The sequence below is a fragment of the Streptomyces sp. NPDC127097 genome (assembly GCF_042724075.1).
Taxonomy (GTDB): Bacteria; Actinomycetota; Actinomycetes; order Streptomycetales; family Streptomycetaceae; genus Streptomyces.
In genome coordinates this window covers 1-43135 of the sequence record NZ_JBHXFI010000063.1, presented here as the reverse complement: position 1 = coordinate 43135, position 43135 = coordinate 1, and the positions used below count along the sequence as shown (strand labels likewise).

Annotated in this window: 36 protein-coding genes and 1 pseudogene; 21 read left to right on the top strand and 16 right to left on the bottom strand. The window is 71.4% G+C overall.

Annotated elements, in window-relative coordinates:
• Positions 1–223: 223 nt before the first annotated feature.
• Positions 224–1069 (bottom strand): dimethylargininase, encoded by an 846-nt coding sequence (gene ddaH / locus ACFWJW_RS32320; protein WP_387247806.1) that lies wholly within the window; start codon positions 1067–1069, stop codon positions 224–226.
• A 175-nt stretch (positions 1070–1244) separates the two neighbouring features.
• Complete coding sequence (locus ACFWJW_RS32315) at positions 1245–1415, bottom strand: DUF6243 family protein (protein WP_387247804.1); 171 nt, start codon at positions 1413–1415, stop codon at positions 1245–1247.
• Positions 1416–1535: 120 nt separating this feature from the next.
• On the opposite strand from ACFWJW_RS32315, the gene ACFWJW_RS32310 reads away from it, so the two are divergent.
• Together ACFWJW_RS32310 and ACFWJW_RS32305 are read left to right on the top strand one after the other, a co-directional pair.
• Positions 1536–2135 carry a TetR/AcrR family transcriptional regulator gene (locus tag ACFWJW_RS32310; protein ID WP_387247802.1) on the top strand — a complete coding sequence of 200 codons (600 nt, stop codon included), beginning with the start codon at positions 1536–1538 and terminating at the stop codon, positions 2133–2135.
• A gap of 162 nt (positions 2136–2297) precedes the next feature.
• A complete protein-coding gene (locus tag ACFWJW_RS32305) occupies positions 2298–3044 on the top strand; it encodes a bifunctional DNA primase/polymerase (protein WP_042154160.1) in 747 nt (248 codons plus the stop codon).
• Between the two features lie 107 nt (positions 3045–3151).
• Here the strand turns inward: ACFWJW_RS32305 and ACFWJW_RS32300 are convergent, their stop codons facing one another.
• The 4 genes from ACFWJW_RS32300 to efeO form a co-directional block, all read right to left on the bottom strand.
• Entirely contained in the window at positions 3152–4024 is an 873-nt protein-coding gene (locus ACFWJW_RS32300; RefSeq protein ID WP_387247800.1) for a hypothetical protein, read from the bottom strand.
• Complete coding sequence (efeU, locus tag ACFWJW_RS32295) at positions 4011–5003, bottom strand: iron uptake transporter permease EfeU (RefSeq protein WP_387247797.1); 993 nt, start codon at positions 5001–5003, stop codon at positions 4011–4013. The genes ACFWJW_RS32300 and efeU overlap by 14 nt, the downstream gene beginning before the upstream one ends.
• A 65-nt stretch (positions 5004–5068) precedes the next feature.
• The gene (gene efeB, locus ACFWJW_RS32290; protein WP_387247794.1) at positions 5069–6397 is read right to left on the bottom strand and encodes an iron uptake transporter deferrochelatase/peroxidase subunit; all 1329 of its coding nucleotides are present in this window, start codon (positions 6395–6397) and stop codon (positions 5069–5071) included.
• 24 nt (positions 6398–6421) lie between these two features.
• On the bottom strand, positions 6422–7576 hold the full coding sequence (gene efeO, locus ACFWJW_RS32285) for an iron uptake system protein EfeO (RefSeq protein WP_387247792.1): 1155 nt from the start codon (positions 7574–7576) through the stop codon (positions 6422–6424).
• A gap of 300 nt (positions 7577–7876) precedes the next feature.
• On the opposite strand from efeO, the gene ACFWJW_RS32280 reads away from it, so the two are divergent.
• Positions 7877–8542 (top strand): PhzF family phenazine biosynthesis protein, encoded by a 666-nt coding sequence (locus ACFWJW_RS32280; protein WP_387247790.1) that lies wholly within the window; start codon positions 7877–7879, stop codon positions 8540–8542.
• A gap of 132 nt (positions 8543–8674) precedes the next feature.
• Here ACFWJW_RS32280 and ACFWJW_RS32275 read toward each other — a convergent pair whose 3' ends face one another.
• Together ACFWJW_RS32275 and map are read right to left on the bottom strand one after the other, a co-directional pair.
• Positions 8675–9364: a heme oxygenase (biliverdin-producing) gene (locus tag ACFWJW_RS32275; protein WP_387247788.1), complete on the bottom strand. Its 690-nt coding sequence runs from the start codon at positions 9362–9364 to the stop codon at positions 8675–8677.
• Positions 9365–9535: 171 nt separating this feature from the next.
• Positions 9536–10393 (bottom strand): type I methionyl aminopeptidase, encoded by an 858-nt coding sequence (gene map, locus ACFWJW_RS32270; RefSeq protein WP_006605980.1) that lies wholly within the window; start codon positions 10391–10393, stop codon positions 9536–9538.
• Positions 10394–10458: 65 nt separating this feature from the next.
• On the opposite strand from map, the gene ACFWJW_RS32265 reads away from it, so the two are divergent.
• Positions 10459–10701 carry a hypothetical protein gene (locus ACFWJW_RS32265; RefSeq protein ID WP_387247786.1) on the top strand — a complete coding sequence of 81 codons (243 nt, stop codon included), beginning with the start codon at positions 10459–10461 and terminating at the stop codon, positions 10699–10701.
• A gap of 93 nt (positions 10702–10794) precedes the next feature.
• Here ACFWJW_RS32265 and ACFWJW_RS32260 read toward each other — a convergent pair whose 3' ends face one another.
• Positions 10795–11424 carry a hypothetical protein gene (locus ACFWJW_RS32260; RefSeq protein WP_387247784.1) on the bottom strand — a complete coding sequence of 210 codons (630 nt, stop codon included), beginning with the start codon at positions 11422–11424 and terminating at the stop codon, positions 10795–10797.
• Between the two features lie 161 nt (positions 11425–11585).
• Between ACFWJW_RS32260 and ACFWJW_RS32255 the strand changes: the two genes are divergently transcribed.
• Entirely contained in the window at positions 11586–12971 is a 1386-nt protein-coding gene (locus ACFWJW_RS32255) for a hypothetical protein (protein ID WP_387247783.1), read from the top strand.
• Here the strand turns inward: ACFWJW_RS32255 and ACFWJW_RS32250 are convergent.
• Positions 12968–13942: a dihydrodipicolinate synthase family protein gene (locus ACFWJW_RS32250; protein ID WP_387247781.1), complete on the bottom strand. Its 975-nt coding sequence runs from the start codon at positions 13940–13942 to the stop codon at positions 12968–12970. The two genes, ACFWJW_RS32255 and ACFWJW_RS32250, sit on opposite strands and share 4 nt — an antisense overlap.
• Before the next feature lie 156 nt (positions 13943–14098).
• Here ACFWJW_RS32250 and ACFWJW_RS32245 point away from each other — a divergent pair, with 156 nt between their 5' ends.
• The 7 genes and pseudogenes from ACFWJW_RS32245 (at position 14099) to ACFWJW_RS32215 (ending at position 19684) form a co-directional block, all read left to right on the top strand.
• Positions 14099–14785 carry a FadR/GntR family transcriptional regulator gene (locus ACFWJW_RS32245; RefSeq protein WP_387247779.1) on the top strand — a complete coding sequence of 229 codons (687 nt, stop codon included), beginning with the start codon at positions 14099–14101 and terminating at the stop codon, positions 14783–14785.
• A 197-nt stretch (positions 14786–14982) separates the two neighbouring features.
• A pseudogene (locus tag ACFWJW_RS32240) lies at positions 14983–15246 on the top strand (exo-alpha-sialidase); the annotation flags it as partial.
• Between the two features lie 181 nt (positions 15247–15427).
• On the top strand, positions 15428–16753 hold the full coding sequence (locus tag ACFWJW_RS32235) for an ABC transporter substrate-binding protein (RefSeq protein WP_387247777.1): 1326 nt from the start codon (positions 15428–15430) through the stop codon (positions 16751–16753).
• A complete protein-coding gene (locus ACFWJW_RS32230) occupies positions 16750–17751 on the top strand; it encodes a carbohydrate ABC transporter permease (RefSeq protein WP_387247810.1) in 1002 nt (333 codons plus the stop codon). Before ACFWJW_RS32235 ends, ACFWJW_RS32230 begins: the two co-directional genes overlap by 4 nt.
• The gene (locus tag ACFWJW_RS32225; protein ID WP_387247775.1) at positions 17748–18596 is read left to right on the top strand and encodes a carbohydrate ABC transporter permease; all 849 of its coding nucleotides are present in this window, start codon (positions 17748–17750) and stop codon (positions 18594–18596) included. Before ACFWJW_RS32230 ends, ACFWJW_RS32225 begins: the two co-directional genes overlap by 4 nt.
• Before the next feature lie 63 nt (positions 18597–18659).
• Positions 18660–19391 carry an NADPH-dependent F420 reductase gene (gene npdG / locus ACFWJW_RS32220; protein WP_387247773.1) on the top strand — a complete coding sequence of 244 codons (732 nt, stop codon included), beginning with the start codon at positions 18660–18662 and terminating at the stop codon, positions 19389–19391.
• An 83-nt stretch (positions 19392–19474) separates the two neighbouring features.
• The gene (locus ACFWJW_RS32215; RefSeq protein ID WP_042154130.1) at positions 19475–19684 is read left to right on the top strand and encodes a hypothetical protein; all 210 of its coding nucleotides are present in this window, start codon (positions 19475–19477) and stop codon (positions 19682–19684) included.
• A gap of 60 nt (positions 19685–19744) precedes the next feature.
• On the opposite strand, the gene ACFWJW_RS32210 is transcribed toward ACFWJW_RS32215, so the two are convergent.
• Entirely contained in the window at positions 19745–20551 is an 807-nt protein-coding gene (locus tag ACFWJW_RS32210) for a site-2 protease family protein (protein WP_387247771.1), read from the bottom strand.
• A gap of 173 nt (positions 20552–20724) precedes the next feature.
• On the opposite strand from ACFWJW_RS32210, the gene ACFWJW_RS32205 reads away from it, so the two are divergent.
• On the top strand, positions 20725–24105 hold the full coding sequence (locus ACFWJW_RS32205; protein ID WP_387247769.1) for a BTAD domain-containing putative transcriptional regulator: 3381 nt from the start codon (positions 20725–20727) through the stop codon (positions 24103–24105).
• Positions 24106–24209: 104 nt separating this feature from the next.
• On the opposite strand, the gene ACFWJW_RS32200 is transcribed toward ACFWJW_RS32205, so the two are convergent.
• Both ACFWJW_RS32200 and ACFWJW_RS32195 read right to left on the bottom strand, forming a co-directional pair.
• The gene (locus tag ACFWJW_RS32200) at positions 24210–25040 is read right to left on the bottom strand and encodes an ABC transporter permease (protein WP_387247767.1); all 831 of its coding nucleotides are present in this window, start codon (positions 25038–25040) and stop codon (positions 24210–24212) included.
• A complete protein-coding gene (locus tag ACFWJW_RS32195) occupies positions 25037–26065 on the bottom strand; it encodes an ATP-binding cassette domain-containing protein (RefSeq protein ID WP_387247765.1) in 1029 nt (342 codons plus the stop codon). Before ACFWJW_RS32195 ends, ACFWJW_RS32200 begins: the two co-directional genes overlap by 4 nt.
• A gap of 239 nt (positions 26066–26304) precedes the next feature.
• Here ACFWJW_RS32195 and ACFWJW_RS32190 point away from each other — a divergent pair, with 239 nt between their 5' ends.
• Complete coding sequence (locus ACFWJW_RS32190) at positions 26305–27282, top strand: ArsR/SmtB family transcription factor (RefSeq protein ID WP_387247763.1); 978 nt, start codon at positions 26305–26307, stop codon at positions 27280–27282.
• A 255-nt stretch (positions 27283–27537) separates the two neighbouring features.
• Positions 27538–27981, top strand: coding sequence for a hypothetical protein (locus ACFWJW_RS32185; RefSeq protein WP_387247761.1), 444 nt, complete (start codon positions 27538–27540; stop codon positions 27979–27981).
• Positions 27982–28083: 102 nt separating this feature from the next.
• On the opposite strand, the gene panB is transcribed toward ACFWJW_RS32185, so the two are convergent.
• Positions 28084–28944 (bottom strand): 3-methyl-2-oxobutanoate hydroxymethyltransferase, encoded by an 861-nt coding sequence (panB, locus tag ACFWJW_RS32180; RefSeq protein ID WP_387247758.1) that lies wholly within the window; start codon positions 28942–28944, stop codon positions 28084–28086.
• Positions 28945–29136: 192 nt separating this feature from the next.
• On the opposite strand from panB, the gene ACFWJW_RS32175 reads away from it, so the two are divergent.
• The 4 genes from ACFWJW_RS32175 (at position 29137) to ACFWJW_RS32160 (ending at position 34139) form a co-directional block, all read left to right on the top strand.
• Positions 29137–30756, top strand: a complete 1620-nt coding sequence (locus ACFWJW_RS32175) for an MFS transporter (RefSeq protein WP_387247756.1) — start codon at positions 29137–29139, stop codon at positions 30754–30756.
• Positions 30753–31409 carry a TetR/AcrR family transcriptional regulator gene (locus tag ACFWJW_RS32170; RefSeq protein WP_387247754.1) on the top strand — a complete coding sequence of 219 codons (657 nt, stop codon included), beginning with the start codon at positions 30753–30755 and terminating at the stop codon, positions 31407–31409. The genes ACFWJW_RS32175 and ACFWJW_RS32170 overlap by 4 nt, the downstream gene beginning before the upstream one ends.
• 299 nt (positions 31410–31708) lie before the next feature.
• Positions 31709–32713, top strand: a complete 1005-nt coding sequence (locus ACFWJW_RS32165; protein ID WP_387247808.1) for an endonuclease/exonuclease/phosphatase family protein — start codon at positions 31709–31711, stop codon at positions 32711–32713.
• A 163-nt stretch (positions 32714–32876) separates the two neighbouring features.
• Positions 32877–34139, top strand: coding sequence for an MFS transporter (locus ACFWJW_RS32160; RefSeq protein ID WP_387247752.1), 1263 nt, complete (start codon positions 32877–32879; stop codon positions 34137–34139).
• 79 nt (positions 34140–34218) lie between these two features.
• Here ACFWJW_RS32160 and ACFWJW_RS32155 read toward each other — a convergent pair whose 3' ends face one another.
• Together ACFWJW_RS32155 and ACFWJW_RS32150 are read right to left on the bottom strand one after the other, a co-directional pair.
• Positions 34219–35973 carry an NAD+ synthase gene (locus tag ACFWJW_RS32155; protein WP_387247750.1) on the bottom strand — a complete coding sequence of 585 codons (1755 nt, stop codon included), beginning with the start codon at positions 35971–35973 and terminating at the stop codon, positions 34219–34221.
• Positions 35974–36089: 116 nt separating this feature from the next.
• Positions 36090–37706, bottom strand: a complete 1617-nt coding sequence (locus tag ACFWJW_RS32150; RefSeq protein WP_387247748.1) for a multicopper oxidase family protein — start codon at positions 37704–37706, stop codon at positions 36090–36092.
• A gap of 833 nt (positions 37707–38539) precedes the next feature.
• Between ACFWJW_RS32150 and glnA the strand changes: the two genes are divergently transcribed.
• Both glnA and ACFWJW_RS32140 read left to right on the top strand, forming a co-directional pair.
• Complete coding sequence (glnA, locus tag ACFWJW_RS32145) at positions 38540–39901, top strand: type I glutamate--ammonia ligase (RefSeq protein ID WP_387247746.1); 1362 nt, start codon at positions 38540–38542, stop codon at positions 39899–39901.
• 29 nt (positions 39902–39930) lie between these two features.
• A complete protein-coding gene (locus ACFWJW_RS32140) occupies positions 39931–42954 on the top strand; it encodes a bifunctional [glutamine synthetase] adenylyltransferase/[glutamine synthetase]-adenylyl-L-tyrosine phosphorylase (protein ID WP_387247744.1) in 3024 nt (1007 codons plus the stop codon).
• Positions 42955–43135 lie beyond the last annotated feature (181 nt).

Genomic DNA, 43135 nt, shown 5'->3' with positions numbered 1-43135 from the left:
GCGAAGCAGTCCGACAACACACCCCGGAGCCCCCGGCACCGCACCCCCACTCACCGGGGCCGTGGCCCACACCCCACCCCGCCGAAGGCGAAAACCCACCACGGCGGGAAAGCCGAAAACGCGGGAAGCCCCGCCCAAGGCGAAACGGCGGGAAAGCCGAAAACGCGGCAAGCCCCGCCCAAGGCGAAACCCACCACGGCGGGAAAGCCAAAAGCGCGGGAAGTCACCCCAAGCGCAGCTCCGCCGAAACACACTTCACACTCCCACCCCCCTTCAACAACTCCGTCAGATCCATCCCGATCGGCTCGTACCCCCGCTCCCGCAGCGGTGCGAAGAGCCCCACCGCCGCCTGGGGCAGCAGCACATGCCGCCCGTCGGACACCGCGTTCAGCCCGAACGCCGCCGCATCGGCCGGGCCGGCGATCAGCGCGTCGGGGAACAGCCGCGCCAGCACCGCCCGGCTCCCGGCGGAGAACGCGCCGGGGTAGTACATGACCTCCGCCCGGCCGCCCGGCTCCCCGCTGCCGGGGTCGAGCACGCACAGCGCCGTATCGAGGTGGTAGTAGCGCGGATCGACGAGATCGAGGCCGATCACCGGGCGGGCGAAGTACTCCTGGGCCTCCGCGTGGGACAGCGGGCTGCTGCGGAACCCGCGGCCGGCCAGCAGCAAGCACGCGGTGACCACGAAGTCGCCCTCGCCCTCGTTGACGTTCCGCGGCTCCCGCACCGCGGGGAACCCGTGACCGCGGTACCACTCGGCGTGCACCGCGGCCTCGCCGTGCCGCTCGGCGAAGGCGAACCGGGCACCGAGCACCCGGCCGTCCACCACGGTGGCGCCGTTGGCGGTGAAGACCATGTCGGGGAAGGCGGGGTGCGGCGGCAGCTCCTCGACGGTGTGGCCGAGCGCGCGGTAGCGGTCGCGCAGGTCCTCCCACTGGGTGTGGGCCAGCGCGAGATCCACGGGTTTGCCGGGGTTCATCCAGGGGTTGATGGAGTAGCTGACCCGGAAGTACGTGGGCGGGCACATCAGATAGCGGCGGGGGGTGGCGCTGCGCCGGGAGATACGCAAGGAGGACTCCTCACGGTGGGGCACTCGGGTCGGGTACGGAATCCCGTACGCGCTCCCAAATCGTCCACCGTGCGGAGCCCTCGTGCCGTGGGCCGTACACCGTTCGGGTGGCCCGCGGCGCAGCCCCCGGTCGCCGGGCGACCCGCCGGCCGGGGGCACCCCCGTACCGCGCCGGTCACCCCTTGCGGGCCCGCTCCTGGAACTTGCGCAGCAGCTCCTGGCGCCGGTCCTGTTCGGCCTTCCCCCGGCCGCCGTGGCCGGAGCCGCCGCCACGCAGGGCGCCCCGCGAGAGCTTGTTCCGGGTCCCCCCGACGCCGAGCATCCCGCCGGCATTTCCCTTGCTCATGGGATTCCCCTTCCTCCTGACCTGACGAGACGAACCGTCTCGCTCGACCTTCACTATGCACGAGACGTACCGTCTCGTCAAGACGATACGTCTCGCCTCCTCCCGGTTAGACTCCGCGGCATGGCGAACACATCGACCCCCGACTCCTCCCGCCGCAGCGAACGCTCCCGCCGCGCGATCTTCGATGCCGCCCTCGTGCTCGTCGGCGAGGTCGGCTACGACAAGCTCACGATCGAAGGCATCGCCTCCCGGGCCGGGGTCGGCAAGCAGACGATCTACCGTTGGTGGCCCTCCAAGGCCGCCGTGCTGCTCGACGCGTTCACCGCCGGGGTCGACGAGTACGACGCGAAGGGCCTGCCCGACACCGGCGATCTGGCCGCGGACCTCAAAACCGTGCTGCGGATCACCGCCGACGAATTCAACGACCCGGCGTTCCAGGCTCCCTACCGGGCCCTCGCGGCGGCCGGCGCGAACGACGAGGAGCTCTCCCGCACCTTCGTCGCCCGGCTGATGGAGCCCGGCACCCGGCTCTACATGGACCGGCTGCGGGCGGCCCAGGAAACCGGAGAGCTCGCCGCCGACCTCGATCTGCGGATCGCCGTCGAGATGCTGCTGAGTCCCTTCTCACAGCGCTGGCTGATGCGCACCGGCGAACTGACCCACGAGTACGTCGACACCCTCGTCGACCAGGTGCTGCGGGGACTGCGGCCGCGCGACTGAGCGGACGGCCGGCCGGGCTCCGGCGGCGCCGGTGTGCCGCCGTTGACCCGAATTGCCGGTATTCGCCCGCCCTTCGTTCACCCCGGATCCGCACACCGGTCACCCGAGGAGCAGGATGGTGGCAGCATTGATCCCAGACCACCGCTCGAAGTGAGGGGATAGATGGAACGCAAGAGCAGGTTCTCCCAGTGGCTGCGCCGGCCGAAGAGCGGATCGGACGGCGGCGATACGGACACGGGATCAGCGGCTGCGCGCAGCCGCGAGGACCTGCTGCTGGCGGCGGCCGACGCGGGATTCCCGGTGGCCCCGGCGGCGCATCCGTCCGGCTACGGCTGTTCCTGTGAACGCATCGGCTGTCCGACTCCCGGCCGGCACCCCGTCTCCTTCGGCTGGCAGACCGTCGCCACCACCGACCGCGACAAGGTCGCCGCCTGGGTCCGCACCCTCCCGCAGGCCAACTTCATCACCGCCACCGGCATCACCCATGACGTACTGGACGTCCCCGTCGAGGCGGGCCGCAGCGCCCTGGGGCGGCTGGACGCGGCGGGTATCGACGTCGGCCCGATCACCCTCAGCGGCGCCGGCTTCGGCGACGGCCGGATGCTCTTCTTCACCGCCACCCGCGGCACCCCGGACGACGAGGACGAGTGGTGGCCCTGCGAGCTGGACTGCCACCCCGAGACCATGGACGAGCATCCGGGGCTGCGCTGGCACTGCCGCGGCAGCTATGTGCTGCTGCCGCCCTCCACCCTGCCCGGCGACCAGCCCGCGGTGACCTGGCTGCGCGGCCCCGAACTCCCGCTGCCCGACCCGCTGACGCTGCTGGAGTCGCTCACCGACGCCTGCGCGGAGTTCAACGACCGCGAACCGCACCACCACGAGGCCCACGCCTGGCCGATCGGCCGCTGACCGGGCCCGCGCCCCGTCCGCGCACCCCCTTCACACGCCGAAGGGCCGCCGGGATCACCCCGGCGGCCCTTCGGCGTCTCCGCGGTCCGGCCGCGTGCGCTCTACCGCTACTGCGGCTCCACCGACGTCTTGCCCTCCCGCCGGTTCAGGACGACGACCTTGTCGCCGGAGCCCTTGGCCGGCACCGTGACCGCCTGGGAGGAGACGGTGGTGAAGTTCATCCGGTTGGTCTTCTTCTCCGGACCCACCACCAGGCCCCGCAGATTCGCCGGCACCCGGATCGTCGCCCCGGCGAACATCGTCTGCTGCTGGTGGTAGACGGTCGAGAAGAACACCAGCGCCCCGCCGTCCGTGGTCCGCAGCGCCACCGGCGGATGGCCCGAGGGGGAGTCCTGCCACTGGATGCGCGAACCGACCTGACGGGCGTCCTTGGCACGCCGTTCCCGCCAGCCGTCGGTCTGCGGACCGGGCGCGAACACGCTGCCCTCACCGGTGTTGAGATAGTCCGCGTAGGCCCGGCTCAGCTTGCCGGGAGCCACCGTCAGACCGGAGCCGGAGCCGGCCGGCACCGCCTCGGCGTAGCCGTCCTTCGTCTTCAGCTCCGGCGCCTTGTTGCCCGGGAACTGCGCGAAGTACACCGCGCGCCACTTCTCGTCGATGCCGTTGCGGCTGAACACCAGGAACCAGCGGGTGGGGTGGCCCTTGGCGTCCTTGCGGTTGCTGAGCGCGTCCGCGATGAAGTACTTCGGCCAGCCCGCCTGCTTGGGGACCGTGAAGCGCGGCTCCGTCAGCTCCAGCGCGGGGAATTGCGGATTGCCCTGCGGCCGGAGGGCGTGCGCCGCCTTTATCCCGGCCTGGTCGATCGCCAGCAGCGCGCCCGCCTCGAAGGAGGGGTTCCGCTTCGGGTCCAGCTCCCGGTAGGTCTGGTTGAAGCTGTCGGTGAAGCGGGTGAGGGCCTTGGCGCCCTCAGCCTTCGACACCGCCGGCAGCATCTCCCTCTCGCCGTGCACCGTCATGCACCCGCTCAGTATCACCAGCGCCGCCGCTGCCGACGTCAGTGTTACGGGCACCCGGAACGGCGACCTGCGTGTCATGGGGCTCGGGCTCCTTCGGGGCGACCGGGGCGGACGGGGCGGCCGCCGGGGTGGCACGATTCGGCGCAACCCTACCGGGGGCGAGGAAGAAGGCGAGGGTGGGGATCAGATACAGAGCCCACACCGTGACCTGAAGGACCGTCGGGTCCGGCTGGAAGTTGAAGACGCCCTTCAGCAGCGTCCCGTACCAGCTGTCGGCCGGGACCTGGGCGCTGATGTCGAACGCCCGGGTGGCCAGCCCCGGCAGGATGTCCGCCTCCTGGAGATCGTGGAAGCCGTACGCCAGCACGCCCGCCGCGACCACCACCAGCATGCCGCCGGTCCAGGTGAAGAACTTCGCCAGGTTGATCCGCACCGCGCCGCGGTAGAACAGCCAGCCCAGCAGCACCGCCGTCAGCAGCCCCAGCAGCGCCCCGACCAGCGGCCGTACGCCGTCGTTCGCGGACTGCGCGGCGGTCCAGATGAACAGCGCGGTCTCCAGGCCCTCGCGGCCCACCGACAGGAACGCGGTGACCACCAGCGCCACGGTGCCCATCTGGAGCGCCGCGTCCAGCTTGCCGTGCAGCTCCTGCTTCAGATGCCGCGCGGTGCGCCGCATCCAGAAGACCATCCACGTCACCAGGCCCACCGCGATGACCGACAGCGAACCGCCGAGCGCTTCCTGGGCCTCGAAGGTCAGCGTCTGCGAACCGAACTGGAGCGCCGCACCGAACGCGAACGACAGCACCACGGCGAGCGCGATACCGAGCCAGACCGGGCGCAGCGCCTCCCGCCTCCCGGTCTTGACCAGGTAGGCGATGAGAATGCAGACCACGAGGCTGGCTTCCAGGCCCTCGCGCAGACCGATCAGGTAGTTGCCGAACACGTCGGTTCCTTCCCTTCCTTCATGGAGTCGGCGACGGTCTCCGCCGCCGACGGTGGCACGGTGGATCAGGCGAACAGCGCCCGGCCCCACCAGTCGTCCGCGTTCCGGACGCCCGGCGGCACCGCGAAGACCGCGGAACCCACGTGCTGGATGTATTCGTTGAGTGCGTCGTTGGCCGCCAGCCGCTTCTGGAGCGGGACGAAGCCCTGGCGGACGTCCCGCTGGTAGGCGAGGAAGAACAGCCCCGCGTCCAGCCGGCCCAGCCCGTCCGTCCCGTCGGTGAAGGAGTAGCCGCGGCGCAGGATCCGCACCCCGCCGTTGGAGTCCGGATGCGCCAGGCGGACATGCGCGGTCGGCAGCATCGACTTCAGATGCGGGGTGTCCCGCTCGTTCTTCTTGCCGACCGGTGCGCCCTCGCCCTTGTTCCGGCCGAAGATGTCCTCCTGCTCCTGGAGCGAGGTGCGGTCCCAGGTCTCGATGTGCATCCGGATCCGGCGGGCGACGAGGTAGGAGCCGCCGGCCATCCAGCTCTCCTTGCCCTTCGCGTCGCCGTCCGCGACCCACACATGCTTGTCCAGCGCGGCGGAGTCGGTGCCCGCGAGGTTGTGGGTGCCGTCCTTGAAGCCGAACATGTTGCGCGGGGTCTGGGCGTCCGGCGTCGTGGAGGACGTCTTGCCGAAGCCCAGCTGCGACCAGCGGATCGCGACCTTGCCGAAGCCGATACGGGCCAGGTTGCGGATCGCGTGCACCGCGACCTGCGGGTCGTCCGCACACGCCTGGACGCACAGATCGCCGCCGCTGCGCGCCTTGTCGAGGTTGTCACCGGGGAACTGCGGCAGCTCGATCAGCGCCTCGGGCCGCCGGGCCTTGATGCCGAAGCGGTCCTTGCCGTCCTTCTCGAACAGCGTCGGGCCGATGCCGAAAGTGAGGGTGAGCCGGGACGGCGGCAGGCCGAGCGCCTCGCCGGTGTCGTCCGGCGGCGCCTCCGCCAGTCCGCCGACCGCGCCGTCGCCGACCGCGTCCCCCGCCGTCATCCGCGCCGCCGCCTTCGTCCACTCCTTGAGCAGCGCGATCAGCTCGTCGCGGTCGTCGGTCGTGACGTCGAACGCGGCGAAGTGCAGCCGGTCCTGGACGGCGGAGGCGATACCGGCCTGGTGGCTGCCGTGGAAGGCGATCGCGGAGCCCGCGGTCGCGTCCGCGCCGGCCGGCTGGGCGTCGCCGCCGGTGCGCAGCGCCGCCGCGGTACCGCCGGCCGCGACCGCACCGAGGGCCAGGCCCGCGCCGCCCCAGCCGAGCAGCGAACGCCGGGAGGGCGCCCGCCCTTCGGTGGTCTGCGCGGCCTCGCCGCCCTCGGTGGCGGAGTTCCCGGTGGACGTGTCGTCGTCGTGCGTCATCGTCTCCCCTTGCCTGGCGGCGGACTACTTGGCGCCGGCCACGGCGGCGGCCAGCTTGGACAGCGGCTCGGCCAGCGCGTTGACCCCGTCGGAGAGCCTCTTGCGCTCGCCCTTGTCGACCGTGTCGTACGAGGCGAAGCCGTCGGCGGAGTCGCTGTCGCGGTGCTCGTCGAGCAGGTCGCCGATCACCTTGAACTGCTTGTCCAGCTCCTTGGCGAGCGCCGGGTCGTTCTTGCCGACGACCGGCTTCAGCAGCTCGTAGGTCTTCTCGGCGCCCTCGACATTGGCGTGGAAGTCGAGCAGGTCGGTGTGGCTGTAGCGCTCTTCCTCACCGGTGACCTTGCCGGTGGCGACCTCGTCGAGCAGCTCCTTGGCACCGTTGGCCATGCTGGTCGGGGTGATCTCGGCCGTGCCGACCCGCTTCTGCCAGTCCTTCAGGTCGGTGATGAGCTGCCCGGCCAGCTTCTTGTCGTCCCCGGAGATCTTCTTCTCCTCCCACAGGGACTTCTCCAGCTTGTGCCAGCCGGTCCACTTCTGGCCCTTGTCCAGGCCGTCGGCGCGCACATCGACCTTGGGGTCGATGTCACCGAACGACTCGGCGACCGGCTCGGTGCGCTCCCAGCCGACCCGCGAGAGCGCATAGGTCTTCTTGGCGGCCTCGACATCGCCGTCCTTGACCGCGTCGGCGAACTTCTGCGCCGCCGGGAGGGTCTGGTCGGCCTGCTCCTGGACGTACTTGCGGTACGCGGCGACCGCGGCGTCCAGCTTGGGGCCGCGCTTGGCGGCCGTGCCCTTGCCGCCGGCGGTCACCTTCTGGCGGAGGCCGTCGCCCTTCATGCCCGGCTTGCAGGCGATTTCGTACGAACCGGCCTTGACCTCGGCGGTGATCTCCGTCCGGGTGCCGGGACCGATGTTCTCCCGCTCGGTCACGATCCGGTCGCCGGCCGCGTAGAGGTAGACCTCGGTGACCTTGGAGCCCTTGTTCTGCACCGCGAACCGGACATGTCCGGCGGGGAATTCCTTGGCGGAGAGCTCACAGCTGGTGTCGGTCGCGGTCACCTCGATGGTTCCCTTGCCGCTGCCCCCTTTGCCGTCGTTCTTCGCGGCGCAGCCGGAGACGGCGGTGACGGCCGTGGCTGCCGCGATGGCGGCGACGGCGGCGGGACGAAGGGCACGCATACAAAGCTCCAAGCGGGCTCGGATGTACGGAAACGGCGTACGGAACGATAGACAATGGCCGGGGTCGCCACTAAGGCGGCCCTAACTTAACCGAGGCTTACCTATTTCTGCCCGGCCTGGCGAGTGATCCCGCTCTCATGGACAACGGCCTGATTACGGATTGGCCCGCGCCCGGTCACGGAACCGCCATGCGCCGGTCAAGGTAAGGGGCCTCGTTCGCGAGGGTCCATGACCGTCGAAATCCGGCCACCGCCACCGGGCTCCTGTCGCCCCCTCCCGGCTCTGCTGTTCACTGGCCGGATGACCGATCTTGATGTGCTCCGGGTGTTCTGCGGACCGGACGGGGCCGGCGGCAACGCTCTGGGCGTGGTCCGCGACGGGGCCGCGCTCCCCGGCGCCGATGCCCGCGCCGCGCTCGCCGCCGAACTCGGCTTCAGCGAAACCGTCTTCCTCGACGACGCCGTCCGCGGCACCGTGGACATTCACACCCCCGGCGTCCGGCTCCCGTTCGCGGGCCATCCGCTGGTCGGTCTGGCCTGGCTGCTGCGGAGCCTGGGACGGCCGCCACGCACCCTGCGCCCGCCGGCCGGTGAGGTGGCGGTCGGCTTCGAGGGGGACGTGACCTGGGTGCGCGGTCGCGCGGAGTGGGTGACCGCCCGGACGACTAGGCGGTACGCCTCGGTGGCCGAGGTCGACGCGCTGCCCGCGCCGCCACCGGGCGAGGGCTGGCTCTACGCCTGGGCCTGGCAGGACGAGGCCGCGGGCGTGGTCCGGGCCCGGGGCTTCCCGCGCCGCGGCGCCGGTGTCGCCGAGGACGAGGCGACCGGCGCCGCCGCCATGCTGCTCACCCATGAGCTGGGCCGCCCGCTCGACATTCGCCAGGGCACCGGCTCGCGGATCCTCACCCGCACCCATTCCGACGGCACCATCGCCGTAGGGGGACGGGTGCGCCGCGCCGCCCCTTGACCCGGCGCGGCGGTCCCCCCGGAAGGCATCAACGAGCAGGCGTCCAGCGGCGGTTGAGGCAAAACGGCCGCCGACGGCAGTTGTGGCAGAAGGGACTTCGGCGACAGCAGGCGCGGAACGGGCGAACGGCCGCTACGCGCTCAGCGGGAACTGCTCGCCCAGCTCCCGGAAGACCGCACTGTTCAGCCGGAAGGCCCGCTTGCACTCCTCCACCACCCGCTGCTTCTCCAGGTCGTCCACGGGCAGCGCGTCCAGCAGCGCCCGGTACTCCCGCTTGAAGGCGGCGGGGTTGGGGATGTCCTCGAAGACGTAGAAGCGCACCCCGTCGCCCTTGCGGGCGAAGCCCCAGGTCTTCTCCGCGGTGCCACGGATGATCTGGCCGCCGGAGAGATCGCCGAGATAGCGGGTGTAGTGGTGGGCGACGAAACCGGCCGGCCAGTCTCGGGCGCAGGCCGCCACCCGGTCCGCGTAGGCCGCGGTGGCCGGCAGCGGCACCAGGCCGGTGCGCCAGGACGGCCCGCCGAGATGGGCGAGGTCGCGCTCCAGCGCGGCGGTGCGGGCCAGCTCGGGCCGGAGGAAGGGGCCCGCCACCGGATCCCCGGCGAGCGGCCCGGAGGCGCCTTCCAGCGCGCGGTAGACGAACCACAGCTGCTCGGTGTAGCGCCGGTAGGCCCGGACGCCGAGCCGGCCGCCGAGCAGATCGCTCATGAAGGAGGAGTTCTCGGCCTCCGTGTGCTGCTCGTGGGACGCGGTGCGGATCACCGTCGAAAACGGAGCGGACGGAGCGGAGGGGGCGGGCGGGGTCGGGCTGGACGTTTCCAAGGCGGACCTCCGGGGACCGAGGGCAGCGGACGGGAAGAGGCCGGCTCCGCCGAGCCGCCGAACTTAGGGTTACCTAACCCGCGGCCCGCGTCAACCGTTCCCGACGTCCTGTCGGTAACGAGCCTACCCCTGTTCCCGACGCGCTGTCGGTAAAGAGTGTCCCCGCTCCCGTCAGGGCAGCGTGAGGATCTCCGCCCCGGTGTCCGTGACCACCAGCGTGTGCTCGAATTGCGCGGTCCGCTTGCGGTCCTTGGTCACGACCGTCCAGCCGTCGTCCCACATGTCGTAGTCGTAGGACCCCAGCGTCAGCATCGGCTCGATCGTGAAGGTCATGCCGGGCTTGATGTCGGTGGTGTGGTGCGGGCTGTCGTAGTGCGGAACGATCAGGCCGGAGTGGAAGGAGGAATTGATGCCGTGGCCGGTGAAGTCACGGACCACTCCGTAGCCGAAGCGCTTGGCGTACGACTCGATGACCCGGCCGATGATGTTGATCTGCCGGCCCGGCTTGACGGCCTTGATCGCGCGGTTGAGCGCCTCCCGGGTGCGCTCGACCAGCAGCGTGGACTCCTCGTCCACGTCGCCGCACAGGTAGGTGGCGTTGTTGTCGCCGTGCACCCCGTTGATGTACGCGGTGACGTCCAGGTTCACGATGTCGCCGTCCTTGAGGACGGTCGAGTCCGGGATGCCGTGGCAGATGACCTCGTTGAGCGAGGAGCACAGCGACTTGGGGAAGCCGCGGTAGCCGAGCGTGGACGGGTAGGCGCCGTGATCACACATGAACTCATGGGCGACCCGGTCCAGTTCATCGGTGGTCACGCCCGGCGCGATCAGCTTGGCGGCCTCCGCCATCGCCTGCGCGGCGATCCGGCCGGCGATCCGCATCTTCTCGATCGTTTCGGCGTCCTGCACCTCGGGCCCCGTGTACGGGGTGGGCGCGTCCTTCCCGACGTACTCGGGGCGCGGGATCGAGGCGGGGACGGGGCGGGTGGGGGAGATCTTCCCCGGGGCAAGAAGCGACTGGCCAGACATGTCAGCGAGTGTATCCGCGGGCCGTCGGGCAGGATGGTGGCACGGGACATCCACAGGAGGCGGCAATGGCGCTGTTCAAGAGGCGTACGGTCGGCAAACAGGGCGAGTGGTACTACTGCCTCAAGCACGGGACGGTCGAAGAGGGGCCCGAGTGCCGCGCCGCCGACCGCTTCGGCCCGTATGCCACCCGCGAGGAGGCGGCGCACGCCATGGAGACCGCCCGCGAGCGGAATCTGGAGTGGGAGACCGACCCGAAGTGGCATGACATGGACGCGGACAAGGGGAAGACCGGCGCGGAGGGCGACTAGGGGGGGCCGGGGCCGCAGGGGCCTCCTGGCCGGCCCGCAGGGACCTCGGCCGGCCCGCAGGGACCTCGGCCGGCTCGCGGGTGGGGCGGAAAGCTACCAGCGGGGTGGTGGCGGGGCGGTCAGCTGATCGGCGAGGCGGGCCAGACGGTCGCGGAAGCGGCGGCGGCCGCGGGGGGCGGGCAGGCTGTTCTCCCCGGCGGCCGCGCTCACCAGATGCTGGACGGTGTCCAGGTCGAGGTCCGGCGAGGCCCCGGCGGCCGCGCCGGGCGGGGCCGGGGGTGCGGCGAGCGCGTCATGGGCCAGGGCGTGCAGATCGCGGTCGCCGTCGTCCAGGGCGAGCACCGTGGCGCCGTTCCGGCGGGCGTCGTGCACCCGCTCCAGCAGCTCGGCCCCCGGCTGCCCCGGCGCCACGACCAGCAGCGTCTCGCCCCGCCCGGCCGCCTCCAACCGGCCCAGTCCGACCGCCAGATGGGCCGGTGCCCCGCCCGGGACACGGTGCCGCACCAGGGTCGGTGACAGCTCCGGCAGCCCCGACCAGGCGGCCTCGTCGTCCAGATGCGCGGCCAGATGCCAGGGCTCGTACGCGGCGCTGCCGACCAGCAGCAGCCCGCCCCCGTGCGGGACGACGGCGCCCCGCAGCGCCCCGGCGAAGCGGCGGGTGGCCTGAATCCACTCGGTCCCCGCGAGGACCTCACGCAGCAATGCGACCCGTACGGCATCCATGCTCCGCAATGGTGCCGCAGCACGGCCCCTTTCGGTTGCCGTTTCAACCGGTGTCACCCGTACGGGACTTGGGGGTGTGCGGGGCGCCGGCGGGGGCCCATCCGGGGCAATGGCCGCGCGGCGCCGCGGAGAGCCGATCGGGCTGCTCTTAACTGTGGGCCATGCCCACATTTCCCACACGCCGGAGGAAAGGCGCGGCGAATGCTTCCGCACGCGGCATGAAAGGTGCGTGGCATTCCCTGCCGTCCCTCTGGAGCAAGGCATTTCAGCGCCGGAGCCGGGTGCAGCTGCTCTGCGCTGTCCTCGTCTTCGAAGCCCTGCTGTTTTCCGGCAGTGCCATCTATGATGTGATCAAGTATCCGCGTGAACAGGTTGTTTCCGCGGTGCTTCGGATCGTGATTGCCATCCTGAACGGGATCGCTGCCTGGCGTGTCTTCCAGGAGCTCAAGAAGACGTTTCAGCGGCATCGCCGAAGCGGTGAGGTGAATGCATGGCGGGAGCCGGTCGTGCTGGTGGCCCAGGCTTCCTCCATTCCCATGCTCTTCATTCCCATCTGGGTCGAGATCTACAGTCCCATTCACGATGAATTCTGGGACCTGCTGGTGACGGTTGTCGCGTTTTTATTGGTCGCTTTCGCGGTGGCGGTCATCGTCCGTGCCTTCGCCTTCGATCACATTGAGCTGTCGAAGGTCGGAACGGCGGCCATTGCCTTGCTGCCCTTGGCGGGAGTGATCCAGTTCTGGTACATGAACTTCTACAAGCCGACCCATGACAGCCCTCGCGTGAGTGTGACCTCGCGGCTCACTGAGCTGGGGCACTCTCGCGGTGTCTCGCACCTGCGGGGAGAAATCACCCTCCACAACGAAGGGTCGGCGCCCGCCGATGTTCTCGGTGCCATGTATACGGTGCGCGGCTACCATATGCAGTCGGCCGAGGGGATGTCCGCACAGACGGTGGTCGACAAGCTGGACGGGGCCACCGCGAACCAAACGCACCTCGGTAAGTACGTCATGCTCTTGACGTTCGACGATGTCATGCAGTCCGGCGAAATCCTGATGCCGGGGCAGAAGTGGTACAAATCATTTGTGTTCGATGCGCGCGGCGACAAGCAGGACATGGTTCGCCTCGTGGTCCATCTCTCGACGCTGACACATACCGGCGACTCGACAACGTCCGCCACCTGTAGCGGAAAGTTTTCCCTGGAAATCGCTCCGGCGGCGCCGGGGAGTGCTAAGTGCACCCAGACCAGGTTGCCTTCGCAGAGTCTGATGCGCATGGTGCTCGGCGACCAGCCGATCGCTCGTACGATCAGATTCTTCCCGTCGAAGGTGACGGAGGCGCAGAAGAGGCTGCTGGCGAAATCGCAGCTGAGGGCGAACAGGAAGGAGCGGATGGCGTCTTTGTATACGCGATTCCAGTCCGCCGACCATCAATTCAAGGGCAGGCCGGATCAGTTCAAGAAGGAGGAGAAGGAGGCGGAAGCGATCGACGCCCTGGTGCGGGACCAGAACACGGAGAGCATCGCCGAGATGCGGGTGGATCCCTAGGGAGTGTTCGCGCCGCCCCGCTTCAGCAGGCCCGCCTCCGTGAGCCGACGTCCTACCTCTGCCACGGCGTCGTCGCTCAGCGGGCGTTGGGGAAAGGCGGTGGCGCTCCGGTCGATCACGCCGAGGAGGTGGAGTGCCGCCTTGAAGGCGCCCAGGGCGGAGGAGCTGCGGCCCATCTCGGTCTCCGGGCCGACGTCGACCAGGGAGAAGAGGGTGACCAGGCGTTCCTGTTCGGCGGCGGCCTGTTCCCAGTCGCCGGCCCGGGCGGCGTCGTAGAGGCGTACGTAGGCCGCCGGGTCGACATTGCCGATACCGGGGACGACGCCGTCGGCACCCGCCAACAGGGCGGCGTCCACAGTGAGTTCGGAACCCGTGAGCACCGAGAAGCCGGGGGCGGGACCGGTGCGCCGGGCGGTGCGGCCGCCGAGCGCGGTGAGCAGACGGCGCAGCGAGCCCTCGTCGCCGCTGCTGTCCTTGAGCCCGGCGAGCGTGCCGTCCTCGGCCAGCTCGCGCACCAGCGACGGGGACAGCTTGCTGTGGACGGCGACGGGGATGTCGTAGGCGAACAGGGGGAGGTCCACGGCCGTGCGCAGATGGCGGAAGTGGGCGGCGATCTCCCGGGGGTGGGTGCGGGTGTAGAAGGGCGCGGTGGCGACCAGGGCGTCGGCGCCCAGCGCGGCGGCGGTCCGGGCGTGGTCGAGCACCCGGGGGGTGGTGGTGTCGATGACCCCGGCGAGCACCGGGACCCGGCCGTCCGCGGCCTTGATGACGGCCTCCAGGGCGGTGCCGCGCTGGGCGTCGGTGAGGTAGGCGACCTCGCTGGTGGAGCCGAGCGCGAACAGGCCGTGCACGCCGCCGTTGACGAGGTGGTTCACCAGACGCGTCAGAGAGGCGGTGTCGATCTCGCCGCGCGGGTCCAGCGGGGTGCAGACCGGCGGGATGACGCCGTGCAGGGGGGCGGGCAGTGCCATGGGGGCTCCGGGCTCCGATCGGACAGGACATGGGATGTCCTATGTCGAGCACAATAGACCTGTTCACAGGCGGTCGGTCAAGGATCAGCGGTCACGGCGGGGCAGGTGGCGGAGGGCCGGCGGCACGGCAGACGCGGGAGCGGGAGAGGGAGATCCATGGCGCGAGGGACGATGTCCGAGGATGTGCAGGCCCAGATCAAGCAGCTGATCCTGAAGGGCCGGCTGACGCCGGGGGATCCGCTGCCCACCGAGGCCGAGCTGGTCGCCCTGCTCGACGTCAGCCGCAACTCGGTGCGCGAGGCGCTCAAGGCGCTCCAGGCCATGCGCATCGTGGAGATCCGGCACGGCTTCGGCACCTATGTCGGCCCGCTCACCCTGGAGCCGTTCGTCGAGGGCGTCGCCTTCCGTGCCGCGGTCCGCCACCACCAGGGCGAGCCGAGCCTGTACGAGCTGATGGAGGTCCGTGAGGCGCTGGAGGCGGGCCTGATCGGCGCGGTCGCCCGCAATCTGCCCGCCGAGGATCTCGCCGTCCTCAAGGGGCTGGTGCAGCGGATGGCGGAGGAGGCGCGCGGCGGGCAGGTGCAGAGCGCCACCGACCGGGCCTTCCACCTCGCCCTGTACCGCTCGCTGGGCAACCATCTGCTGAGCGAGGTGCTGGACGCGTTCTGGGCGGCGCTGCGGCGGGTGCGGGAGGACTTCTCCGACGACCGGCCCGATCCGGTGGTGACGCACCGCCAGCACCAGGAGATCGTGGACGCGTTGGAGGCGGGCGACGGCGACCGCGCCGTGAAGGCCATACACCGGCACTTCGACGGCATCCGGCGGCGGCTGTCCGAGCAGTGACCTAGGGGGTGCCGCTTGGATCATGGCACCGGTGCGGGCGTGACCGATCCCGTTCACCGGGATGTCACCCGGTGTCGGGGTGCCCGTCGCCGGCACGGAAAGGTGTCATGTGGGCCGTCTTGACGGCCAGTTGGGCACTCCCTATGGTCGCCGCAGGACGAGGGACATCCTACGTCCTTGCCCATTGGGGGTGACCCATGGCGTACGAGAGCCCAGTGCCGTACCGGGCCGGGACCGAGGGGTGCACCAGCTTCCGGATCCCCGCCGTGGTCCGGGCGCGCTCCGGGGTCCTCCTTGCCTTCACCGAGGGCCGGGTCTCCTCGCCCGCCGACTCCGGCACCCTCCACCTCGTCCTCAAACGGTCCGCGGACGGCGGCCGTACCTGGGGCCCCCTCCAGGCCGTCGCCCGCAACGGCACCGGCACCGCGGGCAACCCCGCACCGGTCGTCCTCGACAGGGGGTCCCCCCGCGCGAGCGAAGCCGAGCGTGGGGGAAGACCGCACACACCGTCTCCGGGCTCCCGGCCGGCTACTCCGACCTCGTCCGCCTCGACCGCGACAGCGTCGGACTGCTCTACGAGACGGGCGACTTCAGCGCCTACTCGACGATCACCTTCCGCCGCATCCCCGTGGAGGAGCCGACATGGCCAGCAATCCCCTGCACCGCAGAACGGTCCTGGGCGGGGCGGCCGCCCTCGCCGCCGGCTTCGCGCTCGCCGGCTGCGGCGACGGCGACGACGGCCGGGCACCCGAGGAGCGCAAGAAGGGGCAGAAGATCAGCCTGACCTTCTGGTCCTGGGTGCCGGGCATCGACAAGCCCGTCGACCTGTGGAACCGCAAGCACCCGGACGTCCAGGTCAAGGTCGAGAAGGTGTCGGCCGTCAACGGCCAGCAGTACGCGAAGATGCACGCCGCCATCAAGGCCGGCAACCCGCCCGACCTCGGCCAGATCGAATTCCCGGTGGTCCCCAGCTTCCTGCTCGACAACGGGCTGCTGGACCTCGCCCCGCTCGGCGCCGCCCGTCACAAGGACAAGTTCTCCGGCTGGCAGTGGCAGCAGTCCGTCTTCGGCAAAAGCCTCTACGCCATCCCGCAGGCGTCCGGACCGATGGGCCTGTTCCTGCGCCAGGACCTCTTCGACAGGTGGGACGTGCCGACCCCGCGGACCTGGGACGAGTACGAGACCGCCGCCAAGGCCGTCCGCAAGAAGGGCGCCTGGATCGAGACCTTCGCGCCCACCAACGGCAACCGCTTCGCCGGCCTCGCCTGGCAGGCCGGCGCCAAGTGGTACCGGACGCAGGGCGACACCTGGATCGTGCACCTCGACGACGAACCCACCCGCCGGGTCGCCGACTACTGGGAGTCCCTGGTCCGGCGGAAGCTCGTCAAGACCATCCCGGACCGGCAGAACGCCTGGTACAAGGACCTCCAGACCGGCGCCATCCCGGCCTGGGTGGGCGCCAGTTGGGGCGACGCCCTGCTGGTCGGCAACGCGCCGGGCACCAAGGGGAAGTGGCGGGCCGCACCGCTGCCGCAGTGGAAGGCGGGCGAGCAGGCATGCGCCAACTGGGGCGGCTCGACCACCGCCGTCTTCGCCAAGGCCCGCTACCCCAAGGACGCCCTGGACTTCGCCGTCTGGCTCAACACCGACCCGGACTCGATCAAGCTGCTGATCGACGGCGGCTACGGCTTCCCCAGCGCCAAGAAGGGGTACGCCACCACGGACCTCGACGTCGACAAGGACTTCTTCGGCGGCCAGGCGTACAGCAAGGTCTTCGCGGACGCCGGCGCGCATGTCGACACCAGCTGGCGGTGGGGACCCGGCGTGGACACCCTCTACCAGCGGCTCGGCGACGCCTTCACCGACGCGCTCGCCGACGGCAGCTCCTTCCGCTCGGTCCTGGCCAAGGTGCAGGGCCAGACCCTCGCCGACCTCAAGGGCAAAGGTCTGAAGGTGGAGAGCGGATGAACCGGGAGGTGCTGAGCCGGGACACCCCGGGCCGGCCGGCGGCGGTCACCCCGCGGCCGGCCCGCCGGAGCCGCCGCGGACCCCGGCGCCGCGCCTCCCGCGCCGAGGCCCGCAACGCCCGCGCCGCGACCGCGTTCGTGCTGCCCTTCTTCGCCCTCTTCGGCCTCTGCTTCCTCGCCCCGATCGGCTACGCCCTCCACCAGAGCCTGTTCACGACCGAACGGACCGGCCCGCTCGGCCTCGGCGGCCAGGAGCACGAGGTCTTCGCGGGCCTCGCCAACTACGCCCAGGCGCTCGCCGACGACCGGTTCCTGACCGGCTTCGGCCGGGTGCTGCTCTTCGGCGTCGTGCAGATCCCGCTGATGATCGCGCTCGCCACCGCCCTGGCCCTGCTGCTGGAGAGCGCGAGCGCCCGCGCCGTCCCGTTCTTCCGCAGCGCCTTCTTCCTGCCGTACGGCGTGCCCGGCGTGATCGCCTCGATCCTGTGGGGCTTCCTGTACGTACCGGGCATCAGCCCGCTGGTGAAGATCGCCGGCGCGGTGGGCTGGGACCTCGACTTCCTCTCCCGCGGCACCGTCCTGTGGTCCCTCGCCAACATCGTCACCTGGCAGTTCACCGGCTACAACATGCTGGTGCTGATCGCGCAGCTCAAGGCCGTACCGGGGGAGTTGTACGAGGCCGCCCGGATCGACGGGGCGAGCGCCTGGCAGGTCGCCCGGCACATCAAACTCCCGCTGATCCGGCCGGCGTTGGTGCTCACCGGTGTCTTCAGCATCATCGGCACCCTCCAGCTGTTCGCCGAACCCATGGTGCTGCGCCCGCTGGCCTCCTCCATCGACTCCGGCTTCACCCCCAACCTGCACGCCTACAGCGAGGCGTTCGTCGGCAACAACCAGCATGCGGCGGCGGCCGAGGCGGTATTGCTCGCGCTGGTGGCCTGCGTACTGTCCTTCGGCTTTCTGCGGCTGGTCGGCGGACGCGGGAAGGAGCACGGATGACCCGGCCCCCGGTCCGCTACCGGATCATCACCGCCTCCCTGCTGACCGTCGCCGCGCTCTACTTCCTGGTGCCCGTCTACTGGCTGGCCGTCTCCGCCACCAAGAACAGCGCCGACCTCTTCGGCACCTTCGGCTTCTGGTTCTCCGACCATCCGCGCCCCCTCGCGTACCTCCTCGACGTCCTCACCTACGACCACGGCAGCTACGCCCGCTGGTTCGCCAACTCGCTCCTCTACGCCGGGGCCGGCGCGGTCTGCGCCACCCTGCTGTCCGCCGCGGCCGGTTATGCGCTGGCGAAGTTCCCGTTCCGCGGCCGGGAGGCGCTGTTCAACGTGGTGCTCGCCGGGGTGCTGATCCCCGGCACGGCCCTGGCCCTGCCGCTCTACTTCCTCTTCAGCGCGATCGGACTGGCCAACACCTACTGGGCGGTGCTGATCCCCGGCATGGTCAGCCCGTTCGGCGTCTATCTGTGCCGGATCTACGCGGCTGCCGCGGTCCCCGACTCGCTGCTGGAGGCGGCCCGGATCGACGGCGCCGGGGAGGCCCGGATCTTCGGCGGGCTCGGGCTGCGGCTGATGACCCCGGCGCTGGTCACCGTCTTCCTCTTCCAGTTCGTCCACATCTGGAACAACTACTTCCTGCCGCTGGTGATGCTCTCGGACTCCGGCCTCTACCCGATCCAGCTGGGCCTGACCTCCTGGACCGGCTACGCGGACCGCCAACCGGTGCTCTACCAGTACACGGTGGGCGGCGCGTTCCTGTCCGTGGTGCCGCTGATGGTGCTGATGACGGTGCTCCAGCGGTACTGGCGTACGGGGCTGACCGAGGGGAGCGTGAAGGCGTGAGGGGGCCGGATCGCTGTCGAGGGCATGCCCGGCTCGCCGTCGGGGCGTGACAGTATCGCTGTCATGACTACTTCTGACGCTTCCCGGTCCCCGAACGCCGCGACCCGTGCGAAGGCCGCCCTCCAGCGCGACCCCTGGGACCTCCCGGACGTCTCCGGCCTGGTGGTCGGCGTCCTCGGCGGCACCGGCGACCAGGGCCGCGGCCTGGCCTACCGGCTGGCCAGGGCCGGCCAGAAGGTGATCATCGGTTCCCGGGCCGCCGAGCGCGCGCTGACCGCCGCCGGGGAGCTCGGCCTGGGCATCGAGGGCGCGGAGAACGCCGAATGCGCCCGGCGCAGCGATGTCGTGATCGTCGCGGTGCCCTGGGAGGGCCATGCCAAGACCCTTCAGGCGCTCCGCGACGAGCTGGACGGCAAGCTCGTCATCGACTGCGTCAACCCGCTCGGCTTCGACAAGAAGGGCGCCTACGCGCTGAAGCCGGAGGAGGGCAGCGCCGCCGAGCAGGCCGCGGCCCTGCTGCCCGGGGCCCGGGTCACCGCCGCGTTCCACCATCTGTCCGCGGTGCTGCTCCAGGACCCGGAGGTCGAGCAGATCGACACCGATGTGATGGTGCTCGGCGAGTCCCGCGCCGACACCGATGTGGTGCAGGCGCTCGCCGCCCGTATCCCCGGTATGCGCGGTGTCTTCGCCGGCCGACTGCGCAACGCCCACCAGGTCGAGTCGCTGGTCGCCAACCTGATCTCGGTCAACCGCCGCTACAAGGCCCACGCGGGGCTGCGGGTCACGGACGTCTGAGGGGGAGGAGGGGGAGGGGGCGGGGGAGCGCCGGCATGGGGGACACTGGGGAGGTCCGACCACTCCCGACAGGAGCCGCCCCCATGTCCCTCTTGCCCCCGCCCGGCCCGGCCCGGCGACTCGCCCTGATGGCCCTCGCCGTGTGCGTCCTCTCCGTCGCCGCGGCGGTCGTCGCCTTCGTGGAGGGCAGCTTCGTCGGCGTCGTCTGGATCCTGCTGGCGGGCATCTCCAGCAACATGGCGTGGTTCTACCTCCGCAAGGCGAAGATCCAGCGGTCCGGGGCAGCCGGCTGAGGCCCGAGGGCCCGCGCCGGCAGACGTACGCGGCCCCCGCCGTCAGTAGCGCCCCCGCCCTCAGAAGAACCCGCCGGTCTGCGGGAGCTGCGGTGCGCCCTGCCAGAAGCGGAAGTACTCCTGGCCGATGAAGGTCTCCAGCTCCGAGACGCCGAGGCCGCGCAGGATCGCGTCGACCAGGTCGAAGAACACCCGGTTGACCTCCGGCACCCACAGGAAGACGAAGACCGCCAGCAGTCCGAACGGCGCGAACGGCTCCACCTGCCGCCGCAGCTTCCGCGACAGCCACGGTTCGAGCACGCCGTAGCCGTCCAGCCCCGGGACCGGCAGGAAGTTCAAGATCGCCGCGGTCACCTGGAGCAGGGCCAGGAAGGCCAGCGCGTAGCGGAACACGGCCGGTACGCCCGACAGCGCGTGCAGCCAGAACGGCGCCGTGCACACCGCCGCGAACAGGATGTTCGTCAGCGGCCCGGCCGCCGAGATCAGGCTGTGCCGCCAGCGCCCCCGGATCCGGCCGCGCTCGATGAACACCGCACCGCCCGGCAGTCCGATCCCGCCCATGATCACGAAGATCACCGGCAGCACGATGCTCAGCAGCGCATGGGTGTATTTCAGCGGGTTCAGGGTGAGATAGCCCTTGGCCTCCACGGAGATGTCACCGCTGTGCAGCGCGGTGCGCGCGTGGGCGTACTCGTGCAGACACAGCGAGACCACCCAGCCGGACACCACGAAGCAGAACACCGCGACACCGGTGTACTCCCCGAGCGTCCCGGCCCACACGGCCCACCCCGACACCGCCATGACGGCGGCAAGCGCGAGGAAGACCGGGCTGACGCGGCGGTCGGCGCGCCGGATTGCTGTGGTCATGGTGCGGGCTCCCGGATTCTGGTGAGGGGCAGCCCTGACCGTAACCGCGGCGGGGCGCGCGGCGCACGGTCCCCGCGGAACTGCTGCGTCCGCGGGACCCCTCCTCCCGGTCCCCGTGCCCCGAAATCGAAAGCCGATACCTTCCGGCTTCCGCCTTGCACGACAATGGGCCGGTGCATTACGGAATTCTCGGCACCACCCAGGCAGGACGGGCCGACGGCACCCCCGTCGCCCTCGGTGGCGCACGCCTGCGTGCGCTGCTCGCCGCCCTCGCGCTGCGGCCCGGCCGGGCGCTGTCCCCGGAGTCGCTGATCGACGACATCTGGGGCGCGGACCCGCCCGCCGACGCGGCCGGTGCGCTCCAGGCACTGGTCGGCCGGCTGCGCCGCGCCCTGGGCCATGCCGAGATCGCCTCGGTCGACGGCGGCTACCGGCTGTGCGCCGAGCCCGACGCCGTCGATCTGCACCGCTTCGAACGTCTCGCGGCGGAGGGCGCCCGGGCGCTGGCCGACGCGGATCCGGCCCGGGCCGCCGCCCTGCTCGATGACGCCCTGGCGCTCTGGCGCGGCCCGGTCCTCGCCGATCTCCCGGACGCCGGCGTCGAGGTGGCCCGTGCCGAGCGCCGCCGGCTGGACGCCCAGTGCAGCCGCCTCGCCGCCGATATCGCCCTCGGCCGGGCCGCCCAGGCGCTGCCCGCCCTCCTCGCGCTGTGCGAGGACCACCCCCTCGACGAGCCGCTCCAGGCCCTGCGGCTGCACGCCCTGCGCGCCGCCGGCCGCACCGCGGAGGCCCTGGCGGCCTACGAGGAGATACGCATCGGCCTCGCCGAACGCCTCGGCGCCGACCCGGGCCCGGAACTGCGCACCCTGCACGCGGAGTTGCTCCGTCCCCCGCCGCAGCATCCGCCGACGAACCCCCCGCCGCCCCTGATACCCGGCGCCCCGGCCACCGGCCACCCCAGGACCCCCGACCCTCACCCTCACCCCCACCCCCACCCCCGCCCCGGCAATCTCCGGCCCCGGCTCACCTCCTTCGTCGGGCGGGACACCGATCTCGCGGCGATCCGCGCCGATCTGGCCGCGCACCGGCTGGTGACGCTGCTGGGCCCCGGTGGCGCCGGGAAGACCCGGCTGTCGCAGGAGGGCGCCGAGACCGCCGCGGCCGCCGCGCCGGAGACCTGGCCGCACGGCGTATGGCTGGCCGAACTGGCGCCGGTGGACGATCCGCAGACCGTGCCCGAGGCGGTGCTGACCGCACTCGGCGCCCGCGAGACCGTCGTCCGCGGCACCACCGCGGAGGGGCTGCGCGCCGCCGCCGACCCCACGGCGCTGGACCCGCTCGCCCGGCTCGCCGAGCACTGCGCGGGACGCCGGATGCTGCTCGTCCTCGACAACTGCGAGCATGTGATCGACGCCGCGGCCGAGCTCACCGAGCGGCTGCTGGCCGACTGCCCCGGGGTGACGGTGCTGGCCACCAGCCGGGAGCCGCTGGCCGTACCGGGTGAGGTGCTGCGGCCGGTCGAGCCGCTGCCCGACCCGGTCGCGCTGCGGCTGCTCGCCGACCGCGGGGCCGCCGCCCGCCCCGGCTTCCGGGTCGAGGACGACCCGGCGGCCTGCACCGAGATCTGCCGCCGGCTGGACGGGCTGCCGCTCGCCATCGAACTCGCCGCCGCCCGGCTGCGGTTGCTCTCGCCGCGGCAGCTGGCCGACCGCCTCGACGACCGGTTCCGGCTGCTGACCAGCGGCAGCCGGACCCTGCTGCCCCGGCAGCAGACGCTGCGCGCCGTCGTGGACTGGTCCTGGGAACTGACCGATGAGCCCGAACGGGCCGTGCTGCGGCGGCTGTCCGTCTTCGCCGGCGGGTGTGATCTGGCCGCCGCGGAGGAGGTGTGCGCGGGCGACGGGGTCGACGGACGCGAGGTGGCCGGGCTGCTCGGCTCGCTGATCGACAAGTCGCTGGTGGTGGCGGCGCCGGCCGGCCAGGAAGCCGGCACCGGCGGGCAGATGCGCTACCGGCTGCTGGAGACCGTGGGGGAGTACGCCGGGGAGCGGCTGGACGAGGCGGGGGAGCGCGCCGGTGCCGAGCGCCGGCATCTCGTCGCCTACCGCGAACTGGCCCGTACCACCGACCCGTTGTTGCGCGGACCCGGCCAGCGCGCCGGTATGGAGCGGCTGGAGCTGGAGCACGACAACCTGCGCACCGCGCTGCGCCGGGCCCTGGCCGCCGGGGACGAGCACGAGGCGCTGTGTCTGGTGCTGTCCCTCCAGTGGTTCTGGTCGCTGCGGGACCACCGCAGCGATGCCCGGCACTGGGCGACCGCGGCCGGCGCGCTCGGCCCCAACCCCTTCGCCGAGCCCGCCGAACCCGCCCCCGACCTGCACGAGAGCCCCATCGACCGCCCGCCGCCGATGGCGCCCGAGCAGCTGCTGGAGGCCCGCCGTGAGGTCCGGCTGGTCGCGCTCGCCAGCATGGACAGCGATATCGCGGCGCTGCGCGATCCGGTGATGAAGGAGGAGCTGGCGGGGCTGCTCGCCGCCTACCGCCCCGGCATGCCGCAGACCTGCAAGGTGCCCGGCGTGATGTGGTTCTACGCGGTGATGGTCACCGGGCGGGTCGACGAGCTGGCGGAGCTGGTCGACGGCGCGGTGCGGGCCTGCCGCGGCTTCGGCTACGACTGGGAGTTGGCCTACACCCTCCAGCTGCGCTCCAAGGTCTTCAACGACCACCCCGGCGTGCTGGCGCAGGCGGCCGACGACGCCGACGAGGCGCTGCGGCTCTTCCTCCGGCTCGGCGACGCCTGGGGCGCGGCCGAGGCGCTGTCCGGGCGCGGCGAGAGCCATGAGAGGCGAGGTGCGTACGGGGCGGCGGCGGACGACTACCGGGCGGCGATGGTGCATGCCGAGGACCTGCGGGCACACGGCCAGATCCTGCTGCTGCGCTGCCGGCTGGGCGCCGTGCTGATCGAGGACGGCCAGGCGGAGGCCGGTGAGCGGATGCTGCGCGAGGTGCTGGCCGACGCCGCGAAGGGCAACAGCGGCCGGGACACCGAGCCGTTCGCGCGGCTGACCCTCGCGATGCGGCTGACGGCGACGGGGCGCCTCCAGGAGGCGCGGACCGAACTCGAGCACGTCCAGGAGCTGTTCGCCCCGCGCGCCCCCGACGTCTTCTCCGGGATGCTTCAGGCCCTGCTGATCTCGCTGGATGTGGACGAGGGCTGCCGGGAGGGGCTGCTGCCGAGGTTCCGGCAGTCCATGGAGCTGTTGCAGGACTCCATGGCGCAGCTGGTGGCGCCGGACCTTCCGGTGGTCCAACTCCTCACCGGCGCACGGGTGTTGATGGCCGAGCGGGGCGCCGCGGCGGGCCGGGACGCGGCGCGTCTGGTGGGTGCGTACGACGCGCTGCGGGCGGACGGCCAGGTGCCGCCGCAGCTGATCCGCAGGGACCGGGCGCGTACGGAGGAGGCGGCGCGGGCACTGCTGGGCGATACGGCGTACGCCCGCGCGTACGCCGAAGGCGGTGGCCTCTCACTCGAGGAGGCCGCCGCCCTCATCTGACGCGCGCCGGGCGGGAAGCGCGCCGTCTCGTCGCCGCCGGCCGACGGCTCACCGGTGGCCGGCCAAAGCCGTCCCGCGGGGGAGCCCCCCCCGCGGGACGCGCATCAGGTCTTCGTGCGGAACTTCCGCACCGCGAGCGGCATGGTGACCGCCGTGATGGCGACCGCCCAGCCGAGCGTGACCAGTGTCGGGTGCGCCACCGCGCCCTCGCCGTTGACCAGCGCACGGGCCGCGTCCGCCAGGTTGGAGACCGGATTGACCTGGGTGAAGCCCTCCAGCCAGCCGGGCATCGACGTCGGCGGCGCGAAGATCGACGAGCCGAACTGGAGCGGCATCAGCACCACCATCGCCATGCCCTGGACCGCTTGCGGGGTCTTCACGGCGAGCCCCAGCAGGATGAAGATCCACATCAGGGCCGCGCCGAAGACCGTGGACAGCGCGATGGCCCCGAGGAACTCCACGATGCCGCCCCGGATTTCCAGGCCCAGCAGAAAGCCCATGCCGAGCAGGATCGCGGTGGCGACCAGCATCCGGCCGATCTCGACGACGATCTTGGCTATCAGGACCGAGGACCGGGCGATGGGCATCGTCCGGAAGCGGTCCATCACTCCCTTGCGGAAGTCCTCGTTGACGCCGGTGCCCACCGCCATGGCGATGTTCATGCCCATCATCGCCATCATGCCGGGCACCAGGCGCTGGATGTACTCCTGCTGGTTGTCCTTGCCGGCGATGGCGCCGCCGAAGACGTAGGTGAACAGCAGGATGAAGATGATCGGCATCAGCAGGACGTCGAACATCGACTCCGGGTCCTGTTTGATCTGGAGGGCGTTACGGCGCACCAGGGCGCCGATGTGCCGCAGATTGGCACGGAGTCCGATCCGGCCCTCGTCGGCGCCGGGCCTGGTGACCGGCGCCGTCATCGTCACGGTACTCATGCCGGCACCCCCGCGTACTGCTGGTCCATGTCGTCCTCGGCTGTGTCGGCCCGGGAGGTCTTCTGGCCGGTGATGGCCAGGAACACCTCGTCCAGGCTGGGTAGATGGGTGCTGATCCCGGCGAGCGTGAAGCCCTGCCGGCTGAGCAGACCGACCACCTCGGTCAGCTGCTCATCGCTGATGATCGGCACGTTGACCACTCCCCCGTGGTGGTCAGCGGTGGCCCCCGCGATGCCGTCCAGTCCGGCCTGCTCGATGGCGGTGACCATCCGGCCCAGCTCGCTCTCGTCCGACGGCTGGATCTGGAGCGTCCGCCCGCCGACCTTGGCCTTCAGCTCGTCGACCCGGCCCTCGGCGATCACCCGGCCGCGGTCGACCACCGTCAGCTCGTTCGCCAACTGCTCGGCCTCTTCCATGTACTGGGTGGTCAGCAGCACCGTCGCGCCCTCGCGCACCATCCGCTGGACCTCCTCCCACACCTCGTTACGGGTACGGGGGTCCAGACCGGTGGTCGGCTCGTCCAGGAAGAGCACCGCCGGCCGGCCGATCATCGAGGCGGCCAGGTCGAGCCGGCGGCGCATCCCGCCGGAGTACTTGGCGGCGGGCCGCTTGGCGGCGTCGGTCAGCGAGAACCGCTCCAGCATCTCGTCCGCGCGCCGGCGGGCGTCCTTGCGGGACAGATCGAGCAGCCGCCCGATCATGTAGAGGTTCTCCCAGCCGGAGAGCTTCTCGTCGACAGAGGCGTACTGCCCGGTCAGGCCGATGGTGCGGCGCAGCGCGCGGGGCTGGCGCACCACGTCGAAGCCGGCCACCACGGCCCGGCCGGCGTCCGGCACCACGAGGGTGGACAGGCAGCGCACCAGCGTCGTCTTCCCGGCACCGTTGGGGCCGAGCACCCCGAGCACGGTGCCTTCCTTCACGTTCAGGTCCACCCCGTCAACGGCCTTCACCGCGCCGAAGTGCTTGACCAGCCCGCGCACCTCCACGGCGTTGCCGCCCTTGGCGGATATCGTCTTTCGCGTCATGTCTTTACGGTGTCAGCCGCCACCGACACGGCGCCTACAGGCTGCCGACAGCGGGTCCGGCGCCCCCTACGGCGGGCCGATGGTGCACGCTCCCTTTTCGCCCGGTGCCCCACGGGTATACCCGGGCCGGTTTGACACTGCTCGATCACGACCGGTTAAAAATGCGTGGGGCATCTTAAGTCGTTGGTGTTCTGGGCGAGTTTCGGGGGAAACGGGGCCGGGGGAATGGGGGAGCGTGGATGACCGTACGCATTTACTTCAACGTGGCGGATCTCGCCAGAACGCATATCGCCGAGCGGCCCGATCCCCTGTGGGAGGCAGTGCTCAGCATGCACGTCCTCCAGCGCCATGAGGGCGCGCCGGCCTTCACCCGCTGGCGCCGGCGGACGCTCCCCCGGCTCGACGGCTCGGCTCGCGCACTGCTCACGCTCGCACCACCACGCGGCTACCGCCCCGACTTCCTCACCCCGACGGGCTCCGCACTCGGTCTGGAACAGGGGCTTCGGAGCCTGGCGGCCACCTCACCCGATCGCTTCCGTGCCGACCTCGGCCTTTTCGCCCGGCTCCACCGTATTCCCTTGTGGGTCCGTGACCTGAGGCCAAGGAACCTGCCCCGTATCGCGGACGCGATGCGCGAGTACTACTCCGTGGCTGTTCGCCCCTATGAATCCCAGCTCCGCAGCCATGTCCAGGCCGACTCGTCGTTACGGACACTGGCCCTTCAGAGCAGCGGCATCGACGTACTGCTCAATTCCCTGTGTCCACAGGTGCGTTGGCAATACCCCCTGCTGGAGGTGCACTCCGAGAGTCCGGACCGGGACATCCGCCTGGACGGTCGCGGACTGCGGCTGATCCCCTCGTTCTTCTGCTCACACGGCCCGATGATGCTGAGGGATCCACAACTGCCGCCGGTGCTCGTCTATCCGGTCAAGCCACGCCCGGGCTGGGAGTATTCCACCCATGGCTCCGGCAGGGCTCATGGCGGTGTGAAGAGCCCCTGCGCCGCTCTTGTGGGCAACACCCGCGCTGCGGCCCTGGAGGCCATAGCCGACGGCTGCACCACCTCTGAACTGGCCCGCCGGCTGGAGGTGTCACCGGCTGCTGCCAGCCACCACACCGCGATCCTCCGGGAGGCCGGGCTCATCTCTTCGCAGCGCTCGGGCGGCAGTGTCCAGCACACGCTCAAGCCGCTGGGGAAGGCCCTGTTGTGCTGCTGACCGAACGGCCACCGTGGGGCAAGGGCACAAGGCATCCGCAGGCATCCTCAGGCGGCGTCAGGGAAAGGAAAAGGCCCTTTAGCGCCTGCGCCGGCCCGGTTCAACGGATTTAAGCAGGGCTGAATGCGGTGGCCGCACACGCTTCGTTCACGGCACGTTGATGCCCACGGGTAACACCGACGTTTGCCCGTGGGCCATACCTGAGCGAGGCACCGCGCGCACGGCCCATTGCAGTAATCCGTTGAAGGGGGAAATATGTTCGCAGTTTCCACATTGTCGCGTTCCGGGCGAGGTATCGCCCTCACGGCGGCACTGGCCGGCCTCAGCGTCATCGGATTGGCGGGACCCGCCGGCGCCGCTGACGCAAAGCCCGCGGCCAAGGCCAGCTGCATTCTGAAGGCGGGCAAGCCGTACCTGGAAGGCGGGAAGATCAAGGGGAACGCCCGCGCCAACAGCTGCGGTGGCAAGTGGGACCACGCCGTCCTCATTCTCTGGGCAGGCAACCCCACACCGAGCGGTGTCCGGTGGTTCTCGCAGGACTCCAACAGGAGCACCAAGCTCGACGGCTTCGAGTCCACGTGGATGGTGTCCAAGCGCTGCTCGGCTCCGGTGATGTACCGGACTCAGCTGCTGGCGAGCAAGAACGGGGACTACGTCAAGAATTCCAACAGTTCCTCGGTCTCCATCGGCAGCTGCTAGCGACGCCGGAACAAACGTCCCCCGCCGGGTCCGGGGTTGCTCGGACCCGACGGGGGACGTGGACGCGGCTGCTGACGGGTCCGGCAGTCGTCAGGGCAGTCCCTAGTGGAAGGTGTGCTCCTCGGCCGGGAAGGAGCCCCCGACGACCTCCTCCGCGAACGCCTTGGCCGCGCCGCCGAGCAGCGCGCGCAGGTCGAGATACTGCTTGACGAACTTCGGGACCCGGCCGGCCGTCATGCCGGCCATGTCGGTCCACACCAGGACCTGGGCGTCGCAGTCCAGGCCCGCGCCGATGCCGACGGTGGGGATGTAGAGCGATCGGGTGACCTCGGCGGCCAGCTCGGCGGGTACGGCCTCCAGGACGACCGCGAACGCACCGGCGTCCTGCACCGCCTTGGCGTCCCGCAGCAGCTGCTGGGCCGCCTCCTCGCCGCGGCCCTGGACGGGGTAGCCGCCGTAGGCGTTGACCGACTGCGGGGTCAGGCCGACGTGGGCCATCACCGGGATGCCGGACGAGACCAGCAGCTCGACCTGGTCGGCCGAGCGCTCACCGCCCTCCAGCTTGACGGCGCCCACGCCGGCTTCCTTCACCAGCCGGGTGGCGTTGCGCAGCGCCTGCACCGGGCCCTCCTGGTACGAGCCGAACGGCAGGTCGCCGATGACCAGCGCGCGCTTGGTGCCCCGGACGACCGCCGCGGACAGCAGGGTGATCTCGTCCATGGTGACCGGCACGGTGGATTCGTAGCCGAGGTGGCAGTTGCCCATCGAGTCGCCGACGAGCAGGACGGGGATGCCGGCCTCGTCGAAGACGGAGGCGGTCATGGCGTCGTAGGCGGTCAGCATCGGCCACTTCTCGTCGCGCGCCTTGGCGGCGGCGATGTCGCGGACGGTGACCCGGCGCGAGCCGGTGCCTCCGTAGAGCGACTTGTCGACCGGCTTCTGGGCAGGCGAAAGCTGCGTCATGATGACGGCTCCTGTTCTTCATCTCGAGGCACCCTGACGGCGTCCCCGGAATCCCCTCCATGCTGGCACGGCCCGCGCACAAAGGAAAAGGGAACGGGCGCAAGCCGGTCCGTTCACCCGGAGGAGGGGACGCGCCCGCGCCCTGCTTTCAATACGGAACGGGTCCGTATCGGAAGCCCTAGGGTGCCCGGCATGGCCACCTCACCCCCCGCCCCGGACGCACCGCCGGCCCGCCAGGTCCCGGACCGCATCCACCGCCGCCGCTGGGCGATCCTGTCCACCCTCATGCTCAGCCTGCTGATCGTGGTGCTGGACAACTCGATCCTCAACGTCGCCATGAAGACGATCGCCACCCCGGCCCCCGCCGGCCTCGGCGCCACGCAGAGCGAGCTGGAGTGGGCGATCAACTCCTACACCCTGGTCTTCGCCGGTCTGCTGTTCACCGCGGGTCTGCTCGGCGACCGGGTCGGCCGCAAGAAGATCCTGCTCTTCGGGCTGGCCGTCTTCGGTGCCGGGTCGGTGCTGGCCGGGGTCTCCGGCTCGCCCGCCGAGCTGATCACCTTCCGGGCCGTGATGGGCCTGGGCGGCGCCTTCGTCATGCCGGCCACCCTCGCCATCCTGATGAACGTGTTCGAGCGGGACGAGCAGCCCCGGGCGATCGGCATCTGGGCCGGCGGGGTGGGCATCGCCATCGCGGTCGGCCCGATCGCCGGCGGGCTGCTGCTGGACCACTTCTGGTGGGGCTCGGTCTTCATGATCAACGCGCCGATCGTGCTGCTCTCGCTGGTCGCGATGGTGGTCCTGGTGCCCGACTCCAGGGACCCGCACCCCGGCCGGATGGACCCGTTCGGGGTGCTGCTGTCCGTCGTCGGGCTGGTCCTGCTGGTCTACGGCATCATCAAGGGCGGTCAGCTCGCCGACTTCTCCGACCCGCAGGTGGTCGGCACGGTCGTCGGCGGCCTGGTGGTGCTGACCGTCTTCGTGCTGCACCAGAAGCGCAGCGACCATCCGTCCATCGACATCAGCTACTTCCGCACGCCCGCCTTCTCGGCCGCCATCGCCGCCATCGCGCTGGTCTTCTTCGCGCTGATGGGGGTCTCGTTCTTCGCCGTCTTCTACATCCAGAGCGTGCGCGGCTTCAGCCCGCTCCAGGCCGGGCTGCTGTTCCTGCCGCTGGCCGCCGCCCAGCTGCTCTTCGCGCCACGGGCCCGGCTCGCCGTGGACCGCTACGGCGCCCGCGCGGTGTGCACCTTCAGCATGTTCGTGGTGGCCGACACCATGCTGGGCCTGCTGCTGCTCAACGAGGCGACCCCGATCTGGATCATGGAGGCGCTGCTCTTCCTCCAGGGCGCCGGGATGGCGCACATCATGCCGCCGGCCACCGTCGCGGTGATGCAGTCGCTGCCACGCGAGAAGGCCGGCTCCGCCTCGGCGCTCAACAACGTCTTCCGGCAGGTCGGCGGCACCCTGGGCGTCGCCGTCCTCGGCTCGCTGCTGTCGACGAGCTACCGCGACGGCATCGAGGACACCCTCGACGCGGTGCCGGGACTGCCGGCCGCCGCCCGGCACGCGGCCGGCGAATCCATCGAGGCGACCCTCGGCCTCGCGGACCGGATGGGCCCGGCCGGCCGGCCGCTGGCCGCCGCGGCCGACGACGCCTTCATCCACGCCATGCATGTCACCGCGCTCGGTTCGGCCGTCGTCGCGCTGATCGGGGCGCTGGTGAGCGTGCTGTTCCTGCCCGGCAAGATGGGACCAGCGCCGCAGGCGGCGGAGCCCCGGGAAGAGCGGAAGGCGGGCGCGGGGAGATGAGCCGGGCGGCGGAGGACCCCGAGGGCGCGGCAGCCGGGGGGCGGCCGGGCTCGGCCCCCGCGGGCCGCGGCCGGCCACGCAGCGCCGCCGCCGACTCCGCCATCATCGAGGCCGTGCTGCGCCTGATCGAGGACGGGGCCTCCATAGGAGAGTTGTCCATGGAGGGCATCGCCCGCGCGGCGGGCGTCGGCAAGGCCACGGTCTACCGCCGCTGGTCCGGCAAGAGCGCGCTGCTGCTCGACGTGATGCGGTCCCTGGACGTCCCCGGCCCGCCGCCGGGCGGCCTCTCGGTGCGCGACGACCTGGTCGCCCTGCTGGAGTTCCTGCGCCGCCGCGGACTCGCCAAGCGCGGCTCCGCGCTGCTGCGCACCCTCGTCAGCCAGGTGCGGACGCAGCCGGAGTTGTGGGCGGAATATCACGACACGGTGGTACGGGCCCGCCGGGAGGCGCTGCTCGGGGTGCTGCGGCGCGGGGTGGCGAGCGGCGAGATCCGCGCCGACCGCGATCTGGAGATGCTCGCCGATCTGTTCGTCGGCCCGCTGCTGTCCCGCGCTCTGCTCCATGAGTGGAAGGAACTGCCCGAGGGCCTCTCGGCGGATATCGTCGACACGGTCCTGGAAGGCGTACGGCCGACGGCGGACACGGCGGGCTGAACGCCCCGGCACCCGTGCCGGGTTGAACACCCCGTCAGCTCCCGTCGGACGGGCGGGAAACCACGGGTGAACGGGCGGGGGCCCGCCGGGGGAGGCCGCCCGGAGCTCCGCCGTATGACCGGATCATGCTCGTTCTGTCACAGCCGAGGTCACAACCCCCGGGGGCCGGAACCCGGAGCCGTCACCGGGCCGTCCTCACTTCTAAGAAAGCCCATTACGGACCATCGCCTAGGGTCGGAGATCCCAGGTGAGGCGCAGCGACGCAAGGTAGTGAGGACAGCGACATGGCGCAGGCATATATGACGGAGCCGGGACAGGGGCACACCCCCGGGCAGGCCGGTTCCCGGGCCGAACGCCTGCGGAACTGGTGGCGCCCGGAGGGCACCTGGCGGCGCGGCCTCGTGCTCGCGGTGCTGGCCATCCTGCTCGGGCTGCTGATGATTCTGCACGCGGAGGTCCCCAACACCCCGGGAAACTGGGGCAGTCTGCTGGAGACCTTCCTGCCGTGGGTGGGGCTGGGCATCCCGCTGCTGCTCATCGCCGCGCTGCTGCGCCGCTCGGCGAGCGCGCTGGTCGCCCTGGTGCTGCCGGCCTTCGTGTGGGTCAACCTCTTCGGGGGCCAGGTCACCGACAAGGCCGGTGAGGGCGGCAACCTCACCGTGCTCACCCACAACGTCAATGTGGCCAACCCCGATCCGGCGGGCACCGCCAAGGACCTCGTGGCGTCCGGCGCCGATGTGGTGGCCCTGGAAGAGCTTTCCGGCAACGCCCTGTCGACTTACCGTCAGGGGCTGGCGAAGACGTATCCGTACCACACGATCGAGGGCACGGTCGGCCTGTGGAGCAAGCGTCCGCTGACCGACACCCGGCCGGTGGACACCAAGATGGGGTGGAACCGCGCGCTGCGGGCCACCGTCACCGCCGCCGACGGCCAGCAGGTCGCGGTGTATGTCGCCCATCTGCCGTCGGTACGGGTCAACGCCGCGAAGGGCTTCACCGCCAACCGGCGGGACGCCAGCGTCGCGGCGCTGGGCGAGGCGATCGCCGCCGACCCGGTGAAGAAGGCCGTGCTGCTCGGCGACCTCAACGGCACCATGAACGACCGCTCGCTGGCCCCCGTCACCTCCCAGATGCGCTCCGCCCAGGGCGCCGCGGGTGACGGCTTCGGCTTCAGCTGGCCGGCGGCGTTCCCGATGGCCCGGATCGACCAGATCATGATGAAGGGGATGGACCCGGTCAAGGCATGGGTGCTGCCCTCGACCGGCAGTGACCACCTTCCGGTCGCGGCCTCGGTGAAGATCTGACGGACGGCGGGGCGCGGGGCCGACGGGGAGCGGAAACGGGTTCGTCATGCCCCGTTCTCCGGAGGGAATACTGAGCCTGAGAGACTTTGTTCCGTAGGAGAACTTATTGCTTACGGTCCGCTGTCCGCGTGCCCGCCGCACGCAACACCCCGAAAGGTCTTTCATGCCCTTGGCTCTGCTCGCGCTCGCGATCTCGGCCTTCGGTATCGGCACCACGGAGTTCGTGATGATGGGCCTGCTGCCCAACGTCGCGGACGATCTGGGCACCTCGGTGCCCACCGCCGGCTACCTCGTCTCCGCCTATGCCCTCGGCGTCGTCATCGGCGCCCCGCTCCTGACCGCCCTCGGCTCCCGTATCCCGCGCAAGCGGATGCTGGTCTCCCTGATGGCGCTCTTCACGGTCGGCAACCTCGCCTCCGCCCTGGCCCCCACCTTCGGGTTGCTGGTCGCCGGCCGGCTGCTGGCCGGTCTGCCGCACGGTGCGTTCTTCGGCGTCGGCGCGGTGGTCGCCGCCCGGCTGGTGCGGGAGGGCCGCCAGGCCCGCGCGGTCGCCACGATGTTCCTCGGGCTGACCATCGCCAACATCATCGGGGTGCCCGCCGCGACCCTCCTGGGCCAGCAGCTCGGCTGGCGCGCCACCTTCCTCGTCGTGGCCGCCATCGGCCTGGTCGCGATGGCCGCCCTGGCCCGGCTGATCCCCCCGCTGCCGGCCGACGAGCGCACCGGCCTGGGCCGCGAACTGCGGGCGCTCGGTGACCGCCAGGTGCTGCTCGGCCTGCTCACCACCGTCTTCGGCTTCGCCGGGATCTTCGCCGTCTACAGCTACCTCGCGTCGATGATGACCGAGGTCACCGGCTTCGCGGAGGGCACGGTCCCGCTGGTCCTCGCGCTGTTCGGCATCGGGATGACCCTCGGCGCCCTGGCCGCGGGCCCGCTCACCGACCGGGCCCTGCGCCCGACCCTGTACGGCTCGCTGGCCGCCCTGGCCCTGGTCCTGACCGCCTTCCACTTCACCGCCCAGGTGAAATGGGCCGCCCTGGCCACGGTCGTCGTCATCGGCGCCGTCGGCTTCCTGACCACCACGCCGCTCCAGATGCTGGTCATGAACAAGGCCCAGCAGGCCCCGACGCTGGCCGCCGCCTCCAACCAGTCCGCCTTCAACCTCGCCAACGCCGGTGGCGCCTGGGTCGGCGGCCTGGCCCTGGCGGCCGGCTGGGGCTGGACCTCCCCGACGCTGGTCGGCGCGGTCCTGGCGGCCCTCGGCCTGGCCGTCGCCCTGGTGGCCGGTCTCCTGGACCGCGGCGACCGGGACCCGTCCCGGATCGTGGCCCGCAGCGGCGAGACGGAGACGGAGCAGATCACGGGCGAAACGGAGACGGAGCAGGTCACCGGCGCGGCGGTGCCGGCCGGGGACCGCATCGGCTGACCGCGCAGGGGCGCCCGGCCGGGGGCGGACGGGGACAGCCCCTCACCCCGCCGCCCTCACCCACGCCCCTGACGCCCCCTCAGGCCCCTTCCCGCCAGTGGTTGGTGATCGGCAGTCGGCGGTCCTTGCCGAAGCCCTTCGCGGAGATCTTGGTGCCGGGCGGGTACTGGCGGCGCTTGTACTCGGCGTGGTCGACCATCCGCAGCACCCGCGTCACCAGCTCGTCGTCGAAGCCCTGGGCGACGATCTCCTCCCGGCCGTGGTCGCGGTCGACATACAGCTCCAGGATGCGGTCCAGGACGGCGTAGTCGGGGAGCGAGTCGGTGTCGACCTGGCCGGGGCGGAGTTCGGCGCTCGGGGGCTTGCTGAGGGTGTGCTCCGGGATCGGCGGGGTCTGGCCGCGGTCGGCGGCGGCCTGGTTGCGCCAGCGGGCCAGCTGGTAGACGACGGATTTGTAGACGTCCTTGATGGGGCCGTAGCCGCCCACCGAGTCGCCGTAGAGCGTCGAATAGCCGCAGGCCAGCTCGGACTTGTTGCCGGGGGCGAGGACCAGGTGGCCCTCCTGGTTGGAGACGGCCATCAGGGTGGTGCCCCGGAGACGCGACTGGAGATTCTCCTCGGCCAGGCCGGTCAGCGGCAGCGCGGCCATGTAGGCGTCGAACATCGGGCCGATCGGCACCGTACGGAAGGACAGGCCCGTACGGCGGGCGAGTTCGGCGGCGTCGGTGAGGGAGTGCTCCGACGAATAGCGGGACGGCATCGCCACCGCATGCACCTGGCCCGCCCCCAGCGCGTCACAGGCCAGAGCGGCGACCAGCGCGGAGTCGATCCCGCCGGAGAGCCCGAGCACCACGCTGCGGAAGCCGTTCTTGGCGACATAGGCCCGCAGGCCGACGACCAGCGCGGTGTAGATCTCCTCCAGATCGGTGAGGCGCTCGGCCCGGCCGCCGGGGGTCTCGGGAGGGTAGGGCGGCAGCGGGGCGGGGGAGAGGGTGACATGGGTGACGCGCAGCCCGTCGTTCAGGACCCCCGAGGGAGGCTCGGGCGCCGCGGCCGGCAGGTCCAGATCGACCAGCACACAGCCCTCCGCGAACTGCGGCGCCCTCGCGATCACCCCGCCGTGCCTGTCGACCACGATCGAGTCGCCGTCGAAGACCAGCTCGTCCTGCCCGCCCATCATCGCCAGATAGGCGGTGGTGCAGCCGGCCTCCTGGGCCCGCCGGCGGACCAGCTCCAGCCGGGTGTCGTCCTTGTCCCGCTCGTACGGCGAGGCGTTGACCGACACCAGCAGCCCGGCGCCCGCGCTGCGCGCCGCCGGCACCCGCCCGCCGTCCTGCCACAGGTCCTCGCAGATGGCCAGCGCGACATCCACCCCGTGCACCCGTACGACGGGCAGCGTGTCGCCGGGGACGAAGTAGCGGAACTCGTCGAAGACGCCGTAGTTGGGAAGGTGGTGTTTGGCGAAGGTCAGCGCGACCTCGCCGCGGTACAGCACGGCGGCGGCGTTCTGCGGGGCGCCCGCGGGACGGCCGTAGCGCGGGGTGGCCTGCGTACCGCGGTCGAGATAGCCGACGATCACCGGCAGGTCGCCCAGGCCCTGCCCGTCCAGCCGGGCGGCCAGCGCCCGCAGCGCGGCGCGGCTCGCCTCGACGAAGGAGTGGCGCAGCGCGAGGTCCTCGACGGGGTAGCCGGTCAGCGCCATCTCGGGGAACGCGACGAGGTGGGCGCCCTGGCCGGCGGCGTGCCGGGTCCAGTGCAGGATCGTCTCGGCGTTCCGGTCGAGGTCGCCGACACAGGAGTCGATCTGATTGAGGGCGAGACGAAGTTGAGGCACCCCGCCAGTCTAATCGTCTTTCTGACGCAATGGGGGGGAGCGGTACCGGCGGCGCCGCGGACGGGTTTTAGGGCGACACCGCCTTGCCCACCGCCCGCCCCGTAGGCCGGCCGCCCCTAGTCCTTCAGATAGCCGAGCACCGTCATCATCCCCGACTCCGAGTGATAGACGTTGTGGCAATGGACCATCCACAGCCCGGGGTTGTTGGCGTCGAAGTCGACATCGAGGCTGCGCCCCGGCAGCACGATCGCGCTGTCCTTGCGGGGCCCGCCGTTCGGCAGCGCGAAGTGGTGCCCGTGGATGTGTACGGGGTGCCACATCCGGGTGTGGTTGCGGATGGCGAGCCGCACCCGCTCACCGGCCCGGATCGGGTCCCGGTGGGACGGTGTGTACTGCCGCCCGTTGATCGCCCAGTCGAACTTCGCCATGGAACCGGTGAGCTTCAGCTCGACGGTGCGGTCGGGGCGGCGGGACACGGCCCGTGCGCTCTCGGCCGCCCGGAGCCGGTAGGCGGACAGCAGCCGGCCGTCCAGCTCCCCGGGCCGGGCGGACTCCCCGGGTGCCTCGCCGCTGCCGGTCCGCAGCACGGCCCGGACCAGATGTTTCTTGCCCTCGGCGAGCGCGGCCAGCGGGAAGACGCCGTCCTTGGCGGTGACCAGGACGTCATAGCGCTCACCCATGCCGAGCACCAGGGCCTCGGTCTCGGCGTGCTCGACGGGGAAGCCGTCGGCGTGCGTCACCGTCATGGCGTGGCCGCCGAGCGCGACACGGTAGGCGGTGTCACCGCCCGCGTTGAGGAAGCGGATCCGGATGCGGTCGCCGGGCTTGGCGCGGAAGGTCTCCGCGTCCTTGGCGAGCCGGCCGTTGATGAGGTGGTACGGGTAGTCCACATCGCCCGCCTCGCCGCCCAGCAGCTTGCTGTAGGAGCCGGTGAGCATCCGCGACGGGCCGCCGCCGGGCTCGGAGCCCGCGGCGGGCGCGTCGTGCGCCCCGCCGGTCTCGCCCTCGTCCATGTGCATGCCCCCGTGGCCGGACCCGCCGCCCGTGCCGCGGTTCAGCTCGGCCATCACGCTGTCCGGGGTGCTGCCGTCCACCCCGTCGACCCAGTCGTCCAGCACGACGACCCATTCCTTGTCGTAGGAGAGCGGCTCCCTGGGGTCCTCGACGATCAGCGGTGCGTACAGTCCGCGGTCCTGCTGGACGCGGGAGTGCGGGTGCAGCCAGTAGGTGCCGGGGTGGGTGACCGTGAACCGGTACGGGAAGGAGGCGCCGGGCATGACGGGCCGCTGGGTGAGGGTGGGGACCCCGTCCATGTCGTTGCGCAGCGCCAGTCCGTGCCAGTGCACGGAGCTGGACTGCGGCAGATGGTTGACCAGGGTCATGGCGAGTGTGTCGCCCGTCGTGACCCGGATTTCCTTGCCGGGCAGTGCCTCGCCGTACGCCCAGGTGTCGACGGTGTGGCCGCCCAGGTCGATACGGGCCGGGGTGGCGGTCATGGTGAACTCGCGCACCGGGCCCGGGCTCCGCTTGCGCTCGGCCTCGGCGACCTCCGGGCCGTCCGGCGTGACGTAGTCGGACGGGGTGGGGCGGTGGGGCCCGGGGGTGTGGTCCCTGCCGTCCGTGCCGGAGTGCGGGCCGGAGCTGAATTCGCCGGTGGCACGGGCGGCCAGCAGACCGCTGCCGACGACGGCGATACCCGCGCCGAGCAGGGCGCGGCGGGAGTGCGTACGCATAGAGAAGCACCTCGTGACGGTGTCGCTGGGTGATGTGGGGACGGGGGCACTGCCGCGGACTCCGGCGGGCGTCGGCGGAGCGGGCGCGCTCCTGCACGGGGGCCGGCGGGGGCGCGCTCCTACACGCGCGGCGCCGGCGGGCGGCCGGGGAGTTCCTGGCGCGGCGGCGCGGATATGGGCCACGGCCCGGCGACGGCCTTGCCCTGTTCGCGCATCGCGGCCCTCTCGTCGGAACGGCAAACCGGCGGACGCCGGGGAGGCCGGCATGCCCGCAGGCTACCCCCTAGGGGTATCGGCCTCGAGTGGTGGTCCGCCAATGGAGTGCACCGGCGGCCGTCGGCGCTCCGGGCCCTCCCGGCCCGGCCGTCCACGGTCCTCCGCCTCGGTGCCACCGCTGAACTTGCCACCACCCGCCCATTCTTGGCCCTTGCGCGCCACGGGCGGGCCCGGCGTTCCGTACCGGCGCCCGGGTCCACCCGATCACCTGGCTCGCCGTGACAACGGCCCGCTCTTCCGCGGCGGGGCGAGCGGTGCCGGATCGCTCGGAGGCGGCCGCGATGCCCCCCGCGGTCCGGGGAACGGACCCCTCAATTCCGGGTCAATGAGCTCTCAGTGCGCGGCCAAGAGTGGGCCAAGCCCCCCGATTGCCGCCGCCGGCCGCGCTGAGCTGCTGTGCTGCGGGAAGGATGCGAGGTGAGAGTTACGGGACGGCGGTTCTGGTTCAGGCCAAGGGTGCGTAATGTGACGGTAACCCCCTCACGTGATACTGGTGCCACAGCACGTTGTTCCACGTGGCTGGACGGGCCGATTGACCTGCAAGGATTGGTGACCCCATGGACAAGCAGCAGGAGTTTGTGCTCCGTACGCTCGAGGAGCGCGACATCCGCTTCGTACGGCTGTGGTTCACCGACGTGCTCGGGTTCCTCAAGTCCGTGGCGGTGGCCCCCGCGGAGCTGGAGCAAGCCTTCGACGAGGGCATCGGCTTCGACGGCTCGGCCATCGAAGGATTCGCACGGGTGTACGAATCCGACATGATCGCCAAGCCCGACCCCGGCACCTTCCAGATCCTGCCCTGGCGCGCCGAGGCCCCCGGCACCGCCCGGATGTTCTGCGACATCCTGATGCCGGACGGCTCCCCCTCCTACGCCGACCCGCGCTATGTCCTCAAGCGCATCCTGGCCAAGACCTCCGACCTCGGGTTCACCTTCTACACCCACCCCGAGATCGAGTTCTTCCTGCTCAAGGACAAGCCCGTGGACGGCTCCCGGCCGATCCCCGGGGACTCCTCCGGCTACTTCGACCACACCCCGCAGAACGTCGGCATGGACTTCCGCCGGCAGGCGATCACGATGCTGGAGTCGATGGGCATCTCGGTGGAGTTCAGCCACCACGAGGGCGCCCCCGGCCAGCAGGAGATCGATCTGCGCTACGCCGACGCCCTCTCGACCGCCGACAACATCATGACGTTCCGGCTGGTCATGAAGCAGGTCGCGCTGGAGCAGGGCGTGCAGGCCACCTTCATGCCCAAGCCGTTCTCGGAGTACCCGGGCTCCGGCATGCACACCCACCTCTCGCTCTTCGAGGGCGACCGCAACGCCTTCCACGAGTCCGGCTCCGAGTACCAACTCTCCAAGGTCGGCCGCTCGTTCATCGCCGGTCTGCTGCGGCACGCCGGGGAGATCTCCGCCGTCACCAACCAGTGGGTCAACTCCTACAAGCGCATCTGGGGCGGCGCCAACCGCACCGCGGGCGCCGGCGGCGAGGCCCCCTCCTACATCTGCTGGGGCCACAACAACCGCTCCGCGCTCATCCGCGTGCCCATGTACAAGCCCGGCAAGATGGGCTCGACCCGGGTCGAGGTCCGCTCCATCGACTCCGGCGCCAACCCGTATCTGTGCTACGCCGTGCTGCTCGCCGCCGGCCTCAAGGGCATCGAGGAGGGCTACGAGCTGCCGGCCGGCGCCGATGACGACGTCTGGGCGCTGTCCGACTCCGAGCGCCGGGCGATGGGCATCGAACCGCTGCCGCAGAACCTCGGCGAGGCCATCGAGCTCATGGAGCGCAGCGAACTGGTCGCCGAGACCCTCGGCGAGCACGTCTTCGACTTCTTCCTCCGTAACAAGAAGCAGGAGTGGGAGGAGTACCGCTCCGAGGTCACCGCCTTCGAGCTGCGCAAGATGCTGCCCGTGCTCTGAGCCACCGCGCCACCGAGAGGCTTGCACCCATGGCACTTCCCGCTCCGCAGGGACGGCGGAGCAGCACCTTCACCCGGCTGCTGAGGCACGGTTTCACCGACCCCTCGGCGGCCGGGGAGCTGCTCGAATCCGCACCGTTCGCGTCCGTACGCGATGACTCGGTACTGCTGGAGGCGCTGGGCGCCACCGCGGACCCGGACCTCGCCCTGCACAGCCTGGCCCGGCTGGTGGAGGCCCAGGACCCGGACGAGCAGCAGGCGCTGCTGAGCACCGTCGTCGCGGCGAAACCGCTGCGCGACCGGCTGCTGGGGGTGCTGGGCGCCTCCGAGGCGCTCGCCGACCACCTCGTCCGGCATCCGCACGACTGGCAGTCGCTGGTCACCTACGAGTCGGTGGATCTGCACCCCACCACCCCCGAGTTCGAGCTGGCGCTCGCCGAGGGGATCTGGGGCGGGGCGAACGCCGAACGACCGCGCGCGGACGCGCTGCGCACCGCCTACCGCCGCTCCCTGCTGGGCATCGCGGCCCGCGACGTGTGCGGCACCACCGATGTCGCCGAGGCCGCCGCGGAGCTGGCGGACCTGGCCACCGCCACCGTCCGGGCCGCCCTGGAGATCTCCTACGAAGAGGCGCCCGGCGACGCCGCGGTGTCCCGGCTGGCCGTCATCGGCATGGGCAAATGCGGCGGCCGCGAGCTGAACTACGTCTCCGACGTCGATGTCATCTTCGTCGCCGAGGCCAAGGAGGGCGTGGACGAGGCCAAGGCCCTCCAGGCCGCGACCCGGCTCGCCGCCCGCATGATGCGGCTCTGCTCGGACAACACCGTCGAGGGCACGATCTGGCCGGTGGACGCCAATCTGCGCCCCGAGGGCCGCAACGGCCCGCTGGTGCGCACCCTCTCCAGCCATCTCGCCTACTACCAGCGCTGGGCCAAGACCTGGGAGTTCCAGGCGCTGCTCAAGGCCCGCCCGATGGCCGGTGACCTCCAGCTGGGCCAGGAGTACGTGGACGCGCTGGCGCCCATGGTCTGGGAGGTCGCCGAGCGGGAGAACTTCGTCGCCGATGTGCGCCAGATGCGCCGCCGGGTCGTCGAGAACATCCCCGCCGCCCAGGTCGAGCGGGAACTCAAGCTCGGCCCCGGCGGACTGCGCGACGTCGAATTCGCCGTCCAGCTGCTCCAGCTCGTCCACGGCCGCAGCGACGCCACGCTGCGCAGCGCCACCACCCTCGACGCCCTCGCCGCGCTGGCCGCCGGCGGCTACGTCGGACGCCAGGACGCCGCGGCCCTGGACGCCGCCTACCGCTTCCTGCGCACGCTGGAACACCGGATCCAGCTCTTCCGGATGCGCCGTACGCATCTGATGCCCGAGGACGAGGGCGAACTGCGGCGGCTGGCCCGCTCGTTGGGCCTGCGCACCGAGCCGGTCGACACCCTCCGCAGGGAGTGGCGGTGGCACGCCCGCGAGGTGCGCCGGCTGCACGAGAAGCTCTTCTACCGGCCGCTGCTCGACGCCGTCGCCCACCTGGAGCCCGGCGAGACCCGGCTCTCCGCCAAGGCCGCCGGCCACCGCCTCGAAGCGCTCGGCTACGCCGACCCGGTCGCCGCGCTGCGCCACCTGGAGGCGCTGGCCTCCGGCGTCACCCGCAAGGCCGCCATCCAGCGGACCCTGCTGCCGGTGCTGCTCGCCTGGTTCGCGGACTCCGCCGACCCGGACGCCGGACTGCTCAACTTCCGCAAGGTGTCCGACGCGCTCGGCAAGACCCCCTGGTACCTGCGGCTGCTGCGCGACGAGGGCGCCGCCGCCGAGAACCTCGCCCGGGTGCTCTCGGCCGGCCGGCTGGCCCCCGATCTGCTGCTGCGCGCCCCCGAGGCGGTCGCCCTGCTGGGCGCCCCCGACGGGCTCCAGCCACGCGGCCGGGCCGCCCTGGAACAGGAGGTGCTGGCCGCGGTCGGCCGCGCGGACGGTGCCGAGGCCGCGGTCGCGGCGGCCCGCGGGGTGCGCCGCAGAGAGCTGTTCCGTACGGCCGCCGCGGATGTGATCGGCGCGTACGGCACGGAGTTCAGCCCGGCGGCGAACGACCACGGCCGCTCCGTCGACGCCGTCGGCTCCGCCGTCTCCGACCTCAACGCCGCCACCCTCGCCGGAGCGCTGCGCGCCGCGGTCCGCGAGCAGTGGGGCGACACCCTGCCCACCCGCTTCGCGGTGATCGGCATGGGCCGGTTCGGCGGCCATGAGCTCAACTACGGCTCGGACGCCGACATCCTCTTCGTCCACGAGCCGCGCGAGGGCGCCGACGAGCAGGAGGCCGCCAAGGCCGCCCACGCCGTCGCCAACGAGATGCGCCGGCTGCTCGAACTCCCTTCCTCCGACCCGCCGTTGCTCATCGACGCGGACCTCCGCCCGGAGGGCCGCACGGGCCCGCTGGTGCGGACCCTCGCCTCCTACGCGGCCTACTACCGGCGCTGGTCCCTGGTCTGGGAGTCGCAGGCCCTGCTGCGCGCCGAACCGGTCGCCGGCGACATCGACCTGGGCGAGCGGTTCATCGAGCTGATCGACCCGCTCCGCTACCCCGCCGAGGGCCTCGGCGACGACGCGGTCCGCGAGATCCGCAAACTCAAGGCCCGCATGGAGGCCGAACGGCTGCCCCGCGGCGCGGACCCCACCACCCACGCCAAGCTGGGCCGCGGCGGCCTGAGCGACGTCGAGTGGACCGTCCAGCTCCTCCAGATGCAGCACGGCTGGGAAATCCCCGGCCTGCGCACCACCCGCACCCGCGAGGCGTTGGCCGCTGCCCATGCGGCCGACCTGATCGGCACCGAGGACGCCCAGACCCTGGACGAAGCGTGGGTCCTGGCGGCCCGGGTCCGCAACGCCGTCATGGTGGTGCGGGGTCGGCCCGGCGACACCTTCCCCGTCGACGGCCGCGAGTTGTCCGCGGTCGGCCGCTACCTCGGCTACGAGGAGGGCCAGACCGGCGAAATGATCGACGACTACCGCCGGGTGACGCGGCGGGCGCGCAGCGTGGTCGAGGAGATCTTCTACGGGGCGTAGTTTCTTCCCACGTTTCGGCTGCGCTTTGCCTTCGGTCCACGTTTTCGGCTGTCCCGCCTTTCCGCTGCGCTTTGCCTTCGGCCCACGTTTTCGGCTGTCCCGCCGTGGTGGTTGCTCGCCGTTGCGCCTGCGGCGGGCGGGGTGGTTTGTGGGTGTGGTGACGGGCCTCCGGGGCCTGCTG

Coding starts and splice junctions, on each gene's coding strand:
- ACFWJW_RS32315 (WP_387247804.1), bottom strand. CDS start 1,415: ATGAGCAAGGGAAATGCCGGCGGGATGCTCGGCGTCGGGGGGACCCGG.
- ACFWJW_RS32310 (WP_387247802.1), top strand. CDS start 1,536: ATGGCGAACACATCGACCCCCGACTCCTCCCGCCGCAGCGAACGCTCC.
- ACFWJW_RS32305 (WP_042154160.1), top strand. CDS start 2,298: ATGGAACGCAAGAGCAGGTTCTCCCAGTGGCTGCGCCGGCCGAAGAGC.
- efeB (WP_387247794.1), bottom strand. CDS start 6,397: ATGACGCACGACGACGACACGTCCACCGGGAACTCCGCCACCGAGGGC.
- efeO (WP_387247792.1), bottom strand. CDS start 7,576: ATGCGTGCCCTTCGTCCCGCCGCCGTCGCCGCCATCGCGGCAGCCACG.
- ACFWJW_RS32280 (WP_387247790.1), top strand. CDS start 7,877: ATGACCGATCTTGATGTGCTCCGGGTGTTCTGCGGACCGGACGGGGCC.
- map (WP_006605980.1), bottom strand. CDS start 10,393: ATGTCTGGCCAGTCGCTTCTTGCCCCGGGGAAGATCTCCCCCACCCGC.
- ACFWJW_RS32265 (WP_387247786.1), top strand. CDS start 10,459: ATGGCGCTGTTCAAGAGGCGTACGGTCGGCAAACAGGGCGAGTGGTAC.
- ACFWJW_RS32260 (WP_387247784.1), bottom strand. CDS start 11,424: ATGGATGCCGTACGGGTCGCATTGCTGCGTGAGGTCCTCGCGGGGACC.
- ACFWJW_RS32255 (WP_387247783.1), top strand. CDS start 11,586: ATGCCCACATTTCCCACACGCCGGAGGAAAGGCGCGGCGAATGCTTCC.
- ACFWJW_RS32250 (WP_387247781.1), bottom strand. CDS start 13,942: ATGGCACTGCCCGCCCCCCTGCACGGCGTCATCCCGCCGGTCTGCACC.
- ACFWJW_RS32245 (WP_387247779.1), top strand. CDS start 14,099: ATGGCGCGAGGGACGATGTCCGAGGATGTGCAGGCCCAGATCAAGCAG.
- ACFWJW_RS32235 (WP_387247777.1), top strand. CDS start 15,428: ATGGCCAGCAATCCCCTGCACCGCAGAACGGTCCTGGGCGGGGCGGCC.
- ACFWJW_RS32230 (WP_387247810.1), top strand. CDS start 16,750: ATGAACCGGGAGGTGCTGAGCCGGGACACCCCGGGCCGGCCGGCGGCG.
- ACFWJW_RS32225 (WP_387247775.1), top strand. CDS start 17,748: ATGACCCGGCCCCCGGTCCGCTACCGGATCATCACCGCCTCCCTGCTG.
- npdG (WP_387247773.1), top strand. CDS start 18,660: ATGACTACTTCTGACGCTTCCCGGTCCCCGAACGCCGCGACCCGTGCG.
- ACFWJW_RS32215 (WP_042154130.1), top strand. CDS start 19,475: ATGTCCCTCTTGCCCCCGCCCGGCCCGGCCCGGCGACTCGCCCTGATG.
- ACFWJW_RS32210 (WP_387247771.1), bottom strand. CDS start 20,551: ATGACCACAGCAATCCGGCGCGCCGACCGCCGCGTCAGCCCGGTCTTC.
- ACFWJW_RS32200 (WP_387247767.1), bottom strand. CDS start 25,040: ATGAGTACCGTGACGATGACGGCGCCGGTCACCAGGCCCGGCGCCGAC.
- ACFWJW_RS32195 (WP_387247765.1), bottom strand. CDS start 26,065: ATGACGCGAAAGACGATATCCGCCAAGGGCGGCAACGCCGTGGAGGTG.
- ACFWJW_RS32190 (WP_387247763.1), top strand. CDS start 26,305: ATGACCGTACGCATTTACTTCAACGTGGCGGATCTCGCCAGAACGCAT.
- ACFWJW_RS32185 (WP_387247761.1), top strand. CDS start 27,538: ATGTTCGCAGTTTCCACATTGTCGCGTTCCGGGCGAGGTATCGCCCTC.
- panB (WP_387247758.1), bottom strand. CDS start 28,944: ATGACGCAGCTTTCGCCTGCCCAGAAGCCGGTCGACAAGTCGCTCTAC.
- ACFWJW_RS32175 (WP_387247756.1), top strand. CDS start 29,137: ATGGCCACCTCACCCCCCGCCCCGGACGCACCGCCGGCCCGCCAGGTC.
- ACFWJW_RS32170 (WP_387247754.1), top strand. CDS start 30,753: ATGAGCCGGGCGGCGGAGGACCCCGAGGGCGCGGCAGCCGGGGGGCGG.
- ACFWJW_RS32165 (WP_387247808.1), top strand. CDS start 31,709: ATGACGGAGCCGGGACAGGGGCACACCCCCGGGCAGGCCGGTTCCCGG.
- ACFWJW_RS32160 (WP_387247752.1), top strand. CDS start 32,877: ATGCCCTTGGCTCTGCTCGCGCTCGCGATCTCGGCCTTCGGTATCGGC.
- ACFWJW_RS32150 (WP_387247748.1), bottom strand. CDS start 37,706: ATGCGTACGCACTCCCGCCGCGCCCTGCTCGGCGCGGGTATCGCCGTC.
- glnA (WP_387247746.1), top strand. CDS start 38,540: ATGGACAAGCAGCAGGAGTTTGTGCTCCGTACGCTCGAGGAGCGCGAC.
- ACFWJW_RS32140 (WP_387247744.1), top strand. CDS start 39,931: ATGGCACTTCCCGCTCCGCAGGGACGGCGGAGCAGCACCTTCACCCGG.